The sequence below is a fragment of the Mesorhizobium sp. WSM4906 genome, assembly GCF_029674625.1.
Classification (GTDB): Bacteria; Pseudomonadota; Alphaproteobacteria; order Rhizobiales; family Rhizobiaceae; genus Mesorhizobium.
Genome location: NZ_CP121355.1, coordinates 3526477 through 3582826 on the forward strand (window position 1 = coordinate 3526477; position 56350 = coordinate 3582826).

At 64.8% G+C, this 56350-nt stretch carries 54 protein-coding genes, 1 tRNA gene and 1 riboswitch (2 of these 56 running past the window's edge); of the genes, 30 read left to right on the top strand and 25 right to left on the bottom strand.

The window, feature by feature from the left end; genetic code table 11:
• The 6 genes from QAZ22_RS16760 to QAZ22_RS16785 all read left to right on the top strand — a co-directional run.
• Positions 1-574 carry the 3' end of an efflux RND transporter periplasmic adaptor subunit gene (locus QAZ22_RS16760; RefSeq protein ID WP_278201861.1) on the top strand. 719 nt of this gene lie to the left of the window's left edge, so only the last 574 of its 1293 coding nucleotides appear in the window; its start codon lies beyond the left edge, outside the window; its stop codon occupies positions 572-574.
• Complete coding sequence (locus QAZ22_RS16765; RefSeq protein WP_278201862.1) at positions 571-3729, top strand: efflux RND transporter permease subunit; 3159 nt, start codon at positions 571-573, stop codon at positions 3727-3729. Before QAZ22_RS16760 ends, QAZ22_RS16765 begins: the two co-directional genes overlap by 4 nt.
• A 64-nt stretch (positions 3730-3793) precedes the next feature.
• Complete coding sequence (nthA, locus tag QAZ22_RS16770; protein ID WP_278201863.1) at positions 3794-4399, top strand: nitrile hydratase subunit alpha; 606 nt, start codon at positions 3794-3796, stop codon at positions 4397-4399.
• Positions 4400-4412: 13 nt separating this feature from the next.
• Positions 4413-5072, top strand: a complete 660-nt coding sequence (gene nthB, locus QAZ22_RS16775; protein ID WP_278201864.1) for a nitrile hydratase subunit beta — start codon at positions 4413-4415, stop codon at positions 5070-5072.
• Positions 5041-5409 carry a nitrile hydratase accessory protein gene (locus QAZ22_RS16780; RefSeq protein ID WP_278201865.1) on the top strand — a complete coding sequence of 123 codons (369 nt, stop codon included), beginning with the start codon at positions 5041-5043 and terminating at the stop codon, positions 5407-5409. Before nthB ends, QAZ22_RS16780 begins: the two co-directional genes overlap by 32 nt.
• A gap of 147 nt (positions 5410-5556) precedes the next feature.
• Complete coding sequence (locus tag QAZ22_RS16785; protein ID WP_278201866.1) at positions 5557-6684, top strand: ATP-dependent RecD-like DNA helicase; 1128 nt, start codon at positions 5557-5559, stop codon at positions 6682-6684.
• Positions 6685-6693: 9 nt separating this feature from the next.
• Here the strand turns inward: QAZ22_RS16785 and QAZ22_RS16790 are convergent, their stop codons facing one another.
• Complete coding sequence (locus QAZ22_RS16790) at positions 6694-7089, bottom strand: STAS/SEC14 domain-containing protein (RefSeq protein ID WP_278201867.1); 396 nt, start codon at positions 7087-7089, stop codon at positions 6694-6696.
• A 160-nt stretch (positions 7090-7249) separates the two neighbouring features.
• Between QAZ22_RS16790 and QAZ22_RS16795 the strand changes: the two genes are divergently transcribed.
• From QAZ22_RS16795 to QAZ22_RS16810, 4 genes are all read left to right on the top strand, one after another.
• On the top strand, positions 7250-7990 hold the full coding sequence (locus QAZ22_RS16795) for a pyridoxine 5'-phosphate synthase (protein WP_278201868.1): 741 nt from the start codon (positions 7250-7252) through the stop codon (positions 7988-7990).
• Positions 7991-8081: 91 nt separating this feature from the next.
• On the top strand, positions 8082-9998 hold the full coding sequence (locus tag QAZ22_RS16800; protein WP_278201869.1) for a potassium transporter Kup: 1917 nt from the start codon (positions 8082-8084) through the stop codon (positions 9996-9998).
• Between the two features lie 149 nt (positions 9999-10147).
• Positions 10148-12064, top strand: a complete 1917-nt coding sequence (locus tag QAZ22_RS16805) for a potassium transporter Kup (protein WP_278072816.1) — start codon at positions 10148-10150, stop codon at positions 12062-12064.
• A gap of 34 nt (positions 12065-12098) precedes the next feature.
• Positions 12099-13139 carry an aldehyde reductase gene (locus QAZ22_RS16810; protein WP_278201870.1) on the top strand — a complete coding sequence of 347 codons (1041 nt, stop codon included), beginning with the start codon at positions 12099-12101 and terminating at the stop codon, positions 13137-13139.
• Between the two features lie 38 nt (positions 13140-13177).
• Here the strand turns inward: QAZ22_RS16810 and QAZ22_RS16815 are convergent, their stop codons facing one another.
• On the bottom strand, positions 13178-14071 hold the full coding sequence (locus QAZ22_RS16815; RefSeq protein ID WP_278201871.1) for an SDR family oxidoreductase: 894 nt from the start codon (positions 14069-14071) through the stop codon (positions 13178-13180).
• 169 nt (positions 14072-14240) lie between these two features.
• Here QAZ22_RS16815 and QAZ22_RS16820 point away from each other — a divergent pair, with 169 nt between their 5' ends.
• The gene (locus tag QAZ22_RS16820; protein ID WP_278201872.1) at positions 14241-14651 is read left to right on the top strand and encodes a helix-turn-helix domain-containing protein; all 411 of its coding nucleotides are present in this window, start codon (positions 14241-14243) and stop codon (positions 14649-14651) included.
• 51 nt (positions 14652-14702) lie between these two features.
• Here the strand turns inward: QAZ22_RS16820 and QAZ22_RS16825 are convergent, their stop codons facing one another.
• Both QAZ22_RS16825 and QAZ22_RS16830 read right to left on the bottom strand, forming a co-directional pair.
• Complete coding sequence (locus tag QAZ22_RS16825) at positions 14703-15422, bottom strand: glutathione S-transferase family protein (protein WP_278201873.1); 720 nt, start codon at positions 15420-15422, stop codon at positions 14703-14705.
• A gap of 1 nt (position 15423) precedes the next feature.
• Positions 15424-15729, bottom strand: a complete 306-nt coding sequence (locus QAZ22_RS16830) for a Rieske (2Fe-2S) protein (RefSeq protein WP_278201874.1) — start codon at positions 15727-15729, stop codon at positions 15424-15426.
• 96 nt (positions 15730-15825) lie between these two features.
• Here QAZ22_RS16830 and QAZ22_RS16835 point away from each other — a divergent pair, with 96 nt between their 5' ends.
• Entirely contained in the window at positions 15826-16281 is a 456-nt protein-coding gene (locus QAZ22_RS16835; protein WP_278201875.1) for a MarR family winged helix-turn-helix transcriptional regulator, read from the top strand.
• Between the two features lie 21 nt (positions 16282-16302).
• Here QAZ22_RS16835 and QAZ22_RS16840 read toward each other — a convergent pair whose 3' ends face one another.
• On the bottom strand, positions 16303-16737 hold the full coding sequence (locus tag QAZ22_RS16840; RefSeq protein WP_278201876.1) for a DUF1772 domain-containing protein: 435 nt from the start codon (positions 16735-16737) through the stop codon (positions 16303-16305).
• Positions 16738-16864: 127 nt separating this feature from the next.
• Here QAZ22_RS16840 and QAZ22_RS16845 point away from each other — a divergent pair, with 127 nt between their 5' ends.
• Positions 16865-17542 carry a TetR/AcrR family transcriptional regulator gene (locus QAZ22_RS16845; RefSeq protein WP_278201877.1) on the top strand — a complete coding sequence of 226 codons (678 nt, stop codon included), beginning with the start codon at positions 16865-16867 and terminating at the stop codon, positions 17540-17542.
• A gap of 129 nt (positions 17543-17671) precedes the next feature.
• Complete coding sequence (ilvC, locus tag QAZ22_RS16850) at positions 17672-18691, top strand: ketol-acid reductoisomerase (protein WP_278201878.1); 1020 nt, start codon at positions 17672-17674, stop codon at positions 18689-18691.
• Positions 18692-19008: 317 nt separating this feature from the next.
• Here the strand turns inward: ilvC and QAZ22_RS16855 are convergent, their stop codons facing one another.
• Entirely contained in the window at positions 19009-19293 is a 285-nt protein-coding gene (locus QAZ22_RS16855) for a PilZ domain-containing protein (RefSeq protein WP_278201879.1), read from the bottom strand.
• A 176-nt stretch (positions 19294-19469) separates the two neighbouring features.
• Complete coding sequence (locus tag QAZ22_RS16860) at positions 19470-20042, bottom strand: BA14K family protein (protein WP_278201880.1); 573 nt, start codon at positions 20040-20042, stop codon at positions 19470-19472.
• A 165-nt stretch (positions 20043-20207) separates the two neighbouring features.
• Between QAZ22_RS16860 and QAZ22_RS16865 the strand changes: the two genes are divergently transcribed.
• Positions 20208-21320, top strand: coding sequence for an endonuclease/exonuclease/phosphatase family protein (locus QAZ22_RS16865; RefSeq protein WP_278201882.1), 1113 nt, complete (start codon positions 20208-20210; stop codon positions 21318-21320).
• A 4-nt stretch (positions 21321-21324) separates the two neighbouring features.
• The gene (locus tag QAZ22_RS16870) at positions 21325-22044 is read left to right on the top strand and encodes a hypothetical protein (RefSeq protein ID WP_278201883.1); all 720 of its coding nucleotides are present in this window, start codon (positions 21325-21327) and stop codon (positions 22042-22044) included.
• A gap of 33 nt (positions 22045-22077) precedes the next feature.
• Here the strand turns inward: QAZ22_RS16870 and QAZ22_RS16875 are convergent, their stop codons facing one another.
• Genes QAZ22_RS16875 through QAZ22_RS16885 form a run of 3 tightly spaced genes read right to left on the bottom strand, consistent with a single transcriptional unit; the run spans position 22078 to position 25286 of the window.
• On the bottom strand, positions 22078-23295 hold the full coding sequence (locus tag QAZ22_RS16875) for an ABC transporter permease (protein ID WP_278201884.1): 1218 nt from the start codon (positions 23293-23295) through the stop codon (positions 22078-22080).
• Positions 23292-23996 (bottom strand): ABC transporter ATP-binding protein, encoded by a 705-nt coding sequence (locus QAZ22_RS16880; protein ID WP_278201885.1) that lies wholly within the window; start codon positions 23994-23996, stop codon positions 23292-23294. Before QAZ22_RS16880 ends, QAZ22_RS16875 begins: the two co-directional genes overlap by 4 nt.
• 3 nt (positions 23997-23999) lie before the next feature.
• The gene (locus tag QAZ22_RS16885) at positions 24000-25286 is read right to left on the bottom strand and encodes an efflux RND transporter periplasmic adaptor subunit (protein WP_278201886.1); all 1287 of its coding nucleotides are present in this window, start codon (positions 25284-25286) and stop codon (positions 24000-24002) included.
• 134 nt (positions 25287-25420) lie between these two features.
• Between QAZ22_RS16885 and QAZ22_RS16890 the strand changes: the two genes are divergently transcribed.
• The 5 genes from QAZ22_RS16890 to QAZ22_RS16910 all read left to right on the top strand — a co-directional run bounded on the left by QAZ22_RS16890 (position 25421) and on the right by QAZ22_RS16910 (position 31487).
• The gene (locus tag QAZ22_RS16890) at positions 25421-26359 is read left to right on the top strand and encodes a PhzF family phenazine biosynthesis protein (RefSeq protein ID WP_278201887.1); all 939 of its coding nucleotides are present in this window, start codon (positions 25421-25423) and stop codon (positions 26357-26359) included.
• A 71-nt stretch (positions 26360-26430) separates the two neighbouring features.
• Positions 26431-26506, top strand: a tRNA-Lys gene (locus QAZ22_RS16895).
• A gap of 487 nt (positions 26507-26993) precedes the next feature.
• Entirely contained in the window at positions 26994-28223 is a 1230-nt protein-coding gene (locus QAZ22_RS16900) for an HlyD family efflux transporter periplasmic adaptor subunit (protein WP_278201888.1), read from the top strand.
• Positions 28205-30205 (top strand): glycosyltransferase, encoded by a 2001-nt coding sequence (locus tag QAZ22_RS16905; protein WP_278207868.1) that lies wholly within the window; start codon positions 28205-28207, stop codon positions 30203-30205. Before QAZ22_RS16900 ends, QAZ22_RS16905 begins: the two co-directional genes overlap by 19 nt.
• A gap of 31 nt (positions 30206-30236) precedes the next feature.
• Complete coding sequence (locus QAZ22_RS16910; protein ID WP_278201889.1) at positions 30237-31487, top strand: diguanylate cyclase; 1251 nt, start codon at positions 30237-30239, stop codon at positions 31485-31487.
• A 311-nt stretch (positions 31488-31798) separates the two neighbouring features.
• Here the strand turns inward: QAZ22_RS16910 and cobT are convergent, their stop codons facing one another.
• The 7 genes from cobT to cbiE are packed head-to-tail and all read right to left on the bottom strand — an operon-like array spanning position 31799 to position 38110.
• A complete protein-coding gene (gene cobT / locus QAZ22_RS16915; RefSeq protein WP_278201890.1) occupies positions 31799-32809 on the bottom strand; it encodes a nicotinate-nucleotide--dimethylbenzimidazole phosphoribosyltransferase in 1011 nt (336 codons plus the stop codon).
• Positions 32810-32832: 23 nt separating this feature from the next.
• Complete coding sequence (locus tag QAZ22_RS16920; RefSeq protein WP_278201891.1) at positions 32833-33603, bottom strand: adenosylcobinamide-GDP ribazoletransferase; 771 nt, start codon at positions 33601-33603, stop codon at positions 32833-32835.
• On the bottom strand, positions 33600-34916 hold the full coding sequence (locus QAZ22_RS16925; RefSeq protein WP_278201892.1) for a cobyrinate a,c-diamide synthase: 1317 nt from the start codon (positions 34914-34916) through the stop codon (positions 33600-33602). The genes QAZ22_RS16920 and QAZ22_RS16925 overlap by 4 nt, the downstream gene beginning before the upstream one ends.
• Positions 34913-35728: a uroporphyrinogen-III C-methyltransferase gene (cobA, locus tag QAZ22_RS16930; protein WP_278201893.1), complete on the bottom strand. Its 816-nt coding sequence runs from the start codon at positions 35726-35728 to the stop codon at positions 34913-34915. The genes QAZ22_RS16925 and cobA overlap by 4 nt, the downstream gene beginning before the upstream one ends.
• Positions 35725-36489, bottom strand: coding sequence for a precorrin-4 C(11)-methyltransferase (gene cobM, locus QAZ22_RS16935; RefSeq protein ID WP_278201894.1), 765 nt, complete (start codon positions 36487-36489; stop codon positions 35725-35727). The genes cobA and cobM overlap by 4 nt, the downstream gene beginning before the upstream one ends.
• Positions 36486-36872, bottom strand: a complete 387-nt coding sequence (locus QAZ22_RS16940) for a cobalamin biosynthesis protein (protein WP_278201895.1) — start codon at positions 36870-36872, stop codon at positions 36486-36488. Before QAZ22_RS16940 ends, cobM begins: the two co-directional genes overlap by 4 nt.
• The gene (gene cbiE / locus QAZ22_RS16945; protein WP_278201896.1) at positions 36869-38110 is read right to left on the bottom strand and encodes a precorrin-6y C5,15-methyltransferase (decarboxylating) subunit CbiE; all 1242 of its coding nucleotides are present in this window, start codon (positions 38108-38110) and stop codon (positions 36869-36871) included. Before cbiE ends, QAZ22_RS16940 begins: the two co-directional genes overlap by 4 nt.
• Before the next feature lies 1 nt (position 38111).
• Between cbiE and QAZ22_RS16950 the strand changes: the two genes are divergently transcribed.
• On the top strand, positions 38112-38879 hold the full coding sequence (locus tag QAZ22_RS16950; RefSeq protein ID WP_278201897.1) for a cobalt-precorrin-6A reductase: 768 nt from the start codon (positions 38112-38114) through the stop codon (positions 38877-38879).
• Here the strand turns inward: QAZ22_RS16950 and QAZ22_RS16955 are convergent.
• The 8 genes from QAZ22_RS16955 to QAZ22_RS16990 all read right to left on the bottom strand — a co-directional run bounded on the left by QAZ22_RS16955 (position 38843) and on the right by QAZ22_RS16990 (position 49259).
• A complete protein-coding gene (locus QAZ22_RS16955; protein WP_278201898.1) occupies positions 38843-39607 on the bottom strand; it encodes a precorrin-3B C(17)-methyltransferase in 765 nt (254 codons plus the stop codon). The genes QAZ22_RS16950 and QAZ22_RS16955 overlap by 37 nt on opposite strands.
• Positions 39604-40362, bottom strand: a complete 759-nt coding sequence (locus QAZ22_RS16960; RefSeq protein WP_278201899.1) for a precorrin-2 C(20)-methyltransferase — start codon at positions 40360-40362, stop codon at positions 39604-39606. The genes QAZ22_RS16955 and QAZ22_RS16960 overlap by 4 nt, the downstream gene beginning before the upstream one ends.
• Entirely contained in the window at positions 40359-40991 is a 633-nt protein-coding gene (locus tag QAZ22_RS16965; RefSeq protein WP_278201900.1) for a precorrin-8X methylmutase, read from the bottom strand. The genes QAZ22_RS16960 and QAZ22_RS16965 overlap by 4 nt, the downstream gene beginning before the upstream one ends.
• Before the next feature lie 2 nt (positions 40992-40993).
• Positions 40994-42526, bottom strand: a complete 1533-nt coding sequence (gene cobG, locus QAZ22_RS16970; protein ID WP_278201901.1) for a precorrin-3B synthase — start codon at positions 42524-42526, stop codon at positions 40994-40996.
• Positions 42523-46284 carry a cobaltochelatase subunit CobN gene (locus QAZ22_RS16975; RefSeq protein WP_278201902.1) on the bottom strand — a complete coding sequence of 1254 codons (3762 nt, stop codon included), beginning with the start codon at positions 46282-46284 and terminating at the stop codon, positions 42523-42525. The genes cobG and QAZ22_RS16975 overlap by 4 nt, the downstream gene beginning before the upstream one ends.
• Before the next feature lie 31 nt (positions 46285-46315).
• Positions 46316-47353: a cobalamin biosynthesis protein CobW gene (gene cobW / locus QAZ22_RS16980; protein ID WP_278201903.1), complete on the bottom strand. Its 1038-nt coding sequence runs from the start codon at positions 47351-47353 to the stop codon at positions 46316-46318.
• A gap of 2 nt (positions 47354-47355) precedes the next feature.
• A complete protein-coding gene (locus tag QAZ22_RS16985) occupies positions 47356-47781 on the bottom strand; it encodes a DUF1636 family protein (RefSeq protein WP_278201904.1) in 426 nt (141 codons plus the stop codon).
• A gap of 39 nt (positions 47782-47820) precedes the next feature.
• A riboswitch (cobalamin riboswitch) is annotated at positions 47821-48029 on the bottom strand.
• A 30-nt stretch (positions 48030-48059) separates the two neighbouring features.
• Complete coding sequence (locus QAZ22_RS16990; RefSeq protein ID WP_278201905.1) at positions 48060-49259, bottom strand: winged helix-turn-helix domain-containing protein; 1200 nt, start codon at positions 49257-49259, stop codon at positions 48060-48062.
• 336 nt (positions 49260-49595) lie between these two features.
• Between QAZ22_RS16990 and QAZ22_RS16995 the strand changes: the two genes are divergently transcribed.
• The 8 genes from QAZ22_RS16995 to nuoG all read left to right on the top strand — a co-directional run.
• Positions 49596-49961 (top strand): NADH-quinone oxidoreductase subunit A, encoded by a 366-nt coding sequence (locus QAZ22_RS16995; protein WP_149791214.1) that lies wholly within the window; start codon positions 49596-49598, stop codon positions 49959-49961.
• Entirely contained in the window at positions 49952-50533 is a 582-nt protein-coding gene (locus tag QAZ22_RS17000; RefSeq protein WP_013531090.1) for an NADH-quinone oxidoreductase subunit B, read from the top strand. The genes QAZ22_RS16995 and QAZ22_RS17000 overlap by 10 nt, the downstream gene beginning before the upstream one ends.
• A 4-nt stretch (positions 50534-50537) precedes the next feature.
• Entirely contained in the window at positions 50538-51143 is a 606-nt protein-coding gene (locus tag QAZ22_RS17005; RefSeq protein WP_278201906.1) for an NADH-quinone oxidoreductase subunit C, read from the top strand.
• 9 nt (positions 51144-51152) lie between these two features.
• Positions 51153-52343, top strand: coding sequence for an NADH-quinone oxidoreductase subunit D (locus QAZ22_RS17010; RefSeq protein ID WP_278201907.1), 1191 nt, complete (start codon positions 51153-51155; stop codon positions 52341-52343).
• Entirely contained in the window at positions 52344-53651 is a 1308-nt protein-coding gene (locus tag QAZ22_RS17015) for an NADH-quinone oxidoreductase subunit E (protein WP_278201908.1), read from the top strand. It begins immediately after the preceding gene.
• Between the two features lie 10 nt (positions 53652-53661).
• Positions 53662-54966, top strand: coding sequence for an NADH-quinone oxidoreductase subunit NuoF (gene nuoF, locus QAZ22_RS17020; RefSeq protein WP_278201909.1), 1305 nt, complete (start codon positions 53662-53664; stop codon positions 54964-54966).
• Positions 54967-55042: 76 nt separating this feature from the next.
• Positions 55043-55723, top strand: coding sequence for an NADH-ubiquinone dehydrogenase (locus QAZ22_RS17025; protein ID WP_278201911.1), 681 nt, complete (start codon positions 55043-55045; stop codon positions 55721-55723).
• A gap of 77 nt (positions 55724-55800) precedes the next feature.
• Positions 55801-56350: the start of an NADH-quinone oxidoreductase subunit NuoG gene (nuoG, locus tag QAZ22_RS17030; protein WP_278201913.1), read on the top strand. It continues 1532 nt past the right edge of the window; 550 of the gene's 2082 nt are visible here — the first part of the coding sequence; it begins with the start codon at positions 55801-55803; its stop codon lies beyond the right edge, outside the window.

Sequence of the window (56350 nt, forward strand, 5' to 3'; positions counted from 1 at the left end):
CCCGCTGCAGGTGAATTTCACGCTGCCGGAAGGCGACCTTGCCTTGTTGCACAAGGAGTTGGCGAACCCGCAGCAAGGGGACGTGACGCTGACCAAGGACGGCAATCCGACGCCGATCGGCAAGGGCACGCTCGATTTCGTCGATTCCAGCGTCGATACCGCCTCCGGCACCATCGCCACGCGGGCGAGCATACCGAACTCCGACCTTTCGCTTTGGCCAGGCCAGTATGTGAACGTCGTGCTCGACGCCGGCACGATGCCGCAGATGACCTCGGTGCCGACGGTCGCGGTGCAGCCCAGCCAGAAGGGCTCCTTCGTCTATGTCGTCAAGCCCGACAACACAGTCGAGATGCGGCCGGTGCAAGTGGCGCTGATGGAAGGCGAAAACAGCGCCATCAGCCAGGGGCTGAAGAGCGGTGAGAAAGTCGTCGTCGAAGGTCAGACCAGGCTGAAGGACGGCGCCGCCGTCCACGAAGGCAAGACCGCCGGCAACGGCACCGATCAAGCCACTCCCAAGGTCGCGGAAGCCGACGAGCCGAGTCGTGCTGACAAGGCGGGCGGGTCGCGGCCATGATCTCCGAATTCTGCATACGCAGACCCGTCGCCACGCTGCTGATGTCGTTCGCCCTCGTGCTGGGCGGTATCTTTGCCTACAAGTTCCTGCCGGTCGCGGCGCTGCCGAGCGCCGAATTTCCGGTGGTCAACGTCTCGGCCCAGCTGCCCGGCGCTTCGCCGGAGACGATGGCGACGTCCGTTGCGACGCCGCTCATCAAACAGTTCTCCACGATCGCCGGCATCGATTCGATCTCGACCACCAACTCGCTCGGCCAGACCTCGATCGCCATTCAGTTCGTGCTCAACCGCAACATCGACGCGGCGGCCGCGGATGTGCAGGCGGCGATCGCGCGCACGCAAAGATCGCTGCCGCCGGAAATGACCGCGCCGCCGAGCTATCGCAAGGTCAATCCGGCCGACGCGCCGATCCTGCTGATGTCGCTGGTCAGCGACACGGTCCCGCTGACCGATCTCGACGCCTTCGCCGAAAACGTCATCTCGCCGTCGCTGTCGACCATCGACGGCGTGGCGCAGGTCTCGATCTTCGGCCAGCAGAAATATGCGGTGCGCATCCAGATCGATCCGACCGCGCTTGCCGCGCGCGGCATCTCGATCGATCAGCTGCAGGCGGCTATCGCGTCGGCCAACAGCAACACACCGCTCGGCGTGCTGCAGAACAACAAGCAGCAGCTCACCATCACCGCCAACACCCAACTCGACAACGCCGCCGGGTTCTCCGACCTGATCATCGCCACCAAGAACGGCCACCCGGTGCGGCTGGGCGAGGTGACCCGCGTCGTCAATTCGGTGCAGACCACGACCACCGCAAGCTGGTACGATGGTACCCGCGCGATCATCATGGCCGTGCAGCGCCAGCCCGACGCCAACACCGTCGACGTCGTCGACAAGGTCAAGGCGATGCTGCCGTCCTTCCAGGACCAGATGCCGGCCGCCGCCAGCATCAAGTTGCTCAACGATCGTTCGACCTCGATCCGCCAGGCTGTCGACGACGTGCAGTTCACACTGCTTTTGACCGTCGCCCTGGTGGTGATGGTGATATTCGTCTTCCTGCGCCGGCTGACCGCGACGATCATCCCGGCCGTGGCCGTGCCGATCTCGCTGATCGCCACGCTGGGCGCGATGTTCCTGTTCGGCTTCTCGATCGACAACATCTCGCTGATGGGTCTCACGCTCGCCGTCGGCCTCGTCGTGGACGATGCCATCGTCATGCTCGAAAACATCTTCCGTCACATGGAGGAGGATGGGCTGTCGGCCTTCGACGCTTCGCTGAAGGGAGCGCGCGAGATCGGCTTCACCATCATCTCGATCTCGATCTCGCTGGTGGCGGTGTTCATCCCCGTGCTTCTGATGGGCGGCGTCATCGGCCGCATCTTCAATGAATTCGCGGTCGTGGTGACGGTCGCCATCCTGGCGTCGATGTTCGTGTCGCTGACGCTGACGCCGATGCTGTGCTCGCGGCTGCTGTCGGTGACCAAAGCCGACCGCGAGGCGCATGGTGAAGGCCACGGCCGTGACCTCTTCACGCGCGGCTACGACTGGCTGCTCAGCTTCTGCCTGCGGCACACCTTCTTCGTATTCGTCGTCTTCATCGGCACGGCGGCGGCGTCGGTCTGGCTGATCCAAGCCTCGCCGAAGGGCTTCTTCCCGCAGGAGGATATCGGCCAGATTTCGGTGACGACGATGGCCCGGCAGGACATTTCCTTCGACGCCATGGCGAAGCTGCAGGGCCAGGTTGCGAACGTCTTCGCGCATTCGCCTTACGTGGCGCATGTGGCCTGGTCGGCCGGCAGCGGCAACAACGCGCTGAACCAGGGCCAGCTCTATGTGCAGCTGAAGGACAAGGACCAGAGGCCCAATATCGAGAAGGTGCTGTCGGACTTGCGGCGGCAGCTGGCCGGCGTCGCCGGCATCGAGACCTATATGCAGCCGGTTCAGAATCTCCGGCTGGGTTCGCGCTCTTCCGCCAGCGCCTACCAGCTCGTGGTTCAGGGCCTCGATACCGGCCAGACCGATATCTGGGCGCAGAAGCTCAACGATGCGATGGCGGCGGACCACACGACATTCACCGACGTCACCAGCGATCTGCAGAACAACGCCCTGCAGGCGACGCTGGTGGTCGACCGCGACAAGGCCGCCCAGCTCGGCGTCGACACCAGTACGCTGCGCTCAGCCCTCTATGGCGGTTTCGGCACCGATCAGGTCTCAACCATTTTCGGTTCGGCCGACAGCTATGAGGTGATCACAGAGCTCGATCCGAAGATCGAGTGGTCGCCAGAGCGCATGCTGGCCATCCAGGTGAGGACGGCGAGCGGCAGCCTGGTGCCGCTCGGCGCCTTCGCCCATGTCGATCGCACGGCAGGCGCGCTGACTGTCAACCAGCTCGGCCAGCTGCCGGCGGTGACGATCTCCTACAACCTGCCGCAGGGCGTGTCGCTCGGCGATACAGTGACCCGCATCGATCAGCTGAAAGAGCAGATCGGCATGCCGAAGGCGATCTCGACCAGCTTCGCCGGCACGGCAAAGACCTTCCAGGATTCGCTCGCCAATCAGGGCCTGCTGATCGGCGGCGCGATCCTGACGATCTATATCGTGCTCGGCATGCTCTATGAGAGCTTCATCCATCCGCTCACCATCCTCACCGGCCTGCCGTCGGCGGTGCTTGGCGCGGTGCTGGCCCTGCGCTTGGCCGGCATGGACCTGTCGGTCATCGCGGTGATCGGCATCCTGATGCTGATCGGCATCGTCAAGAAGAACGGCATCATGATGGTCGACGTGGCGCTGGAACTCAGACGGCAAGGCATGTCGGCCAGGGATTCCATCCACAGGGCATGCTTGATGCGTTTCCGGCCGATCATGATGACGACGCTGGCCGCCTTGATGGGCACGTTCCCGATCGCGCTCGGCACCGGCGCCAGCGCTGAGCTGCGCCAGCCGCTCGGCATCGCCGTCGTCGGCGGCCTGCTCGCCTCGCAGGCGCTCACGCTGTTCGTCACGCCGGTGATCTACGTCTATTTCGAAAACTTCTCCGGCTGGCTGCTCAGCTTCTCGTCGAAGAAGAGCCGGCCGGCGCTGCACGCGGTCGAGCCTGTCGAGCAGCGTTCGCTGTTCGACTCCGAGGAAGAAGCCGAGCCGAAAAAGGTGGCTGCAGAGTAGGCCACCGCTTCTGGCCCAAGGCGTGGTGCTTGCGGCGGCTTGTCGGCGATCCTAGTCTGGTGCCATGTCCCATGATCACGACCACGACAACGAGCTAGACCCGTTCGCCGCGCGCGTGCGCGCGCTCGAGACGATCCTCACCGAAAAAGGCTTGATCGACCCGGCGGCCATCGACGTCATCGTCGATACCTACGAGACGAAGATCGGCCCGCGCAACGGCGCAAGGGTGGTGGCCAAGGCCTGGAGCGATCCCGCCTATGCCGAATGGCTGAAACGCGACGCGACGGCGGCGATCGAATCGCTCTCCTATAGCGGCCGCCAGGGTGAGCACATGCAGGCCGTCTTCAACACCGAGGAGACGCACAACCTTGTCGTCTGCACGCTCTGCTCCTGCTATCCATGGTCGGTGCTCGGCCTGCCGCCCGTCTGGTACAAGGCGCCGCCTTACCGTTCGCGGGCGGTGATCGATCCGCGCGGCGTGCTGGAAGAGTTCGGGCTGACGCTGCCCAAGGATAAGAAGATCCGCGTCTGGGATTCGACCGCCGAGCTGCGCTATCTGGTGGTGCCGATGCGCCCTGAAGGCACCGAGAGCTGGAGCGAGGAACAGCTTGCCGGGCTGGTCAGCCGCGACGCGATGATCGGCACGGCACTCGCCAAAGAGCCGGGATGAGGGAGGAGCCGGCATGAACGGGCCGCAGGATCTCGGCGGGCAGATGGGGTTCGGACCGGTCGCGCCCGAAAAGGACGAGCCCTATTTCCACGCCGAATGGGAAAAGCGCGCGCTCGGCGTGACGCTCACCGCCGGCGCCATGGGCGCCTGGAACATAGACGAGAGCCGGCATGCGCGGGAATCGCTGCATCCGGCCGACTATTACGCCTCGAGCTACTACCAGATCTGGATCAAGGCGCTGGAGACGCTCTTGAAGCGACACGGCTTTGTTACCGAGCGCGACCTTGCAGCCGGCAAGGCGGTCGATCCGGCCGCGACGCCCAAGCGCGTGCTGAAGGCGGCGGACGTGCCGGCGGTGCTCGCCAAGGGCGGGCCGTGCGGCCGGCCGGGCGCCGCGCCGGCGCGATTCCGAGCAGGCGATCGCGTGCGGACGAAGAATTTCAACCCCACCGGGCATACGCGCCTGCCGCGCTACGCGCGCGGCAAGAACGGAACGATCGAGGCGGTGCGCGACGGCTTCGTGTTCCCCGACAGCAATGCGCACGGCATGGGCGAGAACCCGCAATGGGTCTATACGGTGGCTTTCGACGGCGCGGAGATCTGGGGCGAGGGCGCCGATCCGACTTTGATCGTCTCCATCGATGCCTGGGAGAGCTATCTTGAGCCGGCCTAAGAGCGAACGGCCGACGGTTTTTGACGATCCGGTGTTCGCGGAGCCATGGCAGGCGGAAGCTTTCGCCATGACGGTCGCGCTGCACGACAAGGGCCTGTTTTCGTGGAGCGAATGGGCGGATGCATTGTCCGCCGAGGTGAAGAAGCCGGACGCCGCAAGCGACGGCCACGACTATTACGAGCACTGGCTGGCGGCGCTGGAAAAGCTGCTGTCGTCAAAAGGCATCGCCGGCAAGGGCGAGGTCGACGAACTCGCCGCCGCCTGGGAACGCGCCGCACACGCCACCCCGCACGGCAAGCCGATCCTGCTGGAGAATGATCCGGGGCCTGGCAGGTAGCATGGACTCCAACAGGTTTGTTCCCTTTACGTTCTTGTTTGCTGCTGATAGCGTGCCGGGCCGGTAGCAAATGAGATCATCGCCGGCGATACCGGTGACGGGACGTCCAATCTTGTATTTCGCTCGCGAATCCGGTCTGTCGGGCTGATGGAATTCTCTCCCCAACAGGACGAGGCTCTGAAGGCGGTCGGGCGCTGGCTGAAAGACGGCCGGCCGCAGGTCTTTCGCCTGTTCGGCTATGCCGGCACCGGCAAAACGACGCTGGCGCGCTATTTCGCCGAGCATGTCGACGGGCAGGTGCAGTTCGCCGCCTTCACCGGCAAGGCGGCCCAGGTGCTGCGCTCCAAGGGCGCGATCAACGCTCGCACCATCCACTCGCTGATCTACCGGCCGAGGGGCGAGGAGTCGGTCGAGGACGAAGTGACCGGCAAGACCTCGATCTCGCCGACCTTTGCGCTCAACCGGCAAAGCCCGATCGCACGCGCCAAGCTGGTCGTCATCGACGAATGCTCGATGGTCGACGAGCAGCTTGGCCGCGACCTGATGAGCTTTGGGACGCCGATCCTCGTTCTGGGCGACCCCGCGCAGTTGCCGCCAATCTCGGGCGGCGGCTTCTTCACCGAGCACGAGCCGGACGTGCTGCTAACCGAAATCCATCGCCAGGCACGCGACAATCCGATCATCCGGCTGGCGCTCGACGTGCGCGAGGGCCGCGAGTTCATGCATGGCGACTACGGCACGGCGCAGGTGATCGGCAGGGAAGGCGTCAACCAGGAGCTCGTGCTGAAGGCCGACCAGGTGCTGGTCGGCACCAACCGCACGCGGCGCCGCTATAACCAGCGGCTGCGCGAGCTGAAGGGTTTCAATGCCGACTATCCGCAGGCCGGCGACAAGCTGGTGTGCCTGCGCAACGATCCGGCCAAGGGGCTGCTCAACGGCTCGCTGTGGAAGGTGATGACCTCGTCGCGCGAGACGGTGAAGCCCGGCATCAACCTGCTGGTCTCGCCGGAGGAAGACGATCCCGACCGCGGCGTCGCCAAGATCAAGCTCTTGAAGGCGGCCTTCGAGGATCCGGACGCCGAAATCCCCTGGCAGCAGAAGAAGCGCTTCGACGATTTCGACTACGGCTATGCGCTGACGGTGCACAAGGCGCAGGGCTCGCAATGGAACGACGTCGTGCTGTTCGACGAGAGCTGGGCGTTCAAGGAGACAAGGCAGCGCTGGCTCTATACGGCGATCACCCGCGCGGCCGAGCGGCTGACAATCGTGCGATGACGTGGCTGGTCACACCGACCTGGCGCCGAGCCATTGCCACGCCGACGGTTCGTCGTCGCTGTCGAAGTGCCTGAATTCGAAAGGCAAGGTCCTCGGGAAGAAGGCCTGGACATAGGATGCCCAGGCCGGATCGCCGATCGCGGCGCAGCGCACCACATGTTCGAGCACATGGGCCGCGCCCTGCCGGAGGGTCTCCTGCGATATGCTGGTCCAGTCGATGCTTCCGTGATCGGTCAGCCGCACCAGCACGTCGATCCTCGGATGCAGCGCATAGGCCGCTTCCAGCAGGCCGAACAGATTTTCGGCGTCGGCCGGCGAAACATCCCCGACCACGTCGATGGCGAAAAGTGCGTCTCGGTTGGTGTCGATGCGGCGTATCGCCGGCACAGCATCGAGGGAATTCACTGGCAAATCCTTGCGTTGGCCACCATCTCGTCCTCTGGAACACCGGAAACCCTCTATCTGTTCCCTGCAAAGGCGCTATAGATGCGCGCCAGCACAGCGGTTCAGTGTTTGACAAGATCGCCGAGCCGCTCTGAGTATTTGTTCAATTGGACGCTGGATCATGCCCGCAAAGCTTTCGGTCAACCTCAACGCCGTCGCCATGCTGCGCAACCGTCGCGATCTGCCGTGGCCGAGCGTTACCGGAATTGGCCGCATCGCGCTTGCCGCCGGCGCGCATGGACTGACTGTCCATCCGCGTCCCGACGAGCGGCATACCAGGCATTCCGACCTGCCGGAAATCAGGGCGCTGATCGACGATGAGTTCCCCAAGGCGGAATTCAACATCGAAGGCTATCCGACCGAGGATTTCCTGGCGCTTGTCGAGAAGAACCAGCCGGAGCAGGTGACGCTGGTGCCGGACGACCCGGCGCAGGCGACGTCGGACCATGGCTGGAATTTCGCCGCCCAGGCCGCGTTCCTGACGCCGATCGTCAAGCGGCTGAAGAAGGGCGGGTTTCGCGTGTCGCTGTTTTCCGACGCCGATCCGGCCGGCGTGAATGCCGCGCGCGATACCGGCGCCGACAGGATAGAGCTCTATACCGGGCCCTATGGCGGTTACCATTCCGATACCGCCAAGGCGGCCAAGGAGTTGGAAAGACTGGGAAAGACCGCGGATGCGGCCCATGCGGCGGGGCTTGAGGTCAATGCCGGCCACGACCTGACCGTGAACAACCTGCCAGCGCTCGCCAAGCGTATCCCGGCATTGGCCGAAGTATCGATTGGACATGGGTTGACAGCGGATGCGCTGGAGTATGGCATGGCCGGCACGGTTGGGCGGTTCTTGAAGGCCTGCGGATGGTAGGGCGAGGAAGCCTTGCGTAGTCCCGGCGATTGTCGCGGCTCCAGCGTGTTGCGTGGCCTTCGAGTACCGCGAATCCGATAAAGTGGGGTCAATGGTGCTAGCCAACGCCAGCGGCGAGTCGGAAATCCTCGAACACTCGCACCATGCCGAAGCCGAACGGCAGCACAGCACCAAGGTGCTCATGCTCGGCGCGCTCGGCGTGGTCTATGGCGATATCGGCACCAGCCCGATCTACGCCTTTCGGGAGGCGCTTCATGCCTCGTCGGGGGCGGTTGCCCGTCACGACGTGCTTGGCGTGCTGTCGCTGATCGTGTGGGCGCTGACGATCATCGTCACGATCAAATATGTCGCCTTCGTGCTGAGGGCGGACAACAAGGGCGAGGGCGGCACGCTGTCGCTGATGTCGCTCGCGCGCAGCGCCTATCCACAGGGCTCACGCCTCATCCTGGCGATCGGCCTTTGCGGCGCGGCGTTGTTCTTCGGAGATTCGATCATTACCCCGGCCATTTCCGTGCTTTCCGCGGTCGAGGGCTTGGAGGTCGTGACGCCGGCGCTCGATGCCTATGTCGTCCCGATCACGCTGGTGATCCTGGCGGTCCTTTTTGCCGTGCAACGTTTTGGAACAGGCAAAGTGGCGGCCGTCTTCGGCCCGGTGACGGCGACGTGGTTCCTGGCAATCGGCGTTGCCGGCCTCTATCACATCGTGGACGATCCCTCCGTTCTTCTGGCGGTCAATCCGTACTATGCGGTCTATTACCTGGCCACGACCCCGACGGGTGCTTTCGTCACCGTCGGCGCGGTTTTTCTGGCGGTCACCGGTGCCGAGGCGCTCTATGTCGACCTTGGCCATTTCGGCCGCAAGCCGATTGTGCTGGCGTGGTTCTCGGTGGTTTTCCCTTGCCTATTGCTGAACTATTTCGGGCAGGGCGCCTTCGTGCTCTCGCATGGCGGCAAGCCGACCAACCCGTTCTTCCAGATGCTTCCCGAGTGGGCGCTGATGCCTATGGTCGGCCTGGCAACGGCAGCGACGGTCATCGCCAGCCAGGCGGTGATTTCCGGCGCGTTCTCGCTGACCAGGCAGGCCGTGCAGCTCAACCTCCTGCCGCGCATCGAGGTGCAGCACACCTCCGAGATGCAAAGCGGCCAGATCTACATGCCGAGGGTCAATCTCCTGGTCGCGCTCGGCGTGATGCTTCTGGTCGTCGGCTTCGGCAGCTCGAGCGCTCTGGCCTCCGCCTACGGCATCTCGGTGACCGGCGAGATGCTGATGACGACAGTCCTCTTGTTCGTGGTGATGCGCTGGCTCTGGAAATGGCAGCTGGCGGCTGCCGTGGTGCTGGCGCTGCTCTTCGGTGTCATCGATCTCGGCTTCTTCTCGGCCAATGTGGTCAAGATCGTCGAAGGCGGCTGGGTGTCGATCACGGTTGCCTCGATCATGGGGCTGATCATGTGGACCTGGATCCGTGGCAGCCGCTACCTGTTCGACAAAACGCGCCGCAACGAGATCCCGCTCGACTTCCTGGCGATAAATCTCCTGAAGAAGAAGCCGCAACTCGTGTCGGGTACCGCCGTGTTCCTGACCAGCGATCCGCTGAGCGCGCCGACCGCGCTGATGCACAGCCTCAAGCACTACAAGGTGCTGCACGAGAAAAACGTCATCCTTTCCGTGGTGACTGCGCCGCAGCCGGTGGTGCCGGACAGCGAGCGCGTGAAGCTGGAAACCGTCAACGAGCTGTTCATGCGGGTGTCGTTGACCTTCGGCTACATGGAGCAGCCGAACATCCCGCGCGCGCTGGCGATCTGCCGCAAGCAGGGCTGGAAGTTCGATATCATGACGACGTCCTTCTTCTTGTCGCGGCGTTCGCTGAAGGCCTCGCCCAACTCCGGCATGCCGGTCTGGCAGGACCGACTGTTCATCGGCCTAGCGCGCACGGCGGCGGATGCGACGGAGTATTTCCAGATCCCCACCGGGCGCGTGGTCGAGATCGGCACTCAGGTCGCGATCTGACCCTTCAAGCCGGCGCTTTGTGCAATAGATTTGAATGGACCGACGCAGGTGGAGCCCTGCATTGGTGGCATGGGAGCCCTAACGCCAGGGCACTTGATATTGCACCGCAGCAAGCGTAGAGCACCGCGCATTTTATCGGAGTATCGTCCATGGCCCTTGCCAATGGTGCTGAGGCGGAACCCGTCGACCAAACGGGGCATCCGGAAATAGAGCAACACAGCACCAAGGTGCTGATGCTGGGCGCGCTGGGCGTGGTCTACGGCGATATCGGAACCAGCCCGATCTACGCGTTCCGTGAGGCGTTGCACGCCTCGTCGGGTGGCGACGTCGCCAACCGGGCCGATATTCTCGGCGTGCTGTCGCTGATCATCTGGTCTCTCACCATCACGGTCACCATAAAATACATCATGTTCGTGCTGCGCGCCGACAACCGCGGCGAAGGCGGCGTGCTCTCGCTGATGGCGCTGGTGCGCGGCAGTTTCCCCACGCGCTCGGCGATCATCCTCGGCATCGGCATCATCGGGGCGTCGCTGTTCTTCGGCGACGCGGTGATCACGCCTGCGATCTCGGTGCTTTCGGCGGTCGAAGGCCTGGAGGTCGTGACGCCGGCCTTCCAGCCTTATGTCGTGCCGCTGACACTGCTCGTCCTCGCCATCCTGTTTGCCGTGCAGCGCTTCGGCACGGGTGGCGTCGGCCTGGTGTTCGGCCCGGTCACAGCGATATGGTTCCTGGCCATCGGGCTTTCCGGCATCAATCACATCGTCGACGACCCCGAGATCCTGTGGGCTATCAGCCCGCATTACATTGTCGCCTTCCTGATCAATTCGCCCGATGTGTCCTTCGTGACCATCGGCGCAGTGTTTCTGGCGGTGACCGGCGCCGAGGCGCTCTATGCCGATCTTGGCCATTTCGGCCGCAAGCCGATCGTGCTGGCGTGGCTGGCGATCGTGTTTCCGTGCCTGCTCTTGAACTATGCCGGGCAGGGAGCCTTTGTGCTCGCCAAGGGCGGCACGGTCGGCCATCCGTTCTTCGAAATGAACGAGGGCTGGGCGCTCATCCCCATGGTGGCGCTGGCGACGGCGGCGACGGTGATCGCCAGCCAGGCAGTGATTTCCGGCGCCTATTCGCTGACCAGGCAGGCGGTGCAGCTCAACATGCTGCCGCGTCTCGAGATACTGCATACGTCGGAGAAACAGTCCGGCCAGATCTACATGCCGCGCGTCAACATGCTGCTGGCGCTCGTGGTGATGCTGCTGGTGGTCGGCTTTGGCGCGTCCAGCAGACTTGCCTCGGCCTACGGCATCTCGGTGACCGGCAACATGCTGGTGACGACGACGCTGCTCTTCGTCGTGATGACGCGCATCTGGAAGTGGAACATCTGGCCGGCGGTCGCGCTGACGGCAATGTTCGCGCTCATCGACATCGGTTTCTTCGCCTCCAACATCGTCAAGGTCTTCGAGGGCGGCTGGTCTTCTCTGGCCGTTGCCTTTGCCATCATCCTCGGCATGTGGACCTGGGTGCGCGGCAGCCGTTATCTCTTCGACAAGACCCGCCGCAACGAGATCCCGCTCGACTTCCTGGCGGCGAACCTTTTGAAGAAGAAGCCGCAGCTGGTGTCCGGCACGGCCGTGTTCCTGACCAGCGATCCACTGAGCGCGCCGACCGCGCTGATGCATAGCCTGAAGCACTACAAGGTGCTGCACGAACAGAACGTCATCCTTTCGGTGGTGACGGCGCCGCAGCCGGTGGTGCCCGATAGCGAGCGGGTGAAGATGGAGACGGTCAACGAGCTGTTCATGCGGGTGACACTGACCTTCGGCTACATGGAGCAGCCGAACATCCCGCGCGCGCTGGCGATCTGCCGCAAGCAGGGCTGGAAGTTCGACATCATGACGACGTCCTTCTTCCTGTCCCGCCGCTCGCTGAAGGCCTCGCCCAATTCCGGCATGCCGATATGGCAGGACAGGCTGTTCATCGGCCTTGCGAAGACGGCGGCGGATGCGACAGAGTATTTCCAGATTCCCACGGGACGCGTCGTCGAGATCGGCACGCAGGTCGCCATTTGAGGGGCTGCAAGGCATAGAGTGACCGGAGGCGGGCATGAGCGGCGAATTGGTGCTCGTCACCGGCGGTTCCGGCTTCCTTGGCGCTCACTGCATTCTGGCGCTTTTGCAGGCAGGCTACCGGGTTCGCACCACCGTCCGCTCCGCCAGGCGCGAAGCCGATGTTCTCGCGATGCTGAAAGTGGGCGGTGCCGAGCCCGGTGACGCGCTTTCCTTCGCCCATGCCGATCTCATAACCGACGCAGGCTGGCCGGAAGCGGTCGCCGGCTGCGACCATATCCTTCACGTGGCTTCGCCTTTCCCGCCCGGCGTGCCCAAGCACGAAGACGAGCTGATCGTTCCGGCGCGTGAAGGAGCGCTGCGCGTGCTGCGGGCCGCGCGCGACGCGAAGGTGAAACGGGTGGTGCTCACCTCGTCCTTCGCCGCCATTAGCTATGGCCAGACGCCAGTTCCCGGCCGCCCGTTCACGGAAGAGAACTGGACCAATCTTTCGGAGCAGGTGAGCGCCTATGTGAAGTCGAAGACGCTTGCCGAGCGGGCTGCCTGGGACTTTGTTGGCCGCGAAGGCGGCGCATTGGAGCTGGCGGTCGTCAATCCGGTCGGAATTTTCGGGCCGGTCCTGGGCCCGGACCATTCGACCTCGACCGACTTCATAAGGCGCCTGATGGATGGCGAGATGCCGGGTCTGCCGCGTATGGTGTTCGGCGTCGTCGACGTGCGGGACGTGGCGGATTTGCATCTCCGAGCCATGACCAATCCTGCCGCCAAGGGCCAGCGGCTCCTGGCCATCAGCGGCGATTTCATGACGACGCTGGAAATCGCGCAGGCGCTGAAAGCGCGACTGGGCAATGCGGCGGCGCGCGTTACCACGCGAGTGCTGCCCGACTGGCTGGTGAGGTTTGTCGGGCTGTTCGACGGGCAGGCGGCCCAGATCGTGACGGAACTCGGCAAGGCGAAGAATGCCACGGGCACGAAGGCGATGCGTATGCTCGGCTGGGCGCCGCGATCGCGCGAAGACGCGCTCGTCGCGACCGGCGAAAGCCTGATCCGGCTCGGGTTGCTCAAAAGAGCGAAATAGCGCGCCCCGGGGGGCGAGACATCCGAGGCGCGCCGATTTCAGCCGAGCAGGGCGGCCTTGTTCGCTTCCAGGAACTGCTTCAACGTTTGCGGCTTCCGCCGCGACAGCGTCTCGACCGCGTCGGTGACCATGCCGATGCGGCCGGAGCGGGTGTTGGCGTCGAACGACACGATGATGCGGGCAAAGTCCTCGGGAAGCCCCGCCGCCTTGACGCCCTCGGTCAGAGCCTCATCCGGCACCTGGATGACTTCGACCGGCTTGCCGGTGACTTCGGTCACCAGGGCAGCGATCTCGCCGACCGTGTGGGCCTGCGGACCGGTCAGCGTGTAGGTGGCGCTCTCCTTCGAGCCGGAGGCGAGACTGGCGGCGATGGCAGCCGCCATGTCGTCGCGCGCGCCATGGGCGATGCGGCCATCGGCGGCAGAGGTGTACCACTTGCCGGACGCAATGGCGTGCGGCAGGGCCAGGAACAGGTTCTCCTGATACCAGCCGTTGCGGAAGATAGTGTAGGGAATCCCGCTCGCCTTGATCGCCTGCTCGGTGCCGTAGTGATCGCCGGCGAACAGCACCGGCGAGACGGGCTCGGGATTTGGCATCGAGGTGTAGAGCAGGTGCGAAACGCCGGCCGCCTTGGCCGCGGCGACCGCCGCCTGATGCTGCCTCAGGCGCCGGTCGCTCTTCAGGTCGAGCTCACCGGTCGAGACGATCAGCACCCGGTCGGCGCCTTTGAACGCGTTCTCGAGCGATGCCGGATCGTCGAAATCGGCTGCCCTGACGGTGACGCCGCGGGCCGCGAGGTCGGCGAGGTTTTCGGGGTTGCGCGTGGTGGCGATGATGTTCGCCGGCGCGACCTTCTGCGCATCCAGCAGATGATTGACCACGGCACGGCCGAGATGGCCGGAAGCGCCGGTGACGAGGAGGGTTTCGGTCATGGGAGGTTTCCTGAAATAGCGCCGAGAGGCGGGTGCTGTTGATGGTCTCAAAAAGAGACCAGCGCTAAAATAGGAATTGACCCAAGGCCGTAAAGAAGGCAGTTTTTCGGGAGGTAGGCACAGCCAGGGAACCAGTGGCCGGCCGCCGCCTCGACCAATGGATGCCGCGATGGACAGCAAGATCTTCAATCTGAAATCGAAGCTCGAGGTCTACAAGGCCATGACCGGCGGCGGCAATTTCGCCGATTGCCCGGTTCGCGACGTGATCCAGGGCATCAGCGGCAAATGGAGCTCACTGCTGGTCATGGCCCTGGCCGAGAAGCCTTACCGGTTCGGGGAGCTGCGCCGCCTTGTGCCCGACATCTCGCAGCGTATGCTCACCCAGACGCTCTACGAGCTGCAGCGCGACGGCTATGTGCATCGCGAGGTGTTTCCGACCAAGCCGCCGAGCGTCGAGTACAGCCTCACCGATCTCGGCCGATCGATGTTTGCGCCGTTGCAGATGCTCATCCAATGGGCCGAGCTCAACCACGATGCCGTGCGCGATGCGCGCGCCGCATTCGATGCCGCGCACGCCTGAGATATCCGCAATCGGCGACAAGCATCGAAGCGCCAGCTGTGATCGACCTGTTCAGGCCGATCGGGCTTGCGGGGTTTCAATGGCCTGCAGCCGGATGATCTCGGACAGATAAGACCCCTTTGCCCGCAGGAAGGCGTGCAGCCGCCGCGGATAGTCGGCGCCGACCGCTTCCTTGACCGATTGCCGCTTGCTCAAGGCCTCGCGCCAGGCGTGAATCAGAGGCTTGCCGTCGAGAATGCCGAAATCGTCGATATGGTCGAACGTGTCGAAATAGCGAAAAATCGGCCCGTAGACCGCATCGACCAGCGAGAAGCGGTCGCCGGCGAACCACGGACCGCTCCGCCGTTCCGACAGTTCCGCCTCCACGCGGGCAAACATTTGCGCCAGAGCCTTGCTTTCACGGGAAAAAGCGGCCTCATCGGCAGCGGAATAGAAGCGGCCGATCGCATTGAGGATGGCCGAGCCGAATTCGATCCAGGCGCGGTGCCGCGCCCGCATGAGCGGATCGGCCGGATGCAGCGGATTGGTCTCGGTCTCCTCGAGGAATTCGAGGATGACGGCGGATTCGAAAATAACCTCTTCCCCGCCGCCGTGTCGAACGCGGAGCAGCGGCACCTTGCCGAGCGGCGAGATGGCCTTGAACCAGTCGGGCTTGTTCGAGAGGTCGACATTGACCCGTTCGAACGGCACGCCTTTCTCGGCGAGCGCAATCGACGCGCGCTGGACGTAGGGACAAAGGTGATGGCTGACCAGGGTGAGCCTTGCGGTCATCTCACTCTCCCCAGACATAGTTCAGCGCACCGTCCTCGACGCGGGTCGACAGGAACATCAGGCGCGAGCCCTTCGGCGCCGGGCCTTCGAGGCGCTCGCCGCTTTCCATGTCGAACCGGGCGCCGTGCCACTGGCAGACGAAGGCGCCGTCCTTGCAGTCGAGCGGACCGCCGAAATGCAGGCAGGCATTGGCCGCGGCGCGGATGCGCTCTCCGCTGCGCCAGACATGGATCTCGCGGCCGAAGAAGGGCACGACCATGCTGCCGGTCCGCGGGACATCGGCCACTTTACAGATTTCATGTTTCATCGGAGTTCTCCTTGTCGATGCAATTGCATCTATATGGATGTATCTGCATCGATCGTCAATCTTGATGCAATTGCATCTATCGAGTAAAGTCGCTCGATGACGAGAAAATCTCCTGCGCCCGAAGCCATCAAAGCCTGGGGCCGCCTTATGCGCGTGTCGCGTCAGCTGGTCGAAAAGGCGGAGGATGCCCTGAAAGCCGGCGGCCTGCCGCCGCTCGCCTGGTACGACGTGCTGCACGAGCTTGCCGAGGCGGGCGAGGGTGGCTTGCGGCCTTTCGAGCTGATCGATCGGGTCTTGCTGGCGCAGTACAACGTCTCGCGGCTGCTCGCCCGGCTGGAGGCGGATGGCCTGGTGGAGAAGTTGCCCGTCTCGGACGATGGCCGCGGCCAGACCGTGCGCATCACGCCAGCGGGGCGGGAGACGCGCCGCCGCATCTGGACAGTCTACGGAAAAGCCATATCGGAGCTAATGGGCGGCAAGCTTTCGGCCAAGGAGCTAGCGATGCTGGCTGGTTTGCTCGGCCGGCTGCGCGATCCGCCGATCACGGAATGACAGCGCCGCCCGACCTGGCTTTCAGGACGGATGCGAGGCCCAAACAAACGCGATCGTCGCCAGCGCGCCAAGCGCGACGCGGACCAGGTGCATCTTGCCCCATTTGACGATCATCGATCTTGCCTGCGGATTGTCGGCCTCCACCTTCATCGCTTCCAGCAAGCGGTTGGTCGGCATCATCACCAGCAGCGTCCATGGCCAGGGCAGGATGATCGCCACCGCGCCGGCCAGAAAGCCAGCCACGCCGGTTTGCCACCAGGCAATCAGCCCGAGAGCGCAGGCGACTACGGCGATGGAGGCCTGCATGGCGGCGCCGGGCTTGTAGGAAGGCTGCCATTCCCGCAGCAATGCCTTGTCGTCCAAGACCAGCCGTGCGGGTTGCTCAGCGACGCTGACATAGACGGCGGCACCTGTGAAGGCGGCAGCCACGACCAAGGCAAGCAGACCGGCCGGCATCCTGTCCTCCAGCAAGAGAAGCCATCGGCGGAAAAATAGCGCTTGCATGGCTGCCGGCAATACGGCATAGAAGCCGAACCGTAACGTACGGTACGCCTACGTGGCGATGGAGGTATCCGAGGGAAGCGTGTTGCACAGCGTGCCAGACATCGACAACAGCGAAGCACTCACCGAACGGCAGCAAGCCGTTCTGGACGCGGCGCTGCGCCTGCTTGTCGAGGAGGGCGACAACCTGACCATGACAGCGGTGGCGCGGCGGGCAAGCTGCTCCAAGGAAACGCTCTACAAATGGTTCGGCGACCGCGACGGGCTGCTGACGGCGACGGTGCAATGGCAGGCTTCGAAAGTGCGAGTGGCGCCTGTCGATCGCAAGGGCCTCGACCTCGCTTCGCTGACGGCAAGTCTCGAGCGCTTCGCCTCCGACTGGCTGAGGGTGATTTCCAGCGATACGTCCATCGCGCTCAATCGCGTGGCGGTCGGCCATGCCGGCTCCGGCAAAGATGACCTTGGCGCGATCGTGCTGCAGAATGGGCGTTTCGCGCTGGCCAGGCGCCTGAAGCCGGTGTTGGAAGCAGGGCGCGAGGCCGGGTTGCTCGACTTCGACGATGCCGAAACGGCGTTCCGGACTTTTTTCGGGCTGGTCGCCCGCGACGTGCAGATCCGGCTTCTGCTCGGCGACCGGCTGCAATTGACCGAGGCGGCAATCGGTGACGACGCCGCCCGCGCGACGCAGCAGTTTCTCGCTCTCCACGGATCGAAGATCAGGAGAGCAAACAACCGGCCGCAAGGCCCCGGAGCCGGATGATTTCAGGTCAAGTCGACCTGAAATCTGAATCCGGCTCCAAATCAAAGAGATAGAGCATGATGTCGTCCGAAAACCGCTTCACAGTTTTCGGCATCATGCTCTGATCTTCAAAACGGGAAGGAAGACGAAATGCGTGTCTATTATGATCGTGACGCCGATCTCAATCTGATCAAGGGCAAGAAGGTCGCCATCATCGGCTATGGCAGCCAGGGCCGGGCGCATGCGCTCAACCTCAAGGATTCCGGCGTCAAGGAGATCGCCATCGGGCTGAAGGCCGGCTCGGCGACCGCCAAGAAGGTCGAGGCCGACGGGCTCAAGGTGATGAGCGTGTCGGACGCCGCCAAATGGGCCGACCTGATGATGATGGCGACGCCCGACGAATTGCAGGCCGACATCTACAAGAACGAGATCGCGCCGAACATCCGCGACGGCGCCGCGATCGCCTTCGCGCACGGCCTCAACGTGCATTTCGGCCTGATCGAGCCGAAGGCCTCGGTCGACGTCGTCATGATCGCGCCGAAAGGCCCCGGCCACACGGTGCGCGGCGAATACCAGAAGGGCGGCGGCGTGCCGTGCCTGGTCGCCGTCAACCAAGACGCTTCGGGCAACGCGCTCGACCTCGCGCTTTCCTATGCCTGCGGCGTCGGCGGCGGCCGTTCCGGCATCATCGAGACCAACTTCCGCGAGGAATGCGAGACCGACCTGTTCGGCGAGCAGGTTGTGCTGTGCGGCGGCCTGGTCGAACTGATCCGCGCCGGTTTCGAGACGCTGGTGGAAGCCGGCTATGCGCCGGAAATGGCCTATTTCGAGTGCCTGCACGAGGTCAAGCTGATCGTCGACCTGATCTATGAGGGCGGCATCGCCAACATGAATTACTCGATCTCGAACACCGCCGAATGGGGCGAATATGTCTCGGGTCCGCGTATCATCACCGCCGAGACCAAGGCCGAGATGAAGCGCATCCTGAAGGATATCCAGACCGGCAAGTTCACCTCCGAGTGGATGCAGGAGTACCGCGCCGGTCTGTCGCGCTTCAAGGGCATCCGCCGCATGAACGACGGCCATCAGATCGAGGAAGTCGGCGCGAAGCTGCGCGCCATGATGCCGTGGATCGCCAAGAACAAGCTGGTCGACAAGGCGAAGAACTAAGCGATCCACATTCGTTTGCCTTGCGCGTCCTCGGGTTTCGCCCTGCGGTCGCGCGGGGAGATCGCCGAGAACAAGCTGGTCGACAAGGCGAAGAACTGGGAAGCTTGCGCCAATTCTACCCTGCCCGCCATCTGCCGCAGGTTTCTGTGCTTCCGGCCTTCGCCGGCCGAAGCCCTCGTAGTGTCTCGCTCTATGAAGGCTACGGCCGGCGCAGGCCGGTTCTCGAAACCGCGCCAGCTGACTCGGCAGGGCGAATTGTCATCAAGCTCCGGTCGTGAAACATGAAGCCGGCGGAGCGATCCGCCGGCTTTTCATGCTCACCCATAGTGCCAATGCGGCTTCGGTTCCGTGCCGTTGAACTCGACGCCGATGCGGTCCTCGCGGCGCCAGCGGACGATCGCCTTGTAGCCGATGCCGTCGGTCGGCACGTAGAGCAGAAATTCGTCCGGCACGCGCGCCTCGATCGGCACCTTCAATTCTGCGCCGCTGGGATGCATGTTGCGCACGGTGCACTTGACCTCGGAATTGTTGATGCCGGTCAGGATCGCCGCGCCTTTCAGCACGCGTTGCCTGTGCTTGCCTCTCAACTCGTTCTCAGCCATGGGACGGCACGATCTTAGCGAATCGCGATACGGCGATCGTCATGTGGGGGCACCGGCACCACTGATAGACGCCCTTGCTAAATTTAGGGTTATTGCCTCCACCGCCGATTTCTTTTTTTGCCGAAACAGAAACGGCGCCGCGATGGGGCGCCGTTTCATTCTTGCTGTAGACGGGATCAGATATAGGGCGAAATGCACTGCCGACGCGGGCCGTAATTAGGCTGGAACGTGTTGTCCCAGGCGCGATAGGACCGGTAGCGGTCGTAGCACCATTGGACATGTGCTCTCGAGAGCCGCTCCGTCCGGTAGATGCGCCGCGGCTGGTAGTAGCGCGGATAGGGATCATAATAGTTGTCGTAGGCGAGGGCGCCTAAACCCAAGCCGAGGCCGAGTCCCAAAAGCGCCGCGTCGCCACTGCGGAAATGCCGATGATGGCGATACCGCCAACGCCAGTCGCCGCCGTCCCATCCACCACCGTCCCAGCTGCGGGAGAAATGACGGCCGCGAAAATCACCGCCACGCCATCTGAAGTCGCCGCCGCGCCGCCAGCGCCAGTCATACATCTGCGGCGAGTAGTTGTTGCCGCCGGCCCAGCTGTCGCGGATAGGTATGACCGTAGGCGCCGCCGTGCCGGCAGCCGTCGAGAGATCGGGCTGCAGGATCGGGCCGGCGATCGACGCCGCGGTCAGGCCCGCCATGAGGCTCAGGGCCATCAGCCCGGAGCCGAGAGAAGACAAAAGCGGTTTCATTTCACTCTCCAAGGAGTAAAGGCCCCACGCCCAGAACACCCCGGGAAGAAGCCTATTGATGGGACTTTTCGTCTGAACGGAGGATGAACGGAAAGGTTCCGTCAACCATGACGGGTATCGCGTGGCTCTTGTTTTCACCCCCGCTTGCGGGCAAAGGTCTCGGCCATGTCGCTGCGCCTCGCCACCTTCAACGTCGAGAACCTGATGAACAGGTTCGATTTCTCGGGCTACCGCAACCAGCTCAACGAGGACCGGACGCTGGCGCTGTTCGATATCCAGAACGAGGCTGAATACAGGCTGCTCGAACAGGCGCGCACGATCGCCCAGTCAGACGACACCCGCCAGCTTACCGCGCTCGCCATAGCCGCAACCCGCGCCGACATCATCTGCATGCAGGAGGTCGACAATATCGAAGCGCTGAAGGCCTTCGAATATGGCTATCTCTTCAAGATGATCGGGCAGGGCTATCGCCAGAAATACACCACCGCCGGCAATGATGCCCGCGGCATCGATGTCGCCGTGATGATGCGCAGCGAGACCGCGCAGGGCCAGCCGATCGAGTTCGTGCGCATGACCAGCCATGCCTATGTCACGTTCGAGCAATTCGGCCTGTTCACGCCCGAGCTTGCGGCACTTGGGTTCCTGGCCAACGAGCGCATCTTCCGGCGCGACTGCCTGGAAATCGACGTGACGATCGGCGGGGTGCCGCTGACGCTCTATCTGGTGCACTTCAAATCGATGGGCTCGCCGCGCAACGGGCTCGACGGCCGCGAGGCGACGATGCCGCTGCGCATGGCCGAGGCGCAGGCCGTGCGCCGCATCATCGAGGAGCGTTTCGGCAGGGACCATGCGGCCGACAAGCGCTGGGCGATCTGCGGCGACATGAACGATTACCGGCAGCGCGTGAAGATCGAAGGCGACAGTTTCGATGGCTACCGTTTCGAGGTGGTCGACGAAGCCCAGTCATCGATCAATGTGCTCACCGCCGGCGGCTTCTGCGAGAACGTCGTCGAGCGGCGGCCGGAGATGGATCGCTGGAGCTTTTATCACACGCGGGGGCCGGAGGAACGGCACCTGTGCCAGTTGGATTATATCCTGCTGTCGAAGGCGCTGGCGGCGAAGAACGCCACCGCGGTGCCGGAGATCATCCGCAACGGCCAGCCCTGGCGCACCATCTTTCCGCCAGGCCAGGAAGTCGAGCGTTTCCCGCGCGCCGGGTGGGACAGGCCGAAGGCTTCGGACCATTGCCCGGTGGTGATCAATCTGGACATGGCCTGAGCCCGTGAGTTTCGACCTGCCGCGCAACGTCATCCTGCCGGTCGACGAGGTCGACGTACGGCTCGACCCAAATCCTCATCCTTTTGAGTGCGACAACCAGGTGGCGATCGCCGAAAACTGGCGACGCGAGATGGACGCAAAGCCGGCGCTCTACGACGGCACGGTGGTGCTGCTTTCGACGCTCGCCTATCGCGACAACCGGCTTGTCGGCCGCTGCCATGCGGTGAGGTATTCGACCTTCATGCTTTGGCGCAAGAACCGCGAGCTGAGCGGCGCCGAGCATGCCTATGCGCATGCCGTACTGGTGGCCGGCGACAACGCGCTGGTGGCGATCCGCATGGGCTCGCACACGGTGAACGCCGGCCGCGTCTACTTCGCCGCTGGCTCCTTCGAGCCGATCGATTTCCGCGACGGTATCGTCGATGTCGACTTCAACATGATCCGCGAGGTGGGCGAGGAGACCGGCATCGACCTGTCGGCGGCTCGACGCGGACGGCGCTATCATGCGCTATCCACGCCGAGCGGCACGGTGATCTTCCGCCGTTACCATGTCGCCGAGCCGGCCGAAGAAGTGGCGCGCCGCATCAGCGCCTACGTTGCCGCCGAGAGCGAGCCGGAGATCGATGGTCCGGTGGTCATTCGCAATGCCGTGGACCTTCCCGATGGGCTGATGGGCCATATGAAGCCGCTCATCGAGTGGCATTTTTCCGGAGAGCAGGACTGACGCGATCGCGGCCTGCCGAGCCCAAACGGCGGTCTATTCATGCCTCAGCGCATCGATCGGGTCGAGCCTGGCGCCGCGCAGCGCCGGGAAGAAGCCGAACACCATGCCAATCAGCGCCGAGAAGCCGACGGCAAGCAGGATGACCGCCGGGCTCGGCGAAAAGGGTATCGTCAGCGTCGCCGAGGCTAGGCCGGCAAGGGCCAGTCCGATCAGGATGCCGATGATGCCGCCGAGCAGCGACAGCACCGTCGCCTCGACCAGGAACTGGATCAAGATGTGCTTCTCATGCGCGCCGATCGCCAGCCTGATGCCGATCTCGCGCGTGCGTTCGGTGACCGAGACCAGCATGATGTTCATGATGCCGATGCCGCCGACCAGGAGGCTGACGCCGGCGACGGCGCCCAGCATGCCGGTCATGGTGGTGGTGGCGCTGGCCATGGCGTCGGCGATCTGGGTCATGTCGCGGATCGAGAAATCGGGATCGCGGTCCGGCGTGATGCGGCGCGTGTCGCGCAAGATGTCCTCGACGCGCGGCTGCAGTTCGGCGGTCGGCGTCCTGTCGTCGGCGGCGATGTAGATATTGTCGATGTCGCGATTGCCGGCAATGCGCCGCTGGTAGGCGGCTAAAGGCATCAGCACGACATTGTCCTGGTCCTGGCCGAAGCCGGTGTAGCCCTTCGGCTCCAAGAGGCCGATGATCCTGCAGGACGTGCGGTTGACGCGGATGGTCTCGCCCTCCGGATCGCCGGCGCCGAAGAATTGCTGGCGCACCGTCTCGCCGATAAGGCAAACACCGGCGCCGGCGCGTGTCTCGGAATCGCTGAAGGGCCGGCCGGAAACCAGCTTCCAGTCGCGCGCGTCGAGATAGGCGCTGTCGGTGCCGGTGACGCCCGACGTCAGGCTCTCCGTACCGAAGATGACGCGCACCTGCTTTTGCGAAGCCGGCGCGATGGCACGGGCGCCGCTGAGGTGGGCGACCAGCGCTTCAACATCCTTGGCGGCAAGCGGTCGGGTGACCTGGTCGAGCCCGCCCGGTCCGCCGGGCCCGGCGGGACGGCCTGCGCGGACGACGAGAAGATTGCTGCCGAGCTTCGAGATATCGGCCTTGACCTTCTCGGTGGTGCCGGAGCCGATGGTGAGCATGGCGATGACGGCGGCAACGCCGATGACGATGCCGAGCAAGGTCAGGAACGAGCGCAGCACGTTCCGGCGGATCGAAATCAGCGAAAGGCGGACGGTCTCCCAGATCATGCGGCCTCGGCTTTCGTTGTGTCCGAGGCGACGTGGCCGTCGAGGAAGCGCACGGTGCGCTCGGCATAGTCCGCGACGTCGGCCTCGTGTGTGACCATGACGATGGTGAGGCCGAGCTCGGCGTTCAGCCTGGTCAGCAATTCCATGATCTCGTGCGTGCGCGCCGTGTCCAGATTTCCCGTCGGCTCGTCGGCGACGAGCAGCGTCGGTTTGGTGACGATGGCGCGCGCGATCGCAACGCGCTGCTGCTGACCGCCCGAAAGCTCGGCTGGCGTGTGGTGCTCGCGCCCGACCAGCCCGACCTGGGCAAGCGCCTGCATGGCGCGATCACGGCGCTCGCGGGCGGAAACGCCACGATAGATCAGCGGCAGCTCGACATTTTCCGCCGCCGTGGTGCGGGGCAGCAGATTGTAGCCCTGGAAGACGAAGCCGACATAAAGGTTGCGCAGCAGGGCGCGACGGTTGCGGTCTAGGCGACCGGCATCGATGCCCATGAAGCGGTAGGTTCCGGCCGTCGGCGTGTCGAGACAGCCGACGATGTTCATGGCGGTCGACTTGCCTGAGCCGGACGGACCCATGATGGCGACGAATTCACCTCTGCGGATCGCAAGATCGACGCCGGCAAGCGCATGCACGCGTGCCTCGCCCGAGCCATAACTCTTCCAGACCTTGTCGAAAGTGATGAGCAGGGGGGCGGGCACGGATCAGCTCCGCTGCTGCGAGCCGGTGATGACCTCGGCGCCTTCCTCGAGGCCGGACGTGATCTCGGTCAGTTCGCCGTCGGTCGAGCCGATCCTGACGTTGACGGCATGCGGCCGGCCTTCTTCCAGCACATAAAGCGTGCGCGAGCCGTCGGTCGGCGCCTTCGCCACCTCGCGCTGCCGGTTGGGACGGCCCATGCGGCCGGTGAACAGGTCGCTCAGGCTCCAGCCGCGGGCCGCCGGTTGCGCCGGGCGGTAACGGAAGGCCGTGGCCGGCACGGTGAGCACGCCCTTGGCCTGCCTTGTCACCACCGCGACGGTTGCCGTCATGCCGGGCCTCAGCAGAAGCTCGCCGTTGTCGACTTCGAGCCGTGCGTTGTAGGTGACGACGCCATCGGTGGTGACCGAGGCGTAGGAGATGTCGCGGATCTCGGCGTCGAAGGGGCGGTCCGGGAATGCATCGACCGTGAAGCGGGCATGCTGGCCGGGTTTGACCTGGCCGATATCGGCCTCGTCCACCGCCGCCTGCAGCTCCATATTCCGCAGATCGGCGGCGATGACGAACAGCACCGGCGCCTGCAGCGAAGAGGCGACCGTCTGTCCGGGATCGACCGAGCGCGTGAGCACGATGCCGTCGATGGGCGCGTAGATGGTGCTCTTGGCAAGATCAGTCTGCTGCGCCTTGAGATCCGCCTCGGCAATAGCGAGATTGGCCTCGGCGCTGTCGAGCGCGGCCTTGGAGCGATCGCGCGTCGCAGTCGCGGCCTCGAGCGACTGATCCGTCGCCATGCCGCGCTTGGTGAGCGCGCTTGCGCGGACCGCCGCGTTCTCGTTTTCCTGCAACGTGACCTTGGCGTTCTCGACGGCCGCGGCTGCCGCCTTGGCCGAGGCGGTGGCGCGCTCAATCTGGACCTCGAGCTTGGCGGTGTCGAGCTTCGCCAGCACGTCGCCCTTCTTCACCTGCTGGTTCTCGTTGACCGCGACGGAGCGGACGATGCCGGAAAGCTCGCTGGAGATGTCGACCTGCGTCAGCGGCTGCAGCGTGCCGGTCGCCGACACCTGCACGGTCAGGTCGGCGACCGTCGCCGAAGCGGTCGTGTATTCGATTCGGGGCGGCGCGGCGGCGTTCCACCGGTAGAGGCCGATCGCGGCCGCCACGACCGCCAGCGCCAGCAGCGCATAGAGCCAGCCTCGCCGGCGCTTGCGGCTCATGCCTTTGCGGTCGAGCCCGAGAGCGGCTTCGATGGAAGTGTCGGATTCTGCGTTTGGCGGATTGACAACCTGGTCCACCCCAGACCCCTATAGCGAAAAATTGCTGTCCCTATTGGTGCACAAATCATGCCTTAAGGTTCGAATTTCAAATTAAATTTCCCTCATGTTGGGATTGAGGCGGAAAATTCGGGACGAGGCGGAAGGTTTTCTCGATGGCACGCAGCTACTTGCTTTACGATGTGTTCACGACCGAGCGGCTGGCGGGGAATCCGCTCGCCGTGGTGCTGGACAGCGTGGGGCTGGACAGCGCCGCCATGCAGGCGATCGCGCGCGAATTCAACCTGTCCGAGACGGTTTTCGTGCTGCCGCCCGACAATCCCAAGCACCGCAATCGGATTCGCATCTTCACGCCCGATTATGAGATGCCGTTCGCCGGCCATCCGACGGTCGGCTCGGCGATCGCGCTTGCGGAATTGGCGGGCGAGGCGGCTGGGGTCTTCGTTTTGGAGGAGAATATCGGCCCAGTGCGCTGCGCGGTCAGCAAGCATGACGGCGCCATTTATGCCGAATTCGATCTGGCGAAACTGCCGGATCGCCTCGAACTCGCCGCCGACCCGGAAATGATCGGCGCAGCGCTCGGCCTTGCGCCGCACGAGATCGGCTTCGAGAATCACCGCGTCTCCTTCTGGTCGGCCGGCGTGCCCTATGTCGCCATTCCGGTCTCCGGCCTCGATGCGGCGGCAAAAATCAGGCTGGACAACCAGGCCTGGTCGGAGCTCGCGCCGCGCAAGAGCGAATGGGCTTTTGCCAGCCCCTATGTCTATTGCCGCGAGACAGTGCATCATGACAGCGCCTTCCATGTCCGCATGATCGTGCCCGGGACGCCCTCCTACGAAGACCCGGCGACCGGCTCGGCGGCGGCCGCCTTTGCCGGCGCGATCATGCATTTCGATGGTCCGACGGACGGAATCACGCAGCTTTGGATCGAGCAGGGGCTGGAGATGGGACGGCCCTCGCGCATCCGGCTCGAGCTCAATGTCGACGGCGGAAAACTGGCGTCCGCGCGCATCGGCGGCCATGCGATCAGGATCGCGGAAGGTCAGCTTTTTTGTTTGACGGGTGCGGCACTTAGGCGATTTGTCGGGAAATGATCCCGGCGGGGCTGGACATCACCGAAAGCGGCGGCTATATGCGCCGCCGACGCTGGGTTCTCCGGCGGTGTGGGTGTGTAGCTCAGTTGGTAGAGCAGCTGACTCTTAATCAGCGGGTCCACAGTTCGATCCTGTGCACACCCACCAAATTTTCCAGTCAAATCAATGACATGAGCAAACATGGCATCAACTAGATTGTCACATTGTCACGCCGTAGTCACCGCGTGCAATCCGTTACCTACAAGGAATGGTCAACATTCTTGACGGAAGTCGGAAAGAGAGGCCGACTTTGTTCGGTTTACAGTCGTCATTAGGATCGACGGTCTGAACGAAAACCCGTTCGGTCCACCCGAATGAAATGGCTTTCACCATGTAGATGTTACCTCCTCCGCACGTCGCTGCGCCAACGACGGCGCGCGCGGAAACCATGGCTCGGGACGAGGAGACGGCGGCCATCCGCTCGAGCTAGCTAGGAGATGGGGAAATGAAGAACAAAAACAAAAACAGGCTTGACGGCAATCCGCCCCATACAAGCAATTACGGTGTGTTATTGTTAACAGTTGCGCGCTAAGGTAGCGATCGGGCGTGGGGTGTCGTCACCAATGACGACTGTTAGATCGCTTTGCGGGCGCCCATGTTCTGGAACAAACGCTTTGTTCGAGTTGCAGTAGGAGTCCTGCTGCTGGTTGCCGCAGTTCTTGCTCTCTTGCCTGGACTCACGGGATATACCAGCCTCGACGGCACCATCAATGCGCGTTTCGCCGAGATCTCGGCCCCGATCGAGGGCACCGTGCTGCAGACGCCGCCGAAAACCGGCACGCACCTGCCGGAAAATGCAGTATTGCTGACGATCCGGAACGAGCGAGTGAATCGCGCCGTCGAGACATCCCTGGCCGCGGAACTGGAGACCACGCGGAACAGGGTGCAGGCGCTCGAAAATCAGCGCAGCGAGCTGGTAGCGCTGCGTGCCAGATTGGGCCGACGCTTCGATGCCTATAGCAAGGCAATGATCAACAGCATCGAACAGCAGATTGCGATTTCGCGTCAACGCATCACGATGCTGGCTGCCCGGCGATCGGCGAGTGCGGCGGAACTCAAGCGCAACTCCACGCTGATCGTGAGGGGTGTCGTTTCGCAAGCCAGTGTCGACGAGGCGCAAGCGACAGAGATCGCGGCCTCGGCAGAGGTCGAAGTCGAAAACCTGACCCTGAAACGGCTGGAGCGGCAACTGGAAGCGATGCGGCAAGGCGTTTTTCTCGAGGACGGGCAAAACGACGTTCCTTACTCGCACCAGCGGCAGGACGAGTTGGCGATCCAGATCGCCGATCTCGATGCGCGTGCCGCAGAAAGCCGCACCCGTCTGGCAGAGCTTTCAAAGCAACTGGCAGAGGAGGCGCGACGGGTCGACAGCCTCGAACACGCGGTCATGACAATGCCCTTCAACGGCGTAATCTGGCGTAACAACGTCGTTGCGGGAGCCAATGTCGTCGCCGGAAACGAACTGCTGCGCGTGCTCGATTGCCGCGACCTCTTCGTGGATATTCTGGTTCCCGAGGTCGATTTCGACCAGATCTATCCGCGCCGCGCCGCGGAGGTCCGCATCCTCGGGACGGATAATGTCATTGACGGTGAGGTCATTTCGGTTCGTGGCAATTCCGCGGTGGTAGAGGAGCCGACACTCGCGGCGATGCCTCCAAGCGGCAGAGGGCGCAACGCCCGGATCAGGGTGGCGCTCGCAAACTCGTCTCTCAACACCGACTACAGCAATTTCTGCCATGTTGGGCGGTCGGTCCAGGTCCGCTTCCACACGCGCAGCTTCACGATGGCCCAGTGGCTGACAAGGCTATGGTTCAGTATCTGGTAGCGCTGGCCCCGACCTTCCTGGTCGCGGCTTTCTTCGTCATCCTCGTCCAAGGCTGGTCGCGGTACCAGACCTGGACGCGCACCGTCACCTGTGCAGTCGTTTTCGCGGTCGCTGTCCGGTATCTCTGGTGGCGTCTCACCGATACCGTGCTGCCCTATCCCAATGATGGCCTCGATTTCTACTGGGTGTGGTTTCTCTATGGCATCGAACTGCTCGCATTCTTCGACATAACGCTCTTCCTCATCATCATGAGCCGGTATGTCGACCGCAGCGCCCAAGCGGACGCGCTCGCAAGCGGTTTCTTCCGCCGGCCTCGGCAAGAGCTTCCGACAGTCGACGTTTTCATCCCGACCTACAACGAACCGTTGGATGTGCTCGAGCGAACCATCATTGGCGCGCTCGGCCTCCATTATCCCGGGGAAAAGCTGAAGGTATACGTCCTAGACGACCAGCGCCGGGATTGGCTTCGGCGGTTCTGCGAAGAAAAGGGCGCAGTCCACGTTACCCGACGGGATAATGCCCACGCCAAGGCCGGCAACATGAACAACGGCCTTACGGTGAGCGACGGCGAGTTCGTTGCAGTGTTCGACGCGGATTTCGTGGCACACCGGAACTTTCTTCGCCGCACACTGCCTTTCTTCACCGATCCCAGCATCGGCATCGTGCAGACGCCGCAGCATTTCTTCAACAGGGATCCCGTCCAGATCAATCTCGGACTGGAGCGGTCGTGGCCTGACGAACAGCGCCTTTTTTTCGACGAGATGGCGGCCAGCAGGGATGCTTGGGACATAAGCTTCTGTTGTGGTTCGTGCTCGATCGCGCGTCGCGCGGCACTGGAGGCGATCGGCGGCTTTCCGACGGAGTCGATCACCGAGGATCTGCTGACCACCCTGACGATGCTGAACAAGGGGTACAAGACGCGCTATCTCAACGAGCGGCTCTCCATCGGGCTCGCCGCGGAAAACCTGAAGGGCTATTTCGTGCAGCGGCAACGCTGGTGCCAAGGCGGGATCCAGACTCTTTTCGTGCACAACGGACCCCTTCGCGGTCCGGGTCTCAGCCTGTTCCAGCGCATCATGTTCCTGCCTGTGAGCTGGCTCGTGCAGTATTTCGTGCGCCTGGCGATCCTCATCGTCCCTGCCATGTATTTCTGGACGGGGTATCCTCCGCTCTTCTTCACGGAAGCAGCCGATCTGGTGAGCCACCAACTGCCTGTTCTCGTCGCCTATTTCCTGCTGATGCACTGGATCACGCCAACACGCTATCTGCCGGTGGTTTCGAGCGCTGTCGGCGCCTTCTCCACCTTCCGGATGCTGCCGACTGTGATTTCGAGCCTGATCCGGCCATTTGGGCGGCCGTTTCGGGTGACCCCCAAGGGAAGCTCGAATGTCGACAACAAATTCGACGGCTACACCTTTGCCTGCCTGGCAATATTGATCGCGGCCACTGCGGTCGGACTTGTGATCAACGTCATTCCGGAATGGGCGCGCATTCCTCCGGGGGAATTCTCGCCAGTCGCAATCTATTGGGCGCTGGTGAACATTGTGGTGCTCATGATCGCAGTGCTGATCTGTTTCGAGAAGACGAATCCCGCCTCCGAGAGCCTCCGTGCGGACGAGCCGGCGCGGTTCGGCGGCATCGCCGGGCGGGCTGTCAGCCTGACGCTCAGCAAAGCCGTGGTCGAAATCCCCATCGGGACCGACGTCGAGACCGGCAAGGTCGCCGAAGTAGCGCTGCACGGCGTCGAGCCCTTCGAAGCGGAACTCAGGGTTGTCACGAGGCGCACACAAGGAAGGCGCCGGGATACCGGCCCGTTCAAATATGGCCACCTCCATTACGATCTGACTGGAGCGGCGCGCGACCAGATGATCATCAAGCTCTACACCGGCGATTACTCGCAGGATATCGAGGAGCTTCGACGGCGGACCGTGGCCGCCGGCCTGTTCTCTCGGACGTTCGGGCCGGACTATCAACGCGCATAGCCAAAAAGGTTCGTCGATTGTGTCAGATCGAATGCACCTCGATACGCAGGACAGTCCAGCGATCACCGCGGAAGTTGAGCGACTTCTGGTGCGCCGCACGCGCGACATCCGCCTGAAGGGCGACATCCAACGCCTGTTTCGGGCGCGTATCTGGTCGCAAACGGCGAAGATCATCCGCGCCTGGATGATCTGGGTGGCCTTCCTGGATGTGTTGACCCTCGCGCTCAACATGTTGATGCTTCCGAAGGCGATCGCGCTGTCCATGCTCTTGCCGGGAGCCATCATCCCGCCCGTCGTTGTGGCCGTCGTCCTCGTCTGGCGAACGCCTCGCGCTCCCTGGCTCCAAGGGGCGACGTTGATCGCGGGCATGTTGCTCATCCTGCTGTCGGTTGCTCTGGTCGGCGTGAGCGCCGGGGGCGAATTCTACGAACGGCAGCTGAACATCATGCTGTTCGTCGCGATCACAGCCATCATCATCTTCGGCATTCCACTCGCCTGGACGGTGACGATCGCCGCTTTGGCTCTCAGCCTCTATCTCGTTTTTCAGCTACAGAACCCGAGGCTCGAAATCGGGAGCGCCGTGGCCGCGACGCTGTTCTTCGCCAGCGGCATTTTTGCGACGGTTGCCGCGCGGCGCACCATGACAATTCTCGCTCAGAAGACTTTCCTGTTTGAGCTTCGCGACCGGCGCAGAGTTGCCGAGCTGGCGCAAGCAAACGATCAGCTGAAGCTTCTGGCAAGGACAGATCCCTTAACTGGCCTCTCCAACCGGCGCTGGATGACGGAAACGCTCGACCATCTGTGGAGTAGCGGCAGAAAAGGCCCAGCCGCCGTCGGCATGCTGATGTGCGACATCGACGACTTCAAGAGGCTGAACGATCGCCTCGGCCATGCCGAGGGCGATCGCTGTCTGGTCAGAGTCGCCGGCATTATCCGGGACAACGTGAGGCATGATCGAGATCATGTAGCCCGCTACGGCGGTGAGGAATTCCTGGTGCTCCTTCCGGAGGTAAACGAGCAGGAGGCTGTCGCAGTGGCGGAGCGCATCCGCGAGAGTGTCGAAGCCGCCGCGTTTCCCAATCCTGCATCCCGCGTATCTCGCCACGTCACCATCAGCATCGGAGTTGCAGTTCAGGCGCAGGCTGACGAGGCAAGGTCGCCGGAGCAACTTCAGCGTCAGGCGGACGCGGCACTTTACCTAGCCAAGCAAACCGGTCGCAACCGAGTGCTGCTCCACAGCCCTGAATCAACCGTGCGCAAGAACATTCGATCGACACGGTGAAGTCGTCGGGTGGCCGGCGACATTAGCCTTTCAATTTCCTCGACGAAGACTTCTTCGCTGAGGAGTAAGCCACTCATAGGCCTCCACCATGAGCCAAAGGCGACCGGGACAGGATTGATCCGTCGCGGCCCCAAACGGTGAATTCCCGCAGGCGCGCAAGTCTGCTTTGTCTCGCGGCTGGTGCCTGACGGCGAAATCGTAAGCAGAAGGTTAGGAGCGATCCGTGCCGCAAGCCGGTTGCCGTTTGCGAGCCAAGGGAGCAGCGATGGGGCCTAATGCTCCGCATGCATCGGCAATTTCGCTCGCGGCATTTACTTCTCCGACACGCCGGCCTCGGCAAAGCTCGCCATCTTCGCATGGCACTCCAGCGCCGAGCGCACGACGTTGACGGCCAGGCAGGCGCCGGAGCCTTCGCCGAGCCGCATGCCGAGATCGAGCAGCGGCGGCAGGCCGAGCGTTTCGAGCAGGCGGCGGTGGCCGGCTTCGGCCGAGACGTGGGCGGCGATCGTGTGGGCGAGGCCGGTCGGATGCAGCCTCGCCAGCGGCGCCACGGCGGCGGTGCAGACGAAGCCGTCGAGCAGCACAGGCACGTTGTTGCGGCGCGCGGCGAGCGTGGCGCCGAGGATGGCGGCGAGCTCACGCCCGCCCAGAGCTGCGGCGACCTTCAGCGGATCGGACAGCGAATCGGCATGGCGCTTCAGGCCGGCCTCGATGGCGGTGATCTTGCGAATGAGGCCAGCGTCGTCGACGCCGGTGCCGCGTCCGGTCCATTTCTCGGCGCCGCCGCCGAAAAGGGCGGCCGAGATCGCGGCCGCCGGCGTGGTGTTGCCGATGCCCATCTCGCCGAAGCAGACGAGGTCGAGATCCCTGGTCACGGCGCCATAGCCGGCCGAGACCGCGGCGAGGAAGGCCTGCTCGTCCATGGCCGGCGCTTGCGTGAAATCGCCGGTTGGATGCTCGAGATCGAGCGGGATGACGTCGAGCCCGGCCCCGGCGATGCGAGCGAGCTGGTTGATGGCCGCGCCGCCGCCAGCGAAATTCGCCACCATCTGTACCGTGACTTCCGAAGGATAGGCCGACACGCCCTGCGCGGTAACGCCGTGATTGCCGGCAAAGACGAAGACTTTCACCGCATCGAGCTTCGGCATGTCACGGCCCTGCCAGCGGCCCAGCCAGGCGGCGATCGTTTCCAGCCGGCCGAGGCTGCCCTGCGGCTTGGTCAGCGTGTCCTGACGGCGGGCGACCGCATTCACCGCGGCGTCGCTGCCGGCGGGGAGATCGAGGCAGGCGGCGCGAAGGTCTTCGAGCGATTTGAACGACATGGGGCAATGTCTCCAATTGAGGGTCAGGGGGATAGGGAAGCTGAGGCAACGAGCAGGACCGCGATTTCGGCGAGCTGCTGCAGCGCGCCGATCGTGTCGCCGGTCTGGCCGCCGATCTGGCTGAGGCAAAGCGAGCGGAAGGCGGCGAACAAAAGACCGAGCAGGATGAGCGCGACAATGGCGCCGCCGAGGCCGAGCGCCAGCAGCGCTACGGCGCCGAGCGCTGCTCCGACGCCGGCTGTCTCGGCGCTGACGGCGCCTGCACCGGCTGAGAGGCCGTCGGCGCGAGCGGGCGGTAGAAGATGCATGAAGGCGCCGAACAGACCGCGAGAGGCGGCATGCGCGGCCAGCAGTGCCAGGAAGACATGTCCCGGTCCGGCCAGTTCCGAAAGCGCGCTCCAGCGGATGAGCAGCGAGATGCCGAGCGCCGCGGCGCCATAGGCGCCAATACGACTGTCGCGCATGATCTCCAGCTTCTTCTCGCGCGTCCTGCCGCCGCCGAAGCCATCGGCGATATCGGAAAGTCCGTCCTCATGCAGGCAACCTGTAGCAAGCATCGTCGCTGCGAGTGTGAGCGCCGCGGCCGGGCCGGCGGCAAGGCTCAGGCCCGCAGCAATGGCGTGGACGAGCGCGCCGATGATCGCTGCGGCGAGGCCGGCAAAGGGCGCGGCCCAGATGGCATCGGCGAGGCTGCGGCCGCCGAAATCGCTCGACGGAAGCCTCAACCTGGTGAAGAAGACGAGGCTCAGGCCGATATCGTCAAGCAATTGCCGAGGCGCGGAAGGGCCGCTCATGCACCCCTCGCAATGGCGTGGAAGAAGGTGCCGCTGACATGGCCGCGCCGGTAGCCCGACGCGCCAAGCGGATTGCCCTGACCGTCGGCGAGGTCGGCGAGCGGCTCGTCGTTGCCGCTGGCAGTCATTTGCGCGTAGTGGAACTCATGGCCGCGGATCAGCGTGCCTTCGGCGCCGAGCGGGCAGGCGGCGCGCAGCCGCGCCTCGCGGTAGCCGAGATTCATCTTGCGCCTGGCAAAGCTGGTCGAATGGCCGAGCAGGCCAAGCATTTCATGGCTCACGCCATCCGCGTCCTCCAGCGATTCACCCAGCACCATGAAGCCGCCGCACTCGCCATGCACGGGCTTACTCGCCGCGAAGCGCGCCATTCCGGCTCGGAAGTCGGCAGCTTGCGCCAGCTTGCCGGCATGCAGCTCCGGATAGCCGCCAGGCAGCCAGCAGACATCGCAGTCTTCGGCCGGCGCCTCATCGGCAAGCGGCGAGAACCGGACGATCTCGGCGCCGGCCTTGCGCCAGTGCGCGATGACATGCGGGTAGAGGAAGGTGAAGGCGGCGTCCTCGGCCAGCGCGATGCGCTGTCCGGGCGGCCGCAACCCATCGCCGAAATTGCCGGACGCCGGTTCCAGCGGTGTCGCCAGCTTCAGGATTGCGTCGATATCGAGCGATTTCTCGACCATGTCGGCCAGTCGGTCGAGATGCGCCATCAGGTTTTCGTACTCGCCGGCCTGGACGAGGCCGAGATGCCGTTCCGGCAGGTTGAGCGTGGGATCGCGCATGATGGCGCCGACCACCGGCAGGCCGATCGCCTCGATCGCGTCGCCCGACAAGCGCCGATGGCGCTCGCTGCCCAAGCGGTTGAGCACGACGCCGGCCATGCGAACGTCCGGATCGTAGGTGGCAAAACCCTTGGCGACGGCGGCCGCCGTGGTCGACTGCCCCGAAACGTCGAGCACCAGAAGCACGGGCAGGCCGTAGAGCCGGGCGAGATCGGCGGCCGAGCCCGAGCGGCCTTCAGGCGCGGGAATGCCGTCGAACAGGCCCATCGCGCTTTCGAGGATGACGTATTCGGCGTCGTCCGCTGCCTGTGCGGCCAGAGCGTTGAGCAGGGAAGGGGACATCGCCCAGCTGTCGAGATTGATGCCTGACAGGCCAGTCGCGGCGGTGTGGAAGCCGGGGTCGATATAGTCCGGTCCGGACTTCGCGCCGCGCACCTTAAGGCCGCGGCGAGCGAGCGCGCGCAGCAGGCCGATGGTGACGCTGGTCTTGCCCGAGCCGGAGCGCGGCGCGCCGATGATGATCGCGCGGGCGGTCACAATCCACCTGCCAGGACCGCGCGCATGGCGACGATCTCGCCGACGACGATCAGCGCCGGCGAGGCGAGCCCTGCGACGGCGGCCTCGTCGGCAATCGTAGCGAGCGTGGCGACGACGATGCGCTCCTGCGGCGTGGTCGCCGCTACGATCACGGCCGCCGGGGTCGAAGGCGCGAGGCCACCCTCGAGCAGGGCGTCGGCGATAATCGGCAGGTTGGCCATGCCCATATAGACGACGATCGGCTGGCCGGTGCGCGCGATCGCAGCCCAGTCGATATCATCATCCGTGCCCGCCGCATGGCCGGTGGCGAGAATGACGGCCTTATTGATGCCGCGCATGGTGGCGGGGATGCCGGTGGCAGCCAGGGCGCTCAGACCGGAAGTGAGGCCGGACAGCACCCGGAACGGGATCCCTTCGCGGGCGAGTGCCAGCGCCTCTTCTCCGCCGCGGCCGAAAATATAAGGATCACCGCCCTTGAGGCGCACGACACGGCGCCCCTCGCGTGCCAGCCGCACTAGCAGGGCGTTGATATCGTCCTGCTTCATCGAGGGTTTGCCGCCGCGTTTTCCGGCATAGAAAAGCTCGGCGCCTTCGGCGACGGCCACGACGTCGGGCGAAACCAGCGCGTCATAGACCAGCGCGTCGCATTGCCCGAGTGCGGCCAGCACCTCGAGCGTCAGGCAGCCGGGATCGCCCGGACCGGCGCCGGCCAGCCAGACATGGCCAGCCTCGAGCGCACGCGGCTTGAAGTTCAGCCGCGCCAGCGCCTGCTCCACCGAGGTCTGCCTGTTTCTGCTGGCGATGTCGTTCACAATCCGTCCCGTCCGCGAAAACGCCGCTGGTAATGGGCGTCGTAAAGTGAGCTCTCGCCGAAATCCTGCGCGGCCAAGGCACTGCCGACGAAGATGATCGCCGTGCGCTCCATCGGGTTTTCTGCCAATTGCGCTTCAATGGTGCCCAGCGTGCCGGTCAGGATCCGCTCGTCCGGCCAGGAGGCGCGGAAGACGACCGCGACGGGACATTCGGTGCCATAGAGCGGCGTGAGTTCCGCCACGATACGATCGATGGCGTGGATGGCGAGATGGATGGCGAGCGTGGCGCCGGTGCGGCCGAAGCCGGCAAGCGTCTCGCCGGGCGGCATTTTCGAGGCACGGCCGGAGACGCGGGTCAGCACCAGGCTTTGGGCGAGTTCGGGGATGGTGAGCTCGCGGCGCAGCGCCGCGGCGGCGGCGGCGAAGGAGGGGACACCGGGCGTCAGCGTGTAGGGGATGCCGTGCTTTTCCAGCCGCCTGATCTGCTCGGCCACCGCGCTCCACACCGAAAGATCGCCGGAATGCAGGCGCGAGACATCCTGACCGGCTCTGTGGGCGGCGACATACTCGGCCTCGATCTCGTCGAGCGACATCGGCGCGGTGTCGATCAACCTGGTGCCGGGCGCGCAGTGTTCCAGCAATTCTGGCGCGACGATCGAGCCGGCATAGAGGCAGACCGGGCAACTGGCCAGCAGCCGGCTGCCGCGCAAGGTGATGAGGTCGGCCGCACCAGGGCCGGCGCCGATGAAGTGGACGGTCATTCAGCACCTCCGCCATGCGCGATGGCGCAGGTCACCGGGCCGAGCACGGTGCGCGGCCCGAGCAGTTTTGCACCCTTACCCGCCGCGGCCAGGGCCGACGCTTCCGAAACCGAAGGCGTGCCGGCATGAGCCTGCGACACTTCGGATCGACTGATCGTGCCTGCGGACGCGGCCTGCAACGCATCGTCGGCGACGACGATCACCGGAAGCGAGAGATCATGACCTGCGCGGAAGATCGCTTCCTCGTCGCGCTTGATTTCGCCGGTCGCTAGCGCCGAAAGCGCGGTCATCGCCAGCCCGTGCGCTTCGAGCGCGGTTTCGATCGCGGCGCGCACGTCGCGCGCAGTCACGCCTTTCCGGCTGCCGATGCCAGCGATCATCATGGCTTCACCCAACTCCACTGCATGACGGGCATTGCAGGACGCCAGGCCTGCATGGACCCGATGGGGGAGGCGCGCGAAAGCGCGATGCGGGTGAGATCGCCGCCGCGCTTGTTGTGCTCACCGAGAAGCAGTGCCTCCATCTCCAGCGTGACCGCGTTGGCAACCAGCCGGCCGCCGGCACGCAGCGCCCTGATCGCCTTCTCCAGCACGCCGGCATCGCTGCCGCCGCCGCCGATGAAGATGGCGTCGGGCGTCTCCAGTTTGGCCAAGGCCTTGGGGGCCATGCCTTCGATCACGACAAGGCCGGGCACGCCGCAATGCGCCGCGTTACGGTGGATGCGTGCGGCGCGCTCCGTGTCGGCTTCGACAGCAATGGCGCGCATCGAAGGATGGGCCAGCATCCACTCGATGCCGATCGAGCCCGAGCCGGCGCCGATATCCCACAACAGCTCGCCGCGCCGCGGCGCCAGCGCCGACAGCGTGATGGCGCGGATCTCGCGCTTGGTGATCTGGCCGTCATGCTCGAACAGATGGTCGGCAAGGCCGACGGTCAAGGGCAGGATGCGCGCGTCCGGCGTCGATTCAATTTCGAGCGCCAGCACGTTGAGCGGATTGATGTTTTCGAGATCGAAGGCGTCGGCGCAAGCGGTTCGATGTGCTTCATCCGGACCGCCGAGCGCTTCGAGGACCGTCAATCGCGACGGCCCGAAGCCGAGTTCTTCCAGTAGTCCGGCAATGGCGGCCGGTGCGTCGCCGTCGGATGTGAGCGCAAGAATACGCGCGCCAGCGTGGAGCAGGGGCCGGATCAGGTCAATCGAATGGCCGTGCAGCGAGATGGTCTCGACATCCTGCAGCGCCCAGCCGAGACGGGAGGCCGCCAGCGACAGCGACGACGGCGCCGGCAGGACCATCATCTCATCCGGCTTGACCTTGCGCGCCAGCGTGACGCCGACGCCGTGGAAGAAAGGATCGCCCGAGGCGAGCACGCAGACGTTTTTGCCCGCGAGCGCCAGCACGTCGCGCATTGCGGCGTCGAAGGGTGACGGCCACGTGCGCACCTCGCCCTTGGCCAAACCTGAGACGAGCCCGAGATGCCGCTTGCCGCCAAAGACGACCGCGGCCTCGGCAATCCGCTGCTTGGCCTCGTCGCCGAGACCCGCTACACCGTCCTCGCCGATGCCGACCACGGTCAGCCATATCGAGACCGGCTTGGCAATGCGCGGACCTTTAGCAGGCATGATGACCCACCGCATTCTGATCCTCGGCGGAACCACGGAGGCCCGGCAGCTGGCGGGCAAGCTGGCTCGCCGGGAGGATTTCTCGATCACGCTGTCGCTTGCCGGCCGTACCGAAAGTCCCGTGCCGCAGGGCGTGCCCGTTCGTACCGGCGGCTTTGGCGGCGCGGAAGGGCTGGCGGGCTATCTCCATGAAGAACACATCGATCTGCTGATCGACGCCACGCATCCTTACGCTGCGCGCGTTTCGGCCAATGCCGCTGAAGCGGCCAGGCAAACCGGTTTGCCGATTCTCGCCCTGCGTCGCCAAGGCTGGGAGCCGGTCGCGGGCGATCGCTGGACGCTGGTCGACAGCGTCACCGAAGCGGCCAGCGCGCTTGGCGCGGTCCCGCGCCGTGTCTTCCTGGCGATCGGTCGGCAGGAAGCCGGCGCTTTCGAGACCGCGCCGCAGCACCGCTATCTGATCCGCAGCGTCGACCCGGTCGAGCCGAGGCTGGCTGTTCCCGATGCGCTGTATCTGCTGGCGCGCGGGCCGTTTGTGGAAGCCAACGAACGGACGCTGTTCGAGCGGCACGGCATCGATGCCGTCGTTTCGAAGAACAGCGGTGGTGACGCGACCTACGGCAAGATCGCCGCGGCGCGGGCGCTCGGCATCGAGGTGATCATGGTACGCAGGCCGCATCTGCCGAACGTCCCCTCGGCAGATAGCGTCGATCAACTGGCCGCCAAGGTCGATCATTTCTTCGACCCTGTTGCCGACCGCGGCGTGTAGACCAGCGCGGGCTGTTCGCCGCGCTTGATGATGCGGGTTTCGGGCGAGCCGATGATGATGCAGGTGGCCATGTCGGCCTTCGCCGCATCGGCATCCGCCAGCAGAAACACCTCGATCCGCTCGTCCGGCCGGCCGGCGGCACGGCCGAAGATCACCGGCGTGGTCCCTGGCAGGATGGCCTTCAGGCATTCGAAGGCTCGGCCGAGTTGCCAGGGCCGCGCCTTGCTGATCGGATTGTAGAGTGCAATGACGAAGCCGGCGCCGGCTGCCGCCAGCAGGCGAAGCTCGATCAGGTCCCACGGCTTTAGATTGTCCGAGAGCGATATGGCGCAGAAATCGTGGCCGAGCGGCGCGCCGATACGAGCGGCGACCGCGAGCATCGCCGTGACGCCGGGCACCACCGCAAGATCGATCGCGCGCCATTCTTGCGGCCCGGCTTCGATCGCCTCGCAGACGGCTGCCGCCATGGCGAACACCCCGGGATCGCCGCCGGAAACGACGGCGACATTGTGGCCTCCGGCGGCCTTGGCCAGCGCCTCGTTGGAGCGGGCGAGCTCCTCGCGGTTATCGGAGGCGACGCGTGTCTGGTCCTCTCGCAGCTCGAGCCGGTCGAGATAAGGCTTGTAACCATAGAAGAAGGAAGCCTCGGCCACGGCGCGGCTTGCCTCAGGCGTGACCTGGTCGGCATTGCCGGGACCGAGGCCGATAACGGTGATTCGGCCGCTCATGGCTTTGCTCCGCAGGCCCCGGGGCGGGCGGACCAGCCGGCGACCAGAACGATGGCGAAATAGGGCGCCTTGTCGTCCGGCTTTTCGGCAAGCCGCATGGAGACGCTGCCCAGCATCGTGCCGCGCTCGACATAGACGGCTTTTGCCAGCTTGCCCGTCGCTTCCAGCGCGCGGCGGATCTTCGGCAGGTTGCGGCCGACCTTCATGATCACGGCGGCATCGGTGTCGGCCAGCCGGCGGGTCAGCTCGAACTCGCTCATCGTGCCGGGAAGCACGGTCAGCACGTCGTCGCCCTGGACGATCGGCAGGCCGGTGGCCGACCAGCAGCCGGACATGGCGGTGATGCCGGGGATGACCTCGGTCGGGAAGCGATGCGCCAACCGGACATGCAGGTGCATGTAGGAGCCGTAGAAGAGCGGATCGCCCTCCGACAGCACCGCAACCATCCTGCCAGCGCCGAGATGCCCGGCGACCTGTTCGGCCGACTGCTCGTAGAAATCGGCGATCTGCGAGCGGTAGTCGTCGTGATCCTTGTCGATCTCGGTCGTCACCGGATAAAGCAGCGGCAGCTCGATCATGTCCGGACGGAAGCGCGTCTCGACGATGGTCCGCGCATTGCTGTTGTTGCCGCGTTTGGCGAAATAGGCGACGACGTCGGCCTCGGCCAATGCCCGCGCGGCCTTCAGCGTCAAAAGTTCCGGATCGCCGGGGCCGGTGCCGACGCCGACAAGCCGGCCTTTTACAATCGCGTTCACAGGCCCGGCCTCGCCAATGCGTTGAGCGCCGCAGCGGTCATGGCGCTGCCGCCGAGCCTGCCGCGCACGATGGCGTAGGGCACGCCGTAGGAATTCTCGGCCAGCGCATCCTTCGATTCGGCGGCTCCGACGAAGCCGACCGGCATGCCGATGATCGCGGCGGGCTTAGGCGCGCCATCGCGCAGCTTTTCCAGCAGATAGAAGAGCGCGGTCGGCGCATTGCCGATGGCGACGACCGATCCGGCCATACGCTCGCCCCAAAGATCGATGGCCGCGGCCGAGCGGGTGTTGCCGATTGCCTTGGCGATCTCGGCGGTGCGCGGGTCGCGCAGCGTGCAGATCACCTCATTGCCGGCAGGCAGGCGGGCACGGGTGACGCCGTGCGCGACCATTTCGGCATCGCAGAAGATCGGCGCGCCGGCGGCGAGCGCGGTCCGGGCGGCGGCAACGAAATCGCCGGAGAAGACGAAATGGCTGGCGGCTTCGACCTGGCCGCAGGCGTGGATCATGCGGATCGCGACATCGGCTTCGGCCTCGGAGAAGCGCGACAGGTCGGCCTCGGCGCGGATAATGGCAAAAGAGCGCTCGTAGATCGCCATCCCGTCATGAATATAGTCGTAGGCGGCCATTTTCAGTTCCGTCGATAGAGTTCGGCGACGCCGGCCGCGCCAAGCCTTGCCAGGCAGGCGGCGGCGGTCTCGCCGGGATGTCGTGCGCTGCGGATTGCAGTGGCAATGCCGGCAACCCCACGCGCGGCGTCATAGCCCGGCCTGTATCCGGCAGGAAGGGCCTTTGCCGTCCCGTCCACGACAAGTCCGGCTCCGTTTTCGTCGCCGACCAGGGTGAGCGCCGCCGGGCCGGGATGGGCGCAGCCCTTGGCGCAGCCGGAGATGTGCAGGGTGATGGAGGTATCGAAGAGGTCGGCGCTTTCGGTCGCGATCGTCTCGGCGATGGCGCGGGCGGCAATGCGGGCGGAAGCGCAAGCCGGCGCGCCAGGACAAGCGGCGATGCGGGTGCGCGGGTCGGCTGGGGAGGTGACGAAGCCGAGGGTAGCGGCGGAGGTTTGCAGCGAAGCGCAGGCTGATGAGGAGAGGCCGAGGAAGAGCAGGGCGCGGCCGGGGGCCAAGCGGATTTCGGTGGAGCCGCGTTGCAGGACTTGCCTCACGAGTTCGATGAGAGGCTGCGCCGGCATGCTGCCAAAGGGCAGGCCGATGCCAAGGGCGTGGTCGTTGGCTAGGTCGAAAAGACCGACGGGGGAACGTTGGCGCTCCACGGCGCCCCCCTCTGTCCTGCCCGTCCTCCGCAGCAGCTGCGCTGCAGCTGCGGAGGGTGGACCGGACATCTCCCCCACAAGGGGGGAGATTGCACTGTCGCCGCCGGTTTCGCCAATCGCTGACGTCGCAAAATGAGGGTGGGCTCCAGAAGGGGAGCCGGCGGCGAAGCTGCCAATCTCCCCCCTTGTGGGGGAGATGTCCGGCAGGACAGAGGGGGGCGCGAAGGAATGCCAGCTCGCGAGAGAGACCAACTGCCGCTCCGTCAAATCCCGCGTATGTGCCTCGCGGCCTCTTTCGGCGACCATCCTCAGGGCAGCTACCGCTATATCCCGCGCCGCATCCCCATCGACCAATGCGAGCGGCCTGGCGCTTCGGCTGTCACCGCCAACCGACACGCGCCAAAGAAGCTCGCCTCCAGCCCGCACCGCCTTCAGCCGCACATCGGCCGTCAGCGCATCCATGGCCAATTGCCCGCCGCCGTCGACAATCACCGACACTTTCGGTCCCAGCCTTGCAGCCAGCCCGGCCTCGTCGATCGCAGCCCTGATCCGCTCAGCCAACGGGCGCGGGTCGGCGACCTCCTGCGGATCGATTCCCGCCAGCGGCCCAATTTCGACCGGAACGCCCGTGCGCACCGCAATGCCAAGCGCATCCACCTCCGCCGCCAGCAGCCGCGCGCTTTCCGCCGTCAGCCCGCGGATCTGCAAGCTGCCGCGCGCGGTCACTTCCATGATGCCGTTGCCGTGGCGCAAGGCGGATTCGCCGAGTCCGACCAGCGATCTGGGCGAAAGTCCTCCAGCGACCGGGTTGAGCCGCACCAGCAGCCCGTCGCCGGTCTGCATCGGAGCGCTCAGGGCAGGGCAGGCGCCGCGGCGGGAAAACGCGTTCATGCCGCTACCCCGCTTGCCTGCGCCTCGGCGATCAAGGCCGCAAGATCGTCGTCGATGGAGTTGCGGAGCGGATGCCAAAGCCCGCGCCGCCGCGCCGACAGGAACCGCTCGGCGATGACTTTTGCTGCGGCTGGGTTCTCGCGCAGCAGGAAGGCGCGGACATCAGGGTTGCCAACATAGGCGTCATGCACCGCCTCGATCAGCGCGCCCGAAATGGCGTGCGTCGTCTCGGCGAAGCCGACGAGACGGTCGACCGTCTCGGCGAATTCGGAGGCGCCGCGCGGGCCGTGGCGCATCTGGCCGGCGATGAAGCGCGGATTGACCGCGCGGGCCCGCACCACGCGCGACACGGCCTCGCTCACCGAGCGCGGCTTCGGCTTCTTCGGATCGGTCGTGTCGAGCACGATGACGTCGGCATTCCTGCCAAGGGCAGCAAGCGCGGCCGAAAATCCGCCGATAAAGGCGACGTCGGCCGAGCCTTCGAGGATGTCGCGCCCCGGATCATCGCCGGTATGGACGAGAAGATCGGCCTCGGCGATGCGGCCCTCGAAAGCGCCGGGCGCCGCAACCGCTTCGCCGTCGGCGCCGCCATAGGCGTGCGAGGTGGCCTCGAGATAGGCGCGGCCGATCTCCTCGCGCGCCCCCCATTCGCCGCGCGACAGCAATTCCTCGACGCCCGCGCCGTAGGTTCCCGGCGAGGTGCCGAAAATGCGCGGGCCGATCTTGCCCCGAGCGCGGGTCGCTGCAGCGAGGGGATTTTCGGTATCGTCCTCGTCGCGGCTCGCAACCGCATTGGCGGCGGCGTCTATCAGCGCGATCTGGGTCGGGAACATGTCACGGAACAGGCCTGAAATGCGCCAAGTGACGTCGACGCGCGGGCGGCCGAGCGTCGCCGGCGGCAGCACCTCGATACCGGTGACGCGCCCGGTCGCGGCATCCCATTGCGGCCGGCAGCCCATCAGCGCCAGGCCTTGCGCGATCTCCTCGCCGCCCGTGCGCAAAGAGGCCGAGCCCCAGAGGTCGATGACCAGCGAACGGGGCCAGTCGCCATGGCTCTGCATGTAGCTCCGCACGACTTCTTCCGCCGCCGCCTGGCCAAGATCATAGGCGGTCGGCGTCGGCATGGTGCGCGGGTCGGAGGTGAAGAGGTTGCGGCCGGTGGGCAGCACGTCGGAACGGCCGCGCGCCGGCGCGCCGGCCGGGCCTGCCTTGACGTGGCGGCCGTCGAGGGCGGCGAGCAGGGCAGTCTTTTCGGACTCGGCGCTTTGGCGGCGCAGCGGATCTGCTTCGTCTTGCGGCGCGCGGCCGTAGACATGCAGCCCGTCCTTCACCGCGAAATCCTTGAGGTCGCAAAGCCAGGCGTCGATGCGGCGCAGCGCTTCGTCCGGCGCATCAGTGCCGGCAACGCCAGCCTCCGCCGCAAGACCGGACTTCTGTGCGGTCTCGACGATCAGCCTCGCCAGCCGATCGCGGCGGCGACGGTCGAGCCCGTCGGCCTGGGCGTATTCGTCGACAAGACGCTCGAGGCGCTGCTGTGCTTCGTCCAGACCGGCGCCTGTGAGCGGCGGCGGCAGATGGCCGAGCGTGACGGCCGAGATGCGGCGCTTGGCCTGTGCCGCCTCGCCGGGATTGGAGACGATGAAGGGATAGACGACCGGCAGCGAGCCGGTGACGATCTCGGGAAAGCAGGTGTCGGAGAGCGCGACTGTCTTGCCCGGCAGCCACTCCAGCGTGCCGTGCGCGCCGACATGGACGATTGCGTGAACGCCAAGCGATTTCTGCAGCCAGAGGCCAAAGGCGATGAGCTCGTGGCGCGGGGGGAGCGTCGGGTCGTGGTAGTCGGCGCGGCGGTCGGCGGAGCGGCCGCGGTCGGGGGCGAGAGCGACGGTTACGTTGCCGAAGGTCGCGGCGCGGAAGGGGAAGCCTGGCGAGGAGGCTGCCTGTAAAGGACGGCGTTCTGTCGCGCCCCCCTCTGTCCTGCCGGACATCTCCCCCACGAGGGGGGAGATTGATCTGTCGCCACCGCTTTCGCCAATCGCCAGCGCTGCAGGAATGGCGCCATCGACGGACCTGCTAATCTCCCCCCTTGAGGGGGAGATGTCCGGCAGGACAGAGGGGGGTGCCTCGCGCAGACCTATCTGGTCTTCCGCGCTGCCCCAGGCAGCCCTGACTGCATCACGCGCGCCTCCCGGCAGTTCCGTGGACGAGCGCAAGTAGTCTTCTAGACTTAACCCGTGTCCGCCCATTTCCAGCGCATCCAGCAACGCGCGCGGCGATTGCGGAATCCCATCAACCGCATAGCCTTGTTCCTTCAGGTCATGCAGCATGGCGAGCACGCTCGAGGGCACGTCAAGCCCGACGGCATAGCCTGTACGCCCAGGTGCGCTCGGGTAGTCCGGGATCAGGATCGCCAGCTTGCGCCTGGCCCGCTCAGTCTGCCGCAGGCGAACGAAGGCCGCGACGCGCTTGGCGACCTGCGCGACCCGATCGGCCTTCGGCCGGTTGGCGAAAGCGCGGAAGGCAAGCGCCGGGTCGGTCTCGATCTCGCCCTTGAAGGAGATCGCGCCGGCCAGAATGCGGCCGTCGAGCTCCGGCAGCACGACGTGCATGGCGAGATCGGCCGGCGCCAGACCGCGCTGGGTCTTCTCCCAGACCTCGCGCCTCGTCGTGGCGACGATGACCTGGAACACAGGCACGCCGGCGCGGTCGAAGAGCGTTTCTGCGCCCGGCTCGGCGCCGGAGGCGAAGGCGGTGGCGGTGATGATGGCGGCAGGGTTCAGCGATGCGAGGGCGGTTTCGACGAAGGCCAGAGACGCCGGGTCTTTTAGGCTGGATACGAAGATCGGCACCGGGGTCAAACCTTGCGAGCGTAGCGCGTCAGCCAACGCATCGATCGGTGCCACGTCGGCGGCGAGCAGCATCGAGCGGTAGAAAAGGATGGGGATGACGGCGAAACTGTCGACGTCGAGTTCCGTCACACCCCCCTCTGTCCTGCCGGACATCTCCCCCGCAAGGGGGGAGATTGCTCTGTGGTCGACGGTTTCGCCAATCGCAGATGTTGCAGATGGCTGTTTTGATGCCCCTGAAGAAGAGGCGCCGGGGCTGGTGACGGCTGATCTCCCCCCTTGCGGGGGAGATGTCCGGCAGGACAGAGGGGGGTGCGAAGGATCGCCGACTTTTGCGAAACCCGGCTTCTCAACGACGCCGACTCCTGGCTCATAAAACCCGGCTTTCGGCACGCTCACTGCCTCGGTCACCACCGCATCCGACCCAGCCAGTCGGGCCAATCTCCGCACCAACACAGCCATATTGGTCGGGCCACCTTCGCGGAAATAGCCGAGTAAGGCGTCGAGCTCGGCGCGCGGCAGCGTCGAGCCTTCGATCAGGCGCTGATCCTTGTCATGGCTTTCGCCCGGCAGCAGCGCCAGCTTGATGTTTCGTTCGCGTGCGACCGCCGCAAGCTGGTCGCAGCCGTAGCGCCACCAGTCGTAACCGCCGAGAATGCGGACCAGGACGATCTTGGCATGGCGGGCGACGCTGTCGATCCAGAGATCGACCGACATCGGGTGGCGCAGGTCGCGAAGGGCAGCAAGCCGCATCGAGGGCAGTCTTTCAGCGTCCGCCTTCCAGGCGGCGGCGAGGCCGGCAAGGTCGCTGTCGGTGAAGGACAGCGCCACGACATCCGCAGGCGTCTGCCTGAGGTCGATCGGCTCGGCGAGATCGTCGAGCGAGGCGGATGTCGTGGTGAGGATATGCATCGCTTTTCGTGTTGGGCTTTTCGTGCTTGCCTCAGCCGGCGAGGATACGCTCGACCGCTGGGCGATTCAGCCCCTTGAGGCCGATGACGACGAGCCGCGAGCGGCGATCGTCCGCAGCCGTCCAGGCGCGGTCGTAATAGTGATTGACGCGCGGGCCGACGGCCTGCAGCAGCAGCCGCATCGGCTTGCCGCCGACCTCGACGAAGCCTTTCACGCGCAGCACGTTTTCCTGCTCGGCGGCGAGGGCGACGCGTTTTGCCAGCTCGTCCGGATGCGAGATCGACGGGATATCGATGACGAAGGAGTCGAAATCGTCATGCTCGTGGTCGAGCTCGTCGTCATGATGGGTCTTGCGGTTCTCGATGTCGTCCTCGACGGCAAGGCCGAGGCCGAGCAGGACCGACGGATCGACCTTGCCGTGCGTCGTCGGCACCACCTTCACGGCACGCGCCACATGCTCGCCGATGACGGCGTTGGCGCGCTCCGAGCCAGCCGCGTCCATCAGGTCGCTCTTCGACAGGATGATCAGGTCGGCGCAGGCGATCTGGTCCTCGAACACCTCCTCGACCGGATCGTCATGGTCGAGGGAATCGTCGGCAGCGCGCTGCGCCTGGAGCGCGTCCATGTCGGAGGCGACGCGGCCGTCTGCCAACGCCGGGCCGTCGACCACGGCAATGACGCCGTCGACGGTGACGCGGCTCTTGACCGTCGGCCACTGAAAGGCCTGAACCAGCGGCTTCGGCAGCGCCAGGCCGGAGGTTTCGATCAGGATGTGGTCGACCTTCGGCGAGCGCGACAGGATCTGGTCGAGCGCCGGCACGAAATCGTCCGCCACGGTGCAGCAGATGCAGCCGTTGGCGAGCTCGACGATGTTCTCCTCCGGGCAGGTGTCGATGCCGCAGCCTTTCAGGATCTCGCCGTCGATGCCGACGTCGCCGAACTCGTTGACGATGATCGCCAGCCGCTTGCCCTTGGCGTTTTCGAGCAGGTTGCGGATCAGCGTCGTCTTGCCGGCGCCGAGGAAGCCGGTGACGACGGTGCACGGAACACGGGAAACGGAAGCGTTCATGGTCAGTCCTTCAGGAGATCGAGAGGCGGGATGCGGGCAACCAGGCCGCGTTTGAGGGAATCGGGCCGGCCGCGCCACGGAATGAGGCCATCGGTCGATGTGGCGAAGAGCTTCGCGCCGGCGACGAGGTCGGCGCCGCTGTTCGTTTCCAGGTCGCCGAAGACATAGCTCCAGCAGCCGTCGCGCAGGAGCGCGGCGCTCAGGCGGCGCTTGCAATTGCCGAGGCATTCGACAGTGCGGATGCGGATATCCTGGCCCGACGCTGCGCTGCGCGTGTCCTCGGCCAGCAGGGCGCCGGCGCGCGGATGCGCGTCCGAACCGCTCTCGTCGCGGCAGGACGAGCAGACGATGACGGTCACGCCGGCCAACGCGTCGGACTCGGACGAAATGTCCGCACTGTTTGCCGGGAAACTGCCGTTGCGATCCAAAACCAGGCTCCTTGCCCGGAAAACCCGCCGGGCGTTCGGATACTTAAAGTCTCAGACGGCAGGTCTCCTGGCTCGCGGGTCATCGCCTTCTCGTGCCGCCTTCCCGGGGACATCCCAGTGGTTTTCGGCTGAGGCTCGTCGCTCACAGTTGCGGGGACAGCCGCGGATTTGGAATTTTTCAACTCCGCACCGCATTCCCTCTTGGCTCCTCCCTTTGCCGGGAGGAGACCGTCTGGGTCAGGATTTAGGCTTACGGCTATGCGCCTGTCAACGCGCGGCTACGACACCCGGATGTCGGCCAGCGCCGGTCCAAGGTCGCCGGCCGGCGTCACCTCGATCGCCTCCAGGCCGAGCCAGGATTGCATCTGCTTCAGCTCTTCGAGCAATTGGGCCGCCGTTTCGGGCGGAGCGTGAGCTTCAGCGTAGGCGGCGTGGACGCGCAGCACGCTGGCCGGGCGATCGGCCCGCAAGTCGACACGCGCGACGATCCGGTCGCCGAGCAGGAAGGGCAGCACGTAATAGCCGTATTGGCGCTTTTCGGCCGGCGTGTAGATCTCGATGCGGTAGCGGAAGTCGAAGAGCTTTTCCGTCCGCGTGCGCTCGAAGACGACGGGGTCGAACGGGGCGAGCAGCGCGCGCGCCTCGACCCGGCGCGGGAGGCGGGCGTCCTTGTGGAGGTAAGCGGTCTTGTCCCAGCCCTCGACCCGCACCGGCAGCAACTCGCCAGCCTCGACCAGTTCCTCGATCCTGTCTTTGGTGTCGCCGGGTGCCAGACGAAAGTAGTCGCGCAAGTCGCCATAGGTGGCGATGCCATGGGCGCGGGCGGAAATGCGCAGCAATTCGCGATGCGCGTCCTCGACCGAGGGTACAGGCAGGTCGAGCACGGCCTGCGGCAAAACGCGCGCGGGCAGGTCGTAGTAGCGCTCGAAGCCGCGCCGGTAAGCGGTGGTGATGCGTCCGGCCCAGAACAGCCATTCGAAGGCGTGCTTGGCCTCGCTCCAGCCCCACCAGCCGCCATTGCCCTTGTGGCCCTCGATGTCGGAGGCGGCGATCGGCCCGCGTTCTGCGACTTCTTTATAGATCTCGTCGATCATCGTCTTGCGCTCACGACCCCATTTGGCGAGGCCGAGATACATTTCCTCGCCGCGTTCGGCGCGCTGCATGCGCCAGCGCAGGAGCGGATAGGTCTCGACCGGCAGGAACGACGCCTCGTGCGCCCAATATTCGAAGATGGCGCGCTTGCGGGTCACGGCTGCATTGTCCAGCAGCGCAAGCGGGTAGGGGCCGAGGCGCGAATAGAGCGGCATGTAATGGGCGCGCACCACCGCGCTGACGGAATCGATCTGCAGCAGGCCGGTCCGGGAGAGCACGCGGGCGAGGTGCCGGCGGTTGGGCTCGCCGCCCGGACGAGGGTCCGTGAAACCCTGCGCGCCGAGCGCGATGCGCCTGGCCATGCGAAGAGAGATTTTTTCCTTCATCAAGGTGCCTTTGCCTCGATCCGTTTACATGTTTCCCGGCCGGTGATTCCAGCCATGCTAGCAGGCAAATGGCGGGAGATATGTCAGGAGAGAAAAGTGGAGTAAAAAGTGAAGGAAATCAAACAGGAGCGGATCGGACCAGTTTCTTCCGATATGGCGTCCAGCGCCGGATTTTGAACAAGGTTTGACTTGCGTCGCCGAAACCGCTGCGCTAACCCTCGCCGCGTTGCAGCATGGGCCCCTTTAAAACGGTTCAGCGGTTAAACTGTCACGCTTCCGCATTAGAGTCCGTTGCTGTAATCAAAGTGAACTGGCCCGCCAAAGGAAAGTCGCCGCATGAGCGCACTCCTAAGTTCGTATCTGCCCATCGTCCTCTTCATCGCAGTGGCGATGGTCGTCGGTCTCGCGCTGATCATCGCGCCGTTCCTGGTGGCCTACCGCAATCCCGACCCGGAAAAGCTTTCCGCCTATGAATGCGGGTTCAACTCCTTCGACGACGCCCGCATGAAATTCGACATCCGCTTCTACCTGGTGTCGATCCTGTTCATCATCTTCGATCTCGAGGTCGCCTTCCTGTTCCCATGGGCGGTGTCCTTCTCGAAGGTCGGCATGCTCGGCTTCTGGTCGATGATGGTGTTCCTGGCGGTGCTGACCATCGGCTTTGCCTATGAATGGAAAAAAGGAGCGCTGGAATGGGATTGAACGACAGTTCAGGCACCCTCGTCGCGCCGAAGCCCAAGGGCATCATCGATCCCAACACCGGCAGGCCGGTGGGGGAGGACGATCCCTTCTTCCTGGAAATCAACAATGAACTGGCCGACAAGGGCTTCCTCGTCACCTCGACCGAAGCGCTGATCACCTGGGCGCGCAGCGGCTCGCTGATGTTCATGACCTTCGGCCTCGCCTGCTGCGCGGTCGAGATGATCCACACCTCGATGCCGCGCTACGACAGCGAGCGCTTCGGCGTCGCGCCGCGCGCGTCTCCGCGCCAGTCCGACATCATGATCGTGGCCGGCACGCTGACCAACAAGATGGCGCCGGCGCTGCGCAAGGTCTACGACCAGATGCCGGAGCCGCGCTACGTCATCTCGATGGGCTCTTGCGCCAATGGCGGCGGTTACTACCATTATTCCTATTCGGTGGTGCGCGGCTGCGACCGCATCGTGCCGGTCGACATCTATGTCCCCGGCTGCCCGCCGAGCGCGGAAGCGCTGCTCTACGGCATTCTTCTGTTGCAGAAGAAGATCCGCCGCACCGGCACGATCGAACGGTGAACCAATGGCCTTGGCGTTGAACGAACTCTCCACCTATCTCGGCGAGAAGCTCTCCGGCCGTATCGGCGAAGCCGTGCTTGCCTATGGCGAGCTGACGGTTTCCGTCGAGCCGGGCAATCTGATCGAGGTGGCGACCTTCCTGCGCGACGATCCGCGCTGCCAGTTCATCTCGATCATCGACATCTGCGGGGCCGACTACCCGTCGCGGGCCAAGCGCTTCGACGTCGTCTACCACTTGTTGTCGCCCAAGCAGAATGGGCGCATCCGCCTCAAGGTCCAGGCCGACGAAGAGACGCTGGTGCCGTCGCTGACCTCAGTCTACCCCGGCGCCGACTGGTACGAGCGCGAGACCTACGATCTCTACGGCGTGCTGTTCTCCGGCCATCCGGACCTGCGGCGCATCCTCACCGACTACGGCTTTGACGGCCATCCGCTGCGCAAGGATTTTCCGCTGACCGGCTTCGTCGAGGTGCGTTACGACGACGAGGCGAAGCGCGTGATCTACGAGCCGGTCGAGCTCAAGCAGGAATTCCGCAATTTCGATTTTCTTTCTCCCTGGGAAGGGACGGACTACGTCCTGCCGGGGGACGAAAAAGCCAAGACGAATTGAGGCGCCAGAATGGCTGAGACCTCCGTCCGCAATTTCAACATTAACTTTGGGCCTCAACACCCTGCAGCGCACGGTGTTTTGCGGTTGGTTCTTGAGCTCGACGGCGAGGTTGTCGACCGCGTCGATCCGCATATCGGCCTGCTCCATCGCGGCACCGAGAAGCTGATCGAGGCCAAGACCTACCTGCAGGCCGTGCCCTACCTCGACCGGCTCGACTATTGCGCGCCGATGAACCAGGAGCATGCCTTCGCTTTGGCCGCCGAGCGGCTGCTCGGTATCGAGGTGCCGAAGCGCGGCCAGCTGATCCGCGTGCTCTATTCCGAAATGGGCCGCATCATGTCGCACATCCTCAATGTGACGACGCAGGCGATGGACGTCGGAGCGCTCACCCCGCCGCTATGGGGCTTCGTCGAACGCGAAAAGCTGATGGTGTTCTACGAGCGCGCCTCCGGCTCGCGCATGCATGCGGCCTATTTCCGGCCGGGCGGCGTGCACCAGGACCTGCCGCAGAAGCTGATCGAGGATATCGGCAAGTGGATCGACCCGTTCCTGAAGTCGATCGACGACCTCGACGCGCTGCTCACGCCCAACCGCATCTTCAAGCAGCGCAATGTCGATATCGGCACGGTGTCGCTGGCCGACGCCTGGGCCTGGGGTTTTTCCGGCGTGATGGTGCGCGGCTCGGGCGCTGCCTGGGACCTGCGCAAGGCGCAGCCCTATGAATGCTATTCCGAGATGGATTTCGACATCCCGGTCGGCAAGAACGGCGACTGCTTCGACCGCTATCTCGTGCGCATGGAAGAGATGCGCCAGTCGGCGAAGATCATGCGCCAATGCGTCGATCTGCTGCTCGGCAAGGAGAGCAGCGGCCCGGTGTCGAACCTCGACGGCAAGGTGGTGCCGCCGAAGCGCGCGGCGATGAAGCGCTCGATGGAAGCGCTGATCCATCACTTCAAGCTCTATACCGAGGGCTACCGCGTGCCGGCCGGCGAGGTCTATGCGGCCGTCGAGGCGCCGAAAGGCGAGTTCGGCGTCTATCTCGTCTCCGACGGCACCAACAAGCCCTATCGCTGCAAGCTGCGGGCGCCAGGCTTCGCGCATCTGCAGGCCATGGATTTCCTGTGCCGCGGCCACATGCTGGCCGACGTCACCGCCGTTCTTGGCTCCCTCGACATCGTGTTTGGTGAGGTCGATCGCTAAATGTCAGTCCGCCGTCTCGCAGAAGCCAGCGTCCAGCCAGCGTCCTTCACCTTCAACAAGGAGAATGCGGCGGCGGCCAAGCAGTGGATCGCCAAATATCCCAAGGGACGCGAGCAATCAGCCATCATCCCCTTGTTGATGCTGGCGCAGGAACAGGAAGGCTGGGTCACCAAGGCGGCGATCGAGACGATCTCCGACATGCTCGGCATGCCGCGCATCCGCGGCCTCGAGGTCGCGACCTTCTACACGCAGTACCAGCTCAATCCGGTCGGCACCCGCGCCCATATCCAGGTCTGCGGCACAACGCCCTGCATGCTGCGCGGCTCCGAAGCACTGATGGATGTCTGCCGGTCGAAGATCCATCACGATCAGTTCCACACCAACGAAAAGGGCACACTGTCGTGGGAGGAGGTCGAATGCCTCGGCGCCTGTGTCAACGCGCCGATGGTCATGATCTTCAAGGACACGTTCGAGGACCTGACGCCGGAACGCCTCGCCGAGATCATCGATCTCTATGAAGCGGGCAAGGGCGCGGAAGTTAAGCCGGGTCCGCAGAACGGCCGTACCGGCTCCGAGCCTGCGTCCGGACTGACGACACTGAAGAGCGAGAAGGCGATCCTGAAGTCGACCCGCGACAAGGAAGCCAAGGCAGCGGCGAAGGCGGCCAAGGAGGCTGCGGCCTCGGCGCCGGCTGCCGCGCCGGCCGCCGTCGTCTCGCAGACACCTGCGGCGCCGGCGCCCTCGGCTCCGGTCGGGCCATCGAAATCCAGCAAGCCGAAGACCGATGCGCCCGAAACCAGTCCGGCGTTGACGACGCCGTCGCCGGTCAAGGTTTCGCCCGCCACAGAGAAGGCTGCCAGTGTCAGGGCACCGCGCCACTCCGCCGCCAATGCCAACCAGGCTGATCCGGAAGTCGAAGGGGTTTCGAAGCCGCGCAGCGGGCCGGCGATCAAGGCCGAACCGGCTTCCGCCTTCAAGTCACCCGAAACCAAGCAGCCCGCCGCCAAGGCGGCTAAGCCCTCGCTTGAGGACAAGAACCGCCCGGCCGGCATCGAGCGGCCGGCAGCGGTCGACGATCTGAAGCTGATTTCCGGCGTCGGTCCGAAGATCGAGGGCACCTTGCATTCGCTCGGCATCTACACTTTCGCGCAGGTTGCCTCGTGGAAGAAGGCCGAGCGCGAATGGGTCGACGGCTATCTCAATTTCCGCGGCCGCATCGAGCGCGACGACTGGGTGAAGCAGGCCAAGGCGCTCGCCAAGGGCGGCGTCGCCGAATACATCCGCGTCTTCGGCAAGAAGCCGGTCTGAGGGACGAGAAATGCTCCAGGACAAAGACCGCATCTTCACCAACATCTACGGCCTCTTCGACAAGTCGCTGGCCGGAGCGCAGGCGCGCGGCATCTGGGACGACACGCCCGGCCTCATCGCCAAGGGGCGCGACTGGATCATCAACGAGATGAAGGCGAGCGGCCTGCGCGGCCGCGGCGGCGCCGGTTTCCCGACCGGCCTGAAATGGTCGTTCATGCCCAAGCAAAGCGACGGCAGGCCGGCCTATCTGGTCATCAACGCCGACGAATCCGAGCCGGGCACCTGCAAGGACCGCGACATTCTGCGCAACGATCCGCATACGCTGGTCGAGGGCGCGCTGGTCGCCGGCTTCGCCATGGGTGCGGTCGCCGCTTATATCTATGTGCGCGGCGAGTTCATTCGCGAGCGCGAGGCGCTGCAGCGGGCCATCGACGAGGCCTATGCGGCGAAGCTCATCGGCAAGAACAACACGTCCGGCTACGACTTCGACGTCTACATGCACCATGGCGCCGGCGCCTATATCTGCGGCGAGGAGACGGCGCTGCTCGAAAGCCTGGAAGGCAAGAAGGGCCAGCCGCGGCTGAAGCCGCCATTCCCGGCCAATGTTGGCCTCTATGGCTGCCCGACCACGGTCAACAACGTCGAATCGATCGCCGTGGCGCCGACCATCCTGCGCCGGGGTGCCGCCTGGTTCTCGTCCTTCGGCCGGCCGAACAATGCCGGCACCAAGCTGTTTTGCGTCTCCGGCCACGTCAACAACCCGTGCACCGTCGAAGAGGCGATGTCGATCCCGTTCCGCGAGCTGATCGAGACGCATTGCGGCGGCATTCGCGGCGGCTGGGACAATCTGCTGGCGGTCATACCCGGCGGCGCCTCGGTGCCGTTGGTGCCGGCCGAGCAGATCATGGACGCGCCGATGGATTTCGACGCGCTGCGCGATCTCAAATCCGGCCTCGGCACGGCGGCCGTCATCGTCATGGACAAGTCGACCGATATCGTGAAGGCGATCGCCAGGCTTTCCTACTTCTACAAACATGAGAGCTGCGGCCAGTGCACGCCGTGCCGCGAAGGCACCGGCTGGATGTGGCGTGTGATGGAGCGGCTGGTGCGCGGCGAAGCGCAGAAGCGCGAGATCGACATGCTGCTCGACGTCACCAAGCAGGTCGAGGGCCACACGATTTGCGCGCTGGGCGACGCGGCGGCCTGGCCGATCCAGGGCCTGATGCGGCACTTCCGCGGCGAGGTGGAACGCCGCATCGACGAGTTTTCGCGCAACGCGCACCGGGTCGAGCCGGTGATGGCGGCGGCGGAATAGTATTTGTGAAGACGGGCAATTGCCCGGGACGGAAAAGCAGGGGCGGGGCGTACGAAGAAACGACCAGGAGATGTCTATGGCGCCGTATTCGATAGCCTACCCGTTGATGCCTTATTGGGACCAACTCGAGAAGATGAACCAGGACCTGACAAAGATGATGCCGAGGGAGATGGCCAGCGCCGTCAATCTCATGGCGCATCCCGTCGCGGGCGCGGCCGCGATGTCGGCGCTGGGCATCGGATTTGCCAACCAGGCCCTCGGCGTATGGATGGGTGCGCTCTCCGGCGCGGTCGAAGCCTCACAGCGCATGTTCCAGCCGTTCCTCGATGATCTCGAGGCGCGGACCGCAGCCGCCAACAATTCGTCCAAGGCGCGCAAGGCGACCGAGACGCTGATCGCCGAGGCGCAGACCTTTGCCAGGGACATGACCGACATCGCGGCCAACGCCACCGAGAAGGCGCTCGACACGGCAGGTGCCGACACGGTTGCCGGAACGGCCGCGACCGGGCTGATGCCGGAGGATTTCAGGCAGCCCAAGGCGATCGACAAGCCGGGGAAGCCTTCCGACCTGAAGGCGATTTCGGGCATCGGGCCGAAGCTCGAGAAGGTGCTGAACGGTCTTGGCATCTGGACTTATGGCCAGATCGCTGCCTGGACGTCGGAAGAGATCGCCTGGGTCGAGGATTACCTGTCGCTTGCCGGCCGCATCGGCCGCGACGACTGGACCGGTCAGGCGGCGGCGCTGGCCGCCAAGTAGCGAGATGAAATGCCGGGCGCGGCATCAGCTGCGCCCGGAAAGAGAGATTGCGGGAAATCCGCGAGGGTTTGAGGCGAATGGCAAAGCTCAAGGTCGACGGGAAAGAGATCACGGTACCCGACCACTACACGCTGCTGCAGGCGGCCGAGGACGCCGGCGCGGAAGTGCCGCGCTTCTGCTTCCACGAGCGGCTGTCGATCGCCGGCAATTGCCGCATGTGCCTGATCGAGGTGAAGGGCGGCCCACCCAAGCCGCAGGCCTCCTGCGCCATGGGCGTGCGCGACCTGCGCCCCGGTCCGAATGGCGAGCCGCCGGAGATCTTCACCAACACGCCGATGGTCAAGAAGGCCCGCGAAGGCGTGATGGAGTTCCTGCTGATCAACCATCCGCTGGATTGCCCGATCTGCGACCAGGGCGGCGAGTGCGACCTGCAGGACCAGGCGATGGCTTTCGGCGTCGATTCCTCGCGCTATCACGAGAACAAGCGCGCGGTGGAAGACAAGTATATCGGCCCGCTGGTCAAGACGGTGATGAACCGCTGCATCCATTGCACGCGCTGCGTCCGCTTCACCACCGAGGTCGCCGGCATTTCCGAGCTCGGCCTGATTGGCCGCGGCGAGGATGCCG

Excerpts from the sequence above, each read along its gene's own strand:
- QAZ22_RS16765 (WP_278201862.1), top strand. The coding sequence starts at position 571 with ATGATCTCCGAATTCTGCATACGCAGACCCGTCGCCACGCTGCTGATG.
- nthA (WP_278201863.1), top strand. The coding sequence starts at position 3,794 with ATGTCCCATGATCACGACCACGACAACGAGCTAGACCCGTTCGCCGCG.
- nthB (WP_278201864.1), top strand. The coding sequence starts at position 4,413 with ATGAACGGGCCGCAGGATCTCGGCGGGCAGATGGGGTTCGGACCGGTC.
- QAZ22_RS16780 (WP_278201865.1), top strand. The coding sequence starts at position 5,041 with ATGCCTGGGAGAGCTATCTTGAGCCGGCCTAAGAGCGAACGGCCGACG.
- QAZ22_RS16785 (WP_278201866.1), top strand. The coding sequence starts at position 5,557 with ATGGAATTCTCTCCCCAACAGGACGAGGCTCTGAAGGCGGTCGGGCGC.
- QAZ22_RS16795 (WP_278201868.1), top strand. The coding sequence starts at position 7,250 with ATGCCCGCAAAGCTTTCGGTCAACCTCAACGCCGTCGCCATGCTGCGC.
- QAZ22_RS16800 (WP_278201869.1), top strand. The coding sequence starts at position 8,082 with ATGGTGCTAGCCAACGCCAGCGGCGAGTCGGAAATCCTCGAACACTCG.
- QAZ22_RS16805 (WP_278072816.1), top strand. The coding sequence starts at position 10,148 with ATGGCCCTTGCCAATGGTGCTGAGGCGGAACCCGTCGACCAAACGGGG.
- QAZ22_RS16810 (WP_278201870.1), top strand. The coding sequence starts at position 12,099 with ATGAGCGGCGAATTGGTGCTCGTCACCGGCGGTTCCGGCTTCCTTGGC.
- QAZ22_RS16815 (WP_278201871.1), bottom strand. The coding sequence starts at position 14,071 with ATGACCGAAACCCTCCTCGTCACCGGCGCTTCCGGCCATCTCGGCCGT.
- QAZ22_RS16820 (WP_278201872.1), top strand. The coding sequence starts at position 14,241 with ATGGACAGCAAGATCTTCAATCTGAAATCGAAGCTCGAGGTCTACAAG.
- QAZ22_RS16825 (WP_278201873.1), bottom strand. The coding sequence starts at position 15,422 with ATGACCGCAAGGCTCACCCTGGTCAGCCATCACCTTTGTCCCTACGTC.
- QAZ22_RS16830 (WP_278201874.1), bottom strand. The coding sequence starts at position 15,729 with ATGAAACATGAAATCTGTAAAGTGGCCGATGTCCCGCGGACCGGCAGC.
- QAZ22_RS16835 (WP_278201875.1), top strand. The coding sequence starts at position 15,826 with ATGACGAGAAAATCTCCTGCGCCCGAAGCCATCAAAGCCTGGGGCCGC.
- QAZ22_RS16840 (WP_278201876.1), bottom strand. The coding sequence starts at position 16,737 with ATGCCGGCCGGTCTGCTTGCCTTGGTCGTGGCTGCCGCCTTCACAGGT.
- ilvC (WP_278201878.1), top strand. The coding sequence starts at position 17,672 with ATGCGTGTCTATTATGATCGTGACGCCGATCTCAATCTGATCAAGGGC.
- QAZ22_RS16855 (WP_278201879.1), bottom strand. The coding sequence starts at position 19,293 with ATGGCTGAGAACGAGTTGAGAGGCAAGCACAGGCAACGCGTGCTGAAA.
- QAZ22_RS16860 (WP_278201880.1), bottom strand. The coding sequence starts at position 20,042 with ATGAAACCGCTTTTGTCTTCTCTCGGCTCCGGGCTGATGGCCCTGAGC.
- QAZ22_RS16865 (WP_278201882.1), top strand. The coding sequence starts at position 20,208 with ATGTCGCTGCGCCTCGCCACCTTCAACGTCGAGAACCTGATGAACAGG.
- QAZ22_RS16875 (WP_278201884.1), bottom strand. The coding sequence starts at position 23,295 with ATGATCTGGGAGACCGTCCGCCTTTCGCTGATTTCGATCCGCCGGAAC.
- QAZ22_RS16890 (WP_278201887.1), top strand. The coding sequence starts at position 25,421 with ATGGCACGCAGCTACTTGCTTTACGATGTGTTCACGACCGAGCGGCTG.
- QAZ22_RS16900 (WP_278201888.1), top strand. The coding sequence starts at position 26,994 with ATGTTCTGGAACAAACGCTTTGTTCGAGTTGCAGTAGGAGTCCTGCTG.
- QAZ22_RS16905 (WP_278207868.1), top strand. The coding sequence starts at position 28,205 with ATGGTTCAGTATCTGGTAGCGCTGGCCCCGACCTTCCTGGTCGCGGCT.
- QAZ22_RS16910 (WP_278201889.1), top strand. The coding sequence starts at position 30,237 with ATGCACCTCGATACGCAGGACAGTCCAGCGATCACCGCGGAAGTTGAG.
- cobT (WP_278201890.1), bottom strand. The coding sequence starts at position 32,809 with ATGTCGTTCAAATCGCTCGAAGACCTTCGCGCCGCCTGCCTCGATCTC.
- QAZ22_RS16920 (WP_278201891.1), bottom strand. The coding sequence starts at position 33,603 with ATGAGCGGCCCTTCCGCGCCTCGGCAATTGCTTGACGATATCGGCCTG.
- cobM (WP_278201894.1), bottom strand. The coding sequence starts at position 36,489 with ATGACCGTCCACTTCATCGGCGCCGGCCCTGGTGCGGCCGACCTCATC.
- QAZ22_RS16940 (WP_278201895.1), bottom strand. The coding sequence starts at position 36,872 with ATGATGATCGCTGGCATCGGCAGCCGGAAAGGCGTGACTGCGCGCGAC.
- cbiE (WP_278201896.1), bottom strand. The coding sequence starts at position 38,110 with ATGCCTGCTAAAGGTCCGCGCATTGCCAAGCCGGTCTCGATATGGCTG.
- QAZ22_RS16950 (WP_278201897.1), top strand. The coding sequence starts at position 38,112 with ATGACCCACCGCATTCTGATCCTCGGCGGAACCACGGAGGCCCGGCAG.
- QAZ22_RS16955 (WP_278201898.1), bottom strand. The coding sequence starts at position 39,607 with ATGAGCGGCCGAATCACCGTTATCGGCCTCGGTCCCGGCAATGCCGAC.
- QAZ22_RS16965 (WP_278201900.1), bottom strand. The coding sequence starts at position 40,991 with ATGGCCGCCTACGACTATATTCATGACGGGATGGCGATCTACGAGCGC.
- cobG (WP_278201901.1), bottom strand. The coding sequence starts at position 42,526 with ATGAACGCGTTTTCCCGCCGCGGCGCCTGCCCTGCCCTGAGCGCTCCG.
- QAZ22_RS16975 (WP_278201902.1), bottom strand. The coding sequence starts at position 46,284 with ATGCATATCCTCACCACGACATCCGCCTCGCTCGACGATCTCGCCGAG.
- cobW (WP_278201903.1), bottom strand. The coding sequence starts at position 47,353 with ATGAACGCTTCCGTTTCCCGTGTTCCGTGCACCGTCGTCACCGGCTTC.
- QAZ22_RS16990 (WP_278201905.1), bottom strand. The coding sequence starts at position 49,259 with ATGAAGGAAAAAATCTCTCTTCGCATGGCCAGGCGCATCGCGCTCGGC.
- QAZ22_RS16995 (WP_149791214.1), top strand. The coding sequence starts at position 49,596 with ATGAGCGCACTCCTAAGTTCGTATCTGCCCATCGTCCTCTTCATCGCA.
- QAZ22_RS17000 (WP_013531090.1), top strand. The coding sequence starts at position 49,952 with ATGGGATTGAACGACAGTTCAGGCACCCTCGTCGCGCCGAAGCCCAAG.
- QAZ22_RS17005 (WP_278201906.1), top strand. The coding sequence starts at position 50,538 with ATGGCCTTGGCGTTGAACGAACTCTCCACCTATCTCGGCGAGAAGCTC.
- QAZ22_RS17010 (WP_278201907.1), top strand. The coding sequence starts at position 51,153 with ATGGCTGAGACCTCCGTCCGCAATTTCAACATTAACTTTGGGCCTCAA.
- QAZ22_RS17015 (WP_278201908.1), top strand. The coding sequence starts at position 52,344 with ATGTCAGTCCGCCGTCTCGCAGAAGCCAGCGTCCAGCCAGCGTCCTTC.
- nuoF (WP_278201909.1), top strand. The coding sequence starts at position 53,662 with ATGCTCCAGGACAAAGACCGCATCTTCACCAACATCTACGGCCTCTTC.
- QAZ22_RS17025 (WP_278201911.1), top strand. The coding sequence starts at position 55,043 with ATGGCGCCGTATTCGATAGCCTACCCGTTGATGCCTTATTGGGACCAA.